At 64.6% G+C, this 56,757-nt stretch carries 50 protein-coding genes (1 of these 50 only partly in view); 11 read left to right on the top strand and 39 right to left on the bottom strand.

The window, feature by feature from the left end:
* The 4 genes from ndk to QUV25_RS12415 all read right to left on the bottom strand — a co-directional run.
* Window positions 1-175, bottom strand: partial view of a nucleoside-diphosphate kinase gene (ndk, locus tag QUV25_RS12430; protein ID WP_300864331.1) — the beginning only. The gene continues 251 nt to the left of window position 1, outside the view; the window shows 175 of its 426 coding nt (coding positions 1-175); its start codon is at window positions 173-175; its stop codon lies beyond the left edge, outside the window.
* Between the two features lie 113 nt (window positions 176-288).
* The gene (locus QUV25_RS12425) at window positions 289-1,575 is read right to left on the bottom strand and encodes a pseudouridine synthase (protein WP_300864329.1); all 1,287 of its coding nucleotides are present in this window, start codon (window positions 1,573-1,575) and stop codon (window positions 289-291) included.
* Window positions 1,541-2,278, bottom strand: coding sequence for an SMC-Scp complex subunit ScpB (gene scpB / locus QUV25_RS12420; RefSeq protein ID WP_300864328.1), 738 nt, complete (start codon window positions 2,276-2,278; stop codon window positions 1,541-1,543). Before scpB ends, QUV25_RS12425 begins: the two co-directional genes overlap by 35 nt.
* Window positions 2,279-2,483: 205 nt before the next feature.
* Window positions 2,484-3,494, bottom strand: a complete 1,011-nt coding sequence (locus QUV25_RS12415; RefSeq protein ID WP_300864327.1) for an RluA family pseudouridine synthase — start codon at window positions 3,492-3,494, stop codon at window positions 2,484-2,486.
* Between the two features lie 76 nt (window positions 3,495-3,570).
* Here QUV25_RS12415 and QUV25_RS12410 point away from each other — a divergent pair, with 76 nt between their 5' ends.
* Window positions 3,571-4,371, top strand: coding sequence for an outer membrane protein assembly factor BamD (locus tag QUV25_RS12410; RefSeq protein ID WP_300864818.1), 801 nt, complete (start codon window positions 3,571-3,573; stop codon window positions 4,369-4,371).
* Here QUV25_RS12410 and QUV25_RS12405 read toward each other — a convergent pair.
* Window positions 4,334-6,358 (bottom strand): ATP-dependent DNA helicase, encoded by a 2,025-nt coding sequence (locus QUV25_RS12405; RefSeq protein ID WP_300864326.1) that lies wholly within the window; start codon window positions 6,356-6,358, stop codon window positions 4,334-4,336. The genes QUV25_RS12410 and QUV25_RS12405 overlap by 38 nt on opposite strands.
* Before the next feature lie 108 nt (window positions 6,359-6,466).
* Here QUV25_RS12405 and QUV25_RS12400 point away from each other — a divergent pair, with 108 nt between their 5' ends.
* Window positions 6,467-7,225 carry a protein phosphatase 2C domain-containing protein gene (locus QUV25_RS12400; RefSeq protein ID WP_300864325.1) on the top strand — a complete coding sequence of 253 codons (759 nt, stop codon included), beginning with the start codon at window positions 6,467-6,469 and terminating at the stop codon, window positions 7,223-7,225.
* Window positions 7,226-7,598: 373 nt separating this feature from the next.
* Here QUV25_RS12400 and zapE read toward each other — a convergent pair whose 3' ends face one another.
* The 10 genes from zapE to QUV25_RS12350 form a co-directional block, all read right to left on the bottom strand.
* Window positions 7,599-8,696 carry a cell division protein ZapE gene (gene zapE / locus QUV25_RS12395; protein WP_300864322.1) on the bottom strand — a complete coding sequence of 366 codons (1,098 nt, stop codon included), beginning with the start codon at window positions 8,694-8,696 and terminating at the stop codon, window positions 7,599-7,601.
* A gap of 144 nt (window positions 8,697-8,840) precedes the next feature.
* The gene (lpdA, locus tag QUV25_RS12390) at window positions 8,841-10,268 is read right to left on the bottom strand and encodes a dihydrolipoyl dehydrogenase (RefSeq protein WP_300864320.1); all 1,428 of its coding nucleotides are present in this window, start codon (window positions 10,266-10,268) and stop codon (window positions 8,841-8,843) included.
* 26 nt (window positions 10,269-10,294) lie between these two features.
* Window positions 10,295-10,615, bottom strand: a complete 321-nt coding sequence (locus QUV25_RS12385; protein WP_300864318.1) for a PspC domain-containing protein — start codon at window positions 10,613-10,615, stop codon at window positions 10,295-10,297.
* A gap of 16 nt (window positions 10,616-10,631) precedes the next feature.
* Entirely contained in the window at window positions 10,632-11,891 is a 1,260-nt protein-coding gene (gene odhB / locus QUV25_RS12380) for a 2-oxoglutarate dehydrogenase complex dihydrolipoyllysine-residue succinyltransferase (RefSeq protein ID WP_300864316.1), read from the bottom strand.
* An 84-nt stretch (window positions 11,892-11,975) separates the two neighbouring features.
* Complete coding sequence (locus QUV25_RS12375; RefSeq protein WP_300864314.1) at window positions 11,976-14,861, bottom strand: 2-oxoglutarate dehydrogenase E1 component; 2,886 nt, start codon at window positions 14,859-14,861, stop codon at window positions 11,976-11,978.
* Window positions 14,862-15,153: 292 nt separating this feature from the next.
* On the bottom strand, window positions 15,154-15,414 hold the full coding sequence (locus QUV25_RS12370; RefSeq protein WP_300864312.1) for a hypothetical protein: 261 nt from the start codon (window positions 15,412-15,414) through the stop codon (window positions 15,154-15,156).
* A 16-nt stretch (window positions 15,415-15,430) separates the two neighbouring features.
* Window positions 15,431-15,805, bottom strand: a complete 375-nt coding sequence (locus QUV25_RS12365; protein WP_291009085.1) for a metalloregulator ArsR/SmtB family transcription factor — start codon at window positions 15,803-15,805, stop codon at window positions 15,431-15,433.
* 134 nt (window positions 15,806-15,939) lie between these two features.
* Complete coding sequence (locus tag QUV25_RS12360; protein ID WP_300864306.1) at window positions 15,940-17,835, bottom strand: propionate--CoA ligase; 1,896 nt, start codon at window positions 17,833-17,835, stop codon at window positions 15,940-15,942.
* Window positions 17,836-18,002: 167 nt separating this feature from the next.
* Window positions 18,003-18,608, bottom strand: a complete 606-nt coding sequence (locus QUV25_RS12355) for an isochorismatase family protein (protein WP_300864304.1) — start codon at window positions 18,606-18,608, stop codon at window positions 18,003-18,005.
* Window positions 18,609-18,708: 100 nt separating this feature from the next.
* Window positions 18,709-19,527 (bottom strand): TetR/AcrR family transcriptional regulator, encoded by an 819-nt coding sequence (locus QUV25_RS12350; protein ID WP_300864302.1) that lies wholly within the window; start codon window positions 19,525-19,527, stop codon window positions 18,709-18,711.
* 375 nt (window positions 19,528-19,902) lie between these two features.
* On the opposite strand from QUV25_RS12350, the gene QUV25_RS12345 reads away from it, so the two are divergent.
* From QUV25_RS12345 to QUV25_RS12330, 4 genes are all read left to right on the top strand, one after another.
* The gene (locus QUV25_RS12345; protein WP_300864300.1) at window positions 19,903-20,466 is read left to right on the top strand and encodes a C40 family peptidase; all 564 of its coding nucleotides are present in this window, start codon (window positions 19,903-19,905) and stop codon (window positions 20,464-20,466) included.
* 309 nt (window positions 20,467-20,775) lie between these two features.
* Window positions 20,776-22,548, top strand: a complete 1,773-nt coding sequence (locus tag QUV25_RS12340) for an adenylate/guanylate cyclase domain-containing protein (RefSeq protein WP_300864299.1) — start codon at window positions 20,776-20,778, stop codon at window positions 22,546-22,548.
* Window positions 22,549-22,642: 94 nt separating this feature from the next.
* Complete coding sequence (locus QUV25_RS12335) at window positions 22,643-23,632, top strand: phosphatase PAP2 family protein (RefSeq protein WP_300864297.1); 990 nt, start codon at window positions 22,643-22,645, stop codon at window positions 23,630-23,632.
* Window positions 23,629-25,629, top strand: coding sequence for a hypothetical protein (locus QUV25_RS12330; protein ID WP_300864295.1), 2,001 nt, complete (start codon window positions 23,629-23,631; stop codon window positions 25,627-25,629). The genes QUV25_RS12335 and QUV25_RS12330 overlap by 4 nt, the downstream gene beginning before the upstream one ends.
* Before the next feature lie 53 nt (window positions 25,630-25,682).
* Here QUV25_RS12330 and QUV25_RS12325 read toward each other — a convergent pair whose 3' ends face one another.
* The 4 genes from QUV25_RS12325 to QUV25_RS12310 form a co-directional block, all read right to left on the bottom strand.
* The gene (locus QUV25_RS12325; RefSeq protein WP_300864294.1) at window positions 25,683-26,333 is read right to left on the bottom strand and encodes a Crp/Fnr family transcriptional regulator; all 651 of its coding nucleotides are present in this window, start codon (window positions 26,331-26,333) and stop codon (window positions 25,683-25,685) included.
* 7 nt (window positions 26,334-26,340) lie between these two features.
* Window positions 26,341-27,036, bottom strand: coding sequence for a LuxR C-terminal-related transcriptional regulator (locus QUV25_RS12320; RefSeq protein ID WP_300864293.1), 696 nt, complete (start codon window positions 27,034-27,036; stop codon window positions 26,341-26,343).
* 178 nt (window positions 27,037-27,214) lie between these two features.
* Complete coding sequence (locus QUV25_RS12315; RefSeq protein WP_300864292.1) at window positions 27,215-28,921, bottom strand: thiamine pyrophosphate-binding protein; 1,707 nt, start codon at window positions 28,919-28,921, stop codon at window positions 27,215-27,217.
* Between the two features lie 22 nt (window positions 28,922-28,943).
* On the bottom strand, window positions 28,944-30,173 hold the full coding sequence (locus QUV25_RS12310) for an MFS transporter (RefSeq protein ID WP_300864291.1): 1,230 nt from the start codon (window positions 30,171-30,173) through the stop codon (window positions 28,944-28,946).
* Window positions 30,174-30,399: 226 nt separating this feature from the next.
* Here QUV25_RS12310 and QUV25_RS12305 point away from each other — a divergent pair, with 226 nt between their 5' ends.
* Window positions 30,400-30,657, top strand: coding sequence for a hypothetical protein (locus QUV25_RS12305; protein ID WP_300864289.1), 258 nt, complete (start codon window positions 30,400-30,402; stop codon window positions 30,655-30,657).
* Window positions 30,658-30,686: 29 nt separating this feature from the next.
* On the opposite strand, the gene QUV25_RS12300 is transcribed toward QUV25_RS12305, so the two are convergent.
* The 11 genes from QUV25_RS12300 to QUV25_RS12250 all read right to left on the bottom strand — a co-directional run bounded on the left by QUV25_RS12300 (window position 30,687) and on the right by QUV25_RS12250 (window position 44,576).
* Window positions 30,687-32,102 (bottom strand): coniferyl aldehyde dehydrogenase, encoded by a 1,416-nt coding sequence (locus QUV25_RS12300; protein WP_300864288.1) that lies wholly within the window; start codon window positions 32,100-32,102, stop codon window positions 30,687-30,689.
* A gap of 79 nt (window positions 32,103-32,181) precedes the next feature.
* On the bottom strand, window positions 32,182-34,668 hold the full coding sequence (locus QUV25_RS12295; RefSeq protein ID WP_300864285.1) for a DUF1631 family protein: 2,487 nt from the start codon (window positions 34,666-34,668) through the stop codon (window positions 32,182-32,184).
* A 228-nt stretch (window positions 34,669-34,896) separates the two neighbouring features.
* Window positions 34,897-37,515, bottom strand: a complete 2,619-nt coding sequence (gene clpB / locus QUV25_RS12290; RefSeq protein WP_300864283.1) for an ATP-dependent chaperone ClpB — start codon at window positions 37,513-37,515, stop codon at window positions 34,897-34,899.
* 111 nt (window positions 37,516-37,626) lie between these two features.
* Window positions 37,627-38,100, bottom strand: a complete 474-nt coding sequence (locus QUV25_RS12285) for a molybdenum cofactor biosynthesis protein MoaE (protein ID WP_300864281.1) — start codon at window positions 38,098-38,100, stop codon at window positions 37,627-37,629.
* Entirely contained in the window at window positions 38,101-38,352 is a 252-nt protein-coding gene (moaD, locus tag QUV25_RS12280) for a molybdopterin converting factor subunit 1 (RefSeq protein WP_300864280.1), read from the bottom strand.
* Window positions 38,349-39,638, bottom strand: a complete 1,290-nt coding sequence (glp, locus tag QUV25_RS12275) for a gephyrin-like molybdotransferase Glp (protein WP_300864279.1) — start codon at window positions 39,636-39,638, stop codon at window positions 38,349-38,351. Before glp ends, moaD begins: the two co-directional genes overlap by 4 nt.
* A gap of 22 nt (window positions 39,639-39,660) precedes the next feature.
* The gene (gene mobB / locus QUV25_RS12270; protein ID WP_300864277.1) at window positions 39,661-40,194 is read right to left on the bottom strand and encodes a molybdopterin-guanine dinucleotide biosynthesis protein B; all 534 of its coding nucleotides are present in this window, start codon (window positions 40,192-40,194) and stop codon (window positions 39,661-39,663) included.
* Complete coding sequence (thrC, locus tag QUV25_RS12265; protein ID WP_300864274.1) at window positions 40,191-41,633, bottom strand: threonine synthase; 1,443 nt, start codon at window positions 41,631-41,633, stop codon at window positions 40,191-40,193. Before thrC ends, mobB begins: the two co-directional genes overlap by 4 nt.
* A 13-nt stretch (window positions 41,634-41,646) precedes the next feature.
* Complete coding sequence (locus QUV25_RS12260) at window positions 41,647-41,961, bottom strand: response regulator (RefSeq protein WP_300864271.1); 315 nt, start codon at window positions 41,959-41,961, stop codon at window positions 41,647-41,649.
* 24 nt (window positions 41,962-41,985) lie between these two features.
* Window positions 41,986-43,308 (bottom strand): homoserine dehydrogenase, encoded by a 1,323-nt coding sequence (locus QUV25_RS12255; protein WP_300864269.1) that lies wholly within the window; start codon window positions 43,306-43,308, stop codon window positions 41,986-41,988.
* Window positions 43,305-44,576 (bottom strand): pyridoxal phosphate-dependent aminotransferase, encoded by a 1,272-nt coding sequence (locus QUV25_RS12250; RefSeq protein ID WP_300864267.1) that lies wholly within the window; start codon window positions 44,574-44,576, stop codon window positions 43,305-43,307. The genes QUV25_RS12255 and QUV25_RS12250 overlap by 4 nt, the downstream gene beginning before the upstream one ends.
* Before the next feature lie 152 nt (window positions 44,577-44,728).
* Between QUV25_RS12250 and QUV25_RS12245 the strand changes: the two genes are divergently transcribed.
* The 3 genes from QUV25_RS12245 (at window position 44,729) to QUV25_RS12235 (ending at window position 47,705) form a co-directional block, all read left to right on the top strand.
* Window positions 44,729-45,109: an Mth938-like domain-containing protein gene (locus QUV25_RS12245; protein ID WP_300864265.1), complete on the top strand. Its 381-nt coding sequence runs from the start codon at window positions 44,729-44,731 to the stop codon at window positions 45,107-45,109.
* Window positions 45,110-45,303: 194 nt separating this feature from the next.
* On the top strand, window positions 45,304-45,780 hold the full coding sequence (locus QUV25_RS12240) for a peroxiredoxin (protein WP_300864263.1): 477 nt from the start codon (window positions 45,304-45,306) through the stop codon (window positions 45,778-45,780).
* Between the two features lie 176 nt (window positions 45,781-45,956).
* On the top strand, window positions 45,957-47,705 hold the full coding sequence (locus tag QUV25_RS12235; RefSeq protein WP_300864261.1) for a PhoH family protein: 1,749 nt from the start codon (window positions 45,957-45,959) through the stop codon (window positions 47,703-47,705).
* Between the two features lie 264 nt (window positions 47,706-47,969).
* On the opposite strand, the gene dnaB is transcribed toward QUV25_RS12235, so the two are convergent.
* From dnaB to QUV25_RS12190, 9 genes are all read right to left on the bottom strand, one after another.
* The gene (gene dnaB, locus QUV25_RS12230; protein ID WP_300864259.1) at window positions 47,970-49,397 is read right to left on the bottom strand and encodes a replicative DNA helicase; all 1,428 of its coding nucleotides are present in this window, start codon (window positions 49,395-49,397) and stop codon (window positions 47,970-47,972) included.
* A gap of 207 nt (window positions 49,398-49,604) precedes the next feature.
* Complete coding sequence (gene rplI / locus QUV25_RS12225) at window positions 49,605-50,057, bottom strand: 50S ribosomal protein L9 (protein ID WP_300864257.1); 453 nt, start codon at window positions 50,055-50,057, stop codon at window positions 49,605-49,607.
* Between the two features lie 13 nt (window positions 50,058-50,070).
* On the bottom strand, window positions 50,071-50,352 hold the full coding sequence (gene rpsR / locus QUV25_RS12220; protein WP_291013303.1) for a 30S ribosomal protein S18: 282 nt from the start codon (window positions 50,350-50,352) through the stop codon (window positions 50,071-50,073).
* An 11-nt stretch (window positions 50,353-50,363) separates the two neighbouring features.
* On the bottom strand, window positions 50,364-50,651 hold the full coding sequence (priB, locus tag QUV25_RS12215; protein ID WP_300864256.1) for a primosomal replication protein N: 288 nt from the start codon (window positions 50,649-50,651) through the stop codon (window positions 50,364-50,366).
* Window positions 50,652-50,676: 25 nt separating this feature from the next.
* The gene (rpsF, locus tag QUV25_RS12210; RefSeq protein WP_300864255.1) at window positions 50,677-51,111 is read right to left on the bottom strand and encodes a 30S ribosomal protein S6; all 435 of its coding nucleotides are present in this window, start codon (window positions 51,109-51,111) and stop codon (window positions 50,677-50,679) included.
* 171 nt (window positions 51,112-51,282) lie between these two features.
* Window positions 51,283-53,406: a sodium:solute symporter family protein gene (locus tag QUV25_RS12205; protein ID WP_300864254.1), complete on the bottom strand. Its 2,124-nt coding sequence runs from the start codon at window positions 53,404-53,406 to the stop codon at window positions 51,283-51,285.
* Between the two features lie 3 nt (window positions 53,407-53,409).
* A complete protein-coding gene (locus tag QUV25_RS12200; RefSeq protein WP_300864253.1) occupies window positions 53,410-53,670 on the bottom strand; it encodes a DUF4212 domain-containing protein in 261 nt (86 codons plus the stop codon).
* A 3-nt stretch (window positions 53,671-53,673) separates the two neighbouring features.
* Window positions 53,674-54,255, bottom strand: coding sequence for a tetratricopeptide repeat protein (locus QUV25_RS12195; RefSeq protein ID WP_300864251.1), 582 nt, complete (start codon window positions 54,253-54,255; stop codon window positions 53,674-53,676).
* Window positions 54,246-54,542, bottom strand: a complete 297-nt coding sequence (locus QUV25_RS12190) for a hypothetical protein (protein ID WP_300864250.1) — start codon at window positions 54,540-54,542, stop codon at window positions 54,246-54,248. The genes QUV25_RS12195 and QUV25_RS12190 overlap by 10 nt, the downstream gene beginning before the upstream one ends.
* A 166-nt stretch (window positions 54,543-54,708) precedes the next feature.
* Here QUV25_RS12190 and QUV25_RS12185 point away from each other — a divergent pair, with 166 nt between their 5' ends.
* The gene (locus QUV25_RS12185) at window positions 54,709-56,556 is read left to right on the top strand and encodes a putative nucleotidyltransferase substrate binding domain-containing protein (RefSeq protein ID WP_300864248.1); all 1,848 of its coding nucleotides are present in this window, start codon (window positions 54,709-54,711) and stop codon (window positions 56,554-56,556) included.
* Window positions 56,557-56,757 lie beyond the last annotated feature (201 nt).

The raw sequence follows: 56,757 nt of genomic DNA, 5'->3' as shown, positions 1-56,757 counted from the left end.
ACGGACGCGCCTTGTGCACGGCGTAAAACGCCTCGGCTTCGCTGCGCGACAGGTGGGCCATGCGAGAGGCGACCACCTTCAGGCCGGCAGCCTCAAAGCGAGCGTAAATCTGGCCGATGACGTTCTTGGCGACGGCGTCGGGCTTGATGATGGACAGGGTGCGTTCGATGGCCATGTTTTTCCTTGAGATTTATGGGGTAACTTGTTGATTTTGCGGCTCGCCACAAAGCTTTTGATTCTACAACGCGCCACCGGTTCAAGCCGGCACAGCGGCGCCTGGGCCCGCGTTCAGCGTCCACCGGGGCGGCGCTTGCGCTTGGCCGGCCCGCCACGCTGGGCATCTTCCGCGCGCTTGCGCTGCAAGGCGTCTTGCCCGATGTAGCCAAACGAGGTTTTCAAGGGGTCGGGCTGCGATGAGGTGTCGCGCCCTTCGCCCTTGCCCACCGCCCCGCCACCCTGTGGCGCAAACATGCTGCCGCGCCGCACCGAGGGCGCTTCGCCGCGGCTGCCGGCAGGGTTGCCAAAATTGCGCCCGCCCTGCGGCCCTTTTCCTGGAGCGCCCGAGCGACGGGTTTGCGGGCGGGCTGCGCGCGCAGGCGCAGCGCTCGGCATCGGCAGTCCCGCCGCAGCGCCCAGGCGCTGGATGTCGCGCTCATCGAGCTCCACCCAGACGCCACGCTTGAGGCCGCGCGGCAGCATCACGGCGCCATAACGGATGCGGATCAGGCGGCTGACTGCGTGGCCCACCGCCTCGAACATGCGACGCACCTCGCGGTTGCGCCCTTCGCCGATGGTCACGCGGTACCAGCAGTTCGCGCCCTCGCCGCCCCCATCTTCAATGCTGGCGAACTGCGCCATGCCATCGTCGAGCTTCACACCGTCGAGCAGGCGGTGCTTTTCTTCGTTGGACAAAGCGCCCAGCACCCGCACCGCGTATTCGCGCTGCAGGCCAAAACGGGGGTGCATCAGCCGGTTTGCCAGCTCACCCGAGCTGGTCAGCAACAGCAAGCCTTCGGTGTTGATGTCCAGCCGGCCGACCGATTGCCACTTGCCTTGCTGCAGTTTGGGCAGGCGCCGGAACACCGTGGGCCGGTTCTGCGGATCATCGTGCGACACGACCTCGCCTGCGGGCTTGTGGTACGCCAGCACGCGCGGCGGCGGTGGCGTCATGCGCACGCGCACCGGCTTGCCGTTGACTTTGATCACGTCGCCAAACTGGATGCGCTGACCGATGTGGGCGGGCTCGCCGTTGACCGAAATGCGCCCTTCCAGGATCAGCTGTTCCATCTCCAGGCGCGACCCCATGCCGGCCTGCGCCAGCACCTTGTGCAGCTTGGGCGAATCGGCCTCGGGTTTGAGCACGCGCTTGGTGGGCAGTGGCAGCGGCAGTTCTTGCTCAGCGTCGTACGCGCCGCTTACCACGTCATCAAACTGCAACGCCTCGCCAGCAGGCGCGGCCCCGGCGCTCCGGGGAACTGGCACCGCCGCCGAAACAGCGGCTTCTGCGGAAGCATCGGCGGCAAGCGCCGCTTCGCCGTCCTCAGGCGGATCGGTCGGGGGTTGCTGCGGGTTCATGGCTGTCCAGAGTGGGGGCATCTTCAAGCGATGCCGGGGTGGGAGGGGCATCGGCGAGTGTGCCGGTGGAGGCATCGACCAGCTCCAGCCCGGCCGCTGGAGAATCGGCCAACATCGGCTCCTCCGCTTCTGCGTCGCTGCCTGCGGAGAGCGCTTCGAAATCGAGCCGGTCCAGCGCAGATTCCTGGACATCCGTGCCGTCCAACGGCGGGAGTTGATCCAGCGAGGACAGGCCCAGGTCATCCAGAAACTGGCGTGTGGTAGCGAACAGGGCGGGCCGACCCACGGTTTCTCGGTGGCCGATGACCTCGACCCAGCCTCGGTCTTCGAGCTGCTTGAGCAACAGCGAGTTGATCGTCACGCCACGGATGTCCTCCATGTCGCCCCGGGTGACGGGCTGCCGGTAGGCGATGATGGCCAGCGTTTCCAGCGTGGCGCGCGTGTAGCGCGGCGGCTTTTCAGGGTGCAGTCGATCCAGGTAGGGCCGCAGCTCGGGACGGCTTTGAAAACGCCAGCCACTGGACACCTGCACCAACTCCACGCCGCGCTGCGTCCATTCGAGCTGAAGGTCGGCCAGCAGCGATTTCAGCGTATCGGGTGACAGTTCGCCATCGAACAGCACCCCCAGGTCACGCAGGGATAGGGGCTGCTGAGCGCAGATCAAGGCCGTTTCAAGCACGCGGCGGGCATCCGAGGTGTTCATCGCGGGTGTCTGACATCAGCCGGCGGTTGGCCGGCGAACCGAAAGATGGCGCCTGCTCCGGTTCGATACACGGGAGCTGGCACGTTTTGACTGGCCGCCATGGGGCGTTACCGATCAGGAAATCCTCAAGGGAACATCGGGAAGGGGTTGAACTGCAACGCCAAGTCGTGACCGCAGGACCCCGATTGCGCCGCGCCTGGCAACGTCAACCCGGAATGGCTGGATTGTAATGGAGCCCGCTTTGCGACAGCGCGTCCATAAAATCCGCGGGTGGCTCACACACAAAGTCCAGCGGAGCACCGCTCACCGGGTGGTCCAGCCGCAAACGGCGCGCGTGCAAGCCCTGCCGGGTCAAGCCCCAGAGCACACGTCCGCCGTAAACGGCATCGCCCACCAGGCAGTGCCCCATCCAAGACAGGTGAACCCGGATCTGGTGGGTGCGCCCGGTGTGCAGCTTGCAGGCCAACAGGCTGGCCTGGGCTTGCGTATCCAGCAGCGTCACGGTGGTGCGGGCAGACTTCCCTCCGGTGGCCTCCGGACGCAGCACCGCCATGCGAAGGCGGTTGTGCACATCGCGCCCGATCGGCTGATCGATATCCAGCACCGAAGCCCCCTGCCAGGCGCCATGCACCAGCGCGAGGTATTCGCGCTGAACCTCACGCGCGGCAATGGCCCGCACCAGCGCGTCCATTGCCAGGCGGCTTTTGGCCACCAGCATCAACCCAGACGTGTCCTTGTCCAGCCGGTGCACGATACCGGCGCGCGGCAGCGTCGCCGCCCCCGGGTGGTGGGCCAACAGCCCATTGAGCAGGGTGCCGCTCCAGTGACCGGCGGCGGGATGTACCACCAGGCCGGCAGGTTTGTGCACCACCATCAGATGTTCGTCTTCGAACACCACGTCCAGCGCCATCGGCTGGGCCACAAACGCCTGCGCCTGAGGCGTCGGCCGCAGCTCCACGGTCAGCCGGTCGCCAGCGCTCAGGCGGCTCGCGGCCTTCCACAGCGGTGCGCCTTGCAGCATGACCGCGCCATCGGCCATGAGCTGCTGCAGATAGGAGCGTGAAAACTCCGGGATCAGGTGCGCCAGCGCCCGGTCGGCCCTCCAGCGATGCAGTTCAGCAGGCACGTCGCAGGCGCGAAGCTCGGCCGCCGCGCTGGCATCCTCACCCGCTTCTTCGCCACTCTCCTCTGCCTCGAAGGCCAACGGGTCCTTCAAGAACGGCGTGCCGTCCCTGGTCGATATAATTTCAGCTGCCAAAGCGGGGTGTTTCCGTAGCAAAGGTGGGTGCTTGATGCGTTCGAACAGATTATCGGTGGGCTACTGGGCAGGCCTGGCCGCCCTGGTGCTGGCCGGCTGCAGCACCGCACCCGTGGACAACACCGCGAACTGGAGCCCCAACAAGCTCTACAGCGAAGCCTCCGACGAGCGCGATGCAGGCAATTATGAAAGAGCCATCACGCTGTACGAAAAGCTCGAAGGCCGGGCGGCAGGTACGCCGTTGGCCCAACAGGCCCAGCTTGACAAAGCGTTTGCGCACTACAAGGCCGGTGAGCCCGTCCAGGCCCAGGCCGCGATCGACCGCTTCATGCGCCTGCATCCGGCGAGCCCGGCGCTGGACTATGCGCTTTACCTCAAGGGCCTGAGCTCCTTCAACGACAACCTGGGCCTGTTCGGGTCGCTGGCGCAGCAAGATCTCTCCGAGCGCGACCAGAAGGCAGCCAAAGAATCCTTTGAGGCATTCAAGGAACTCGTCACCCGCTTCCCGGATTCCCGCTACACGCCCGACGCTCGCGCACGCATGACATACATCGTCAACTCGCTGGCGCAGTCCGAGGTGCACGTGGCCCGCTATTACTACACTCGCGGTGCCTACGTGGCCGCCATCAACCGCGCACAAACTGCACTGACCAGCTTTGTTGATGCGCCAGCCCTGGAAGAGGCACTCTACATCCTCGTGCGCTCCTATGACGCCCTGGGCATGACCCAGCTGCGCGACGACGCACAGCGCGTCATGCAGGCCAGCTACCCGCAGAGCGAGTTCATGGCCAAGGGCTTCAAACGCGATGAGAGTCCGTGGTGGAAGCTCTGGTGAGCACCAGCTCGTCAATCGCTGCCAGCAACTGATCCTCTTCCTCCAGCCATCGCATGAGTGGCAAACTGGCCATCAGCGCGGGCCCGTAGGACCGGGTCAGCATTCGCCGATCCCCCACCACCACCATGCCGCGGTCGTTCTCAGACCGGATCAGGCGCCCCACCCCCTGACGCAAAGCCTGAATTGCGATCGGCAGGTAGTGGATCTCAAAACCGCTCTGACCCGCCATCCGCAATCGCCGGGCCAGTGCGCTGAGCAGTGGATCGTCGGGTGAAGGAAACGGCAGCTTGTCGATCACCAGCAGTTGCAGCAAGTCACCCGGCAGGTCCACACCTTCCCAAAACGAGGCTGAGCCGACCAGCACCGCGCCTGATTCCCCTGCACCGGCCTCCTTGAATCGGGCCAGCAGGGCGCGCTTCGCTGCTTCACCCTGAGCCAGCACCTGCCAGCCGCCCGATGACGCCTGCCGCTCGCGCAGGCGTGCCGCGATGCGGGACACCGCCCGCAAGCTGGTGCACAGCACCAGGGTTCGACCACCGAGACGACTGACCCAGGCGGCGACTCGATCTGCCAGGGCAACGGCATGGTCGGCATGTCCCGGCTCAGGCAGATCCGACGGCACATACAAGGCCGACTGGCGCGCATGATCGAACGGACTGGCCACCTTCAGGCTGCGCAGCCGCCGTGCATCGCTCAGCCCAAGCCGTCGGGTAAATCCACTCAGGTTGGCTTCGTGGCACAGGGTGGAGGAGGTGAACACCCAGCTGCGCCCAGGTTCCTGGTGCAACCCTGCCAGCGCCTGACGCAGCAAGCTGTCGTCCAGCGGCGCCTGCTGCAAGCGCCAGGAACCAGCCCAGCCGATCCAGCGCGCGGTGTCCGTGGGTGCATCGGTTACCAAGGGCTGCGTCAGCCCCGACCAGCGCGAGCTCAGGGTTTCGCTTCGCGCCAACAGGCGGCGCAGATCGGGCGCGGCATCCGCCGTAGACCTCAGCGCTTGCACCGACGCGCCCAGGGCCTGGCTCGTCTGGTGCACCGCAACCGCCCAGGCGCGGGCGTCCAGACCCTCGGGCACACTAGCCTGCCAGCGGCTCTGGGCCTGCCCTGGCGGGGCCAATCGCGTGATGCCGAGAGCAGCGCGCTCCAGGCCCAGCGCCACCAGCGCCCAAGGCTGCTGGCCACGCGCCCAGAGCGGTGCCTGCGCCGCGATGTCCCGTGCCAACGACAGCAGATTCCCTCGACCGACCGCCGGCGCCAGCAGGTCTCGGGCCACGCCGGACAAGGCATGGGCCTCGTCGAACACCACGACCGACGCTGCTGGCAGGTGGGGCGACAGCGCCGCTTCCATCCGATCGGCCACCAACACATGGTGGTTGATCACCACCCAGTCGGCGGCGGCAGCAGCGCGGCGCGCCCGGTTCACATGACAGTCCCCGGCGCTGGGGCAATCGGCGCCCAGGCAGTTGTCTCGGGTGGAGCTGATCCAGGGGCGCAGCGCCGAGCGTTCGTCCAGCGTGGTCAACTCGGCCAAATCGCCGCGCACCGTCTGCCGGGACCAGCGATGCACCTGCTCCAGCGCGCTCATCAGCGCCGGGTCGACTCTCAGGCCGCTCGCGCTCTGACGCGCCACGCCCAGCCGGTGCAGGCAGAGGTAACTGCCACGTCCCTTGAGCACCGCCACCTTCACCGGCAGCCCCAAGGCCTGCATCACCTGGGGAATGTCGCGCAAGGCCAGTTGCTCTTGCAAGGCCTGGGTCGCGGTCGACAGCAGCGCGCTGCGACCGCTCAGCAGCAGAGGCACCAGGTAGGCCAGCGTCTTGCCTACGCCGGTGCCCGCCTCCACCACCAGCACCGCCCCATCCTCGATGGTGTCGCCCACGGCCAGCGCCATCGCCAGCTGGCCATCGCGCTTGCGCAGCTCGCCGATCTCGGTAGTGAGCCCACCCCCAATCGAGAATGCTGAGCGAACCCGTTCACTCAGCAAGCTCAAGCGAGCCCCAGGTGTGCGAAAGTGGGCTCCCGGGCGGCAGCGGGTCGGGCATTACTGGTTACCATTGCTCGCATTGTTCACGATTGACCGACTGGCCCGATACATCCCATGTCCACAGGCTACCGCATCCAGGCTTCCACTGGCATCCACCGGGGTGACCGCGACTACCAGCAAGACCAAGTCTGCATGTTGCAGCACCCCCGCCATGTGGGCTGCCTGCTCGCGGTGGTGGCCGACGGCATGGGCGGGCGCAGCGGTGGACGCAAAGCCTCAGACCAGGTGATGCTCACCGCACGCCAGCTGTTCGAGCGTTACGATCCGGATACCGACGACGCAGCGGCGTTTCTGCGCCAGATCGTCGAAGAATCCCATCTGGTGATCAAGCTCACCGCAGTCTCTGCCGAGCAGGAGCCGCACAGCACCATCGCCGCGTTTTTGATCAACCCGGTGGGCGACAGCCACTGGGTGCATGCGGGCGATTCGCGCATCTACCACTTTCGCAACGGCCGCATGGTTTTCCGCACCATGGACCACTCGTATGTGCAGACCTTGGTCAACCAAGGCGAGATCAGCGAGGAGGAGGCGATGGACCACCCGCACTCCAACATCCTCATGGGCTGCCTGGGTACGGAAAACGAACCGCCAGTGGACATCCACGTCGTACCGCGTCTGGTACCAGGTGATGCCCTGATGTCCTGCAGCGACGGCGTCTGGCACTACTTCACCCCCGAGGAACTGGCCAGCACCATCAGCATGCTCTCTCCGCGCGAAGCCTGCGAGTTCCTGATCCAGAAGGCCCGCGCCCGCGCCAAAGGCATGGGCGACAACCTCTCGCTCACCATCGTCAAGCTGGAACCGCTGGGCTGAGGGAACTCGGCCCCCACGCTCCACCGCTTCGCGGGTCGCTGCCCCCCGAGGGGGCTGATCCGGCTTGGGGCGGCCCAGCGCCGGATCGCACGCCCCCACGCTCCACCGCTTCGCGGGTCACTGCCCCCGAGGGGGCTGATCCGGCTTGGGGCGACCCAGCGCCGGATCGCACGCCCCCACGCTCCACCGCTTCGCGCGTCGCTGCCCCCCGAGGGGGCTGATCCGGCTTAGGGCGGCCCGGCGCCGGATCGCCTGCCCCCGGCGCTCCACCGCTTCGCGCGTCGCTGCCCCCCGAGGGGGCTGATCCGGCTTAGGGCGGCCCGGCGCCGGATCGCCTGCCCCCGGCGCTCCACCGCTTCGCGCGTCGCCGGCTTCAGGTCAGCCCGGTGTCGACCGTGCGGCGCTCCAGCGCCAGAAATTCGGCAGACTGCATTTCACTCAGGCGCGAGACGGTCCGCGGGAATTCATGCGACATCGGTCCCTCGGTGTAGAGCTCCTCGGGCGGCACCGCAGCCGAAATCACCAGCTTCACCCGGCGGTCGTACAACACGTCCACCAGCCAGGTGAAACGACGCGCTTCGGATGCCTGGCGCACCGACATTTTGGGGACGTTGGCCAGCAGCACGGTGTGGAACTGGCTGGCAATCTCCAGATAGTCGTTTTGCGAGCGGGGTCCACCGCAAAGGGTGCGAAAGTCAAACCAGATCACACCGCCCGCCCGTCGCACCGCCCGAATTTGCCGCGACTCGATCCTCAGCACCGGATTTTCGTCACCAGCTTCGGCCAGCCGCACAAACGCCTGCTCCAGCGCAGCATCGGCCTCTGGCCCGAGCGGACACCGGTAGAGATCCACCACCGCCAGTGAGCGCTGGCGGTAGTCGGTACCGTCGTCGACGTTCACCACCTCCAGCCGCTGCTTGAGCAGTTCAATCGCGGGAAGGATGCGATCGCGGTGCAGGCCGTCGGGGTAAAGGCCATCGGGATGGAAGTTGGAGGTGGTGACGAACCCCACGCCGGCCTTGAAGAGCGCATCCAGCAGTCGATGCAGGATCATGGCGTCGGTCACGTCGGCCACATGGAACTCGTCAAAGCAGATCAGCTTGTAGCGTTTGGCCATGCGCAGGCCAAGCTCGTCGAGTGGGTTCTGCGTGCCCTGGAGTTCGCGCAGTTCGCGATGCACCTCGCGCATGAACTCATGGAAATGCAAGCGCGTCTTGCGCCGGATCGGAACTGCGTTGTAGAAGCAGTCCATCAGAAAGCTCTTGCCCCGCCCGACCCCGCCAAACATGTAGACGCCGCGCGGGATCTCGGGCTTGACGAACACCTTCTTCAACGCATTGGAGCGGCGCTTCTTGTAATGCGTCCAGTCGGATGCGCAGCGCTCCAGCGCATCGATCGCCCGCTGCTGCGCCGGGTCAGTGGTGTAGCCACGCTCAACCAGCGCGGCTTCGTAGGTGCTGCGAACAGACATGAATCAAGCGAATGGAAAGGACGGATCCGGAGCGCGCAGCACCATAAACAGACAACCCGCAGAACCGGCTTCGCCGGGCTGCAGGGTTGGCCCCCTCAAGGGGGTGACGCGCGCCAGCGCGGCGCGGGGGTGGTTCAAGTGCTTTCAGAAATTCAGGGTGCGCTTGTCTACCGCCAACGCAGCTTCTTTGGTCGCCTCCGACAGCGACGGGTGCGCGTGACAGATGCGGGCGATGTCCTCAGCGCTGGCCTTGAACTCCATCGCCACCACGGCCTCTGCAATCAGCTCAGATGCCATCGGGCCCACGATGTGCACGCCCAGGATCTCGTCGGTCTTGGCGTCGGCCAGAAACTTCACCATGCCGGTGGTGTCACCCAGCGCCCGCGCGCGGCCGTTGGCCAGGAAGGGGAAGGTGCCAGCCTTGTAGACGGCGCCGCGTGCCTTGAGTTGCTGCTCGGTCTCGCCAACCCAGGCGATTTCAGGGCTGGTGTAGATCACCCAGGGCACGGTGTTGAAGTTCACATGGCCGTGCTGGCCAGCAATGCGCTCGGCCACGGCCACACCCTCTTCCTCGGCCTTGTGCGCCAGCATCGGGCCGCGCACCACATCACCCACTGCCCACACACCCTTGACATGGGTGCGGCAGTGTTCGTCCACCTCGATCGCACCACGCTCGTCCAACTTCAAGCCGATCGCCTCCGCATTGAGGCCGATGGTGTTGGGCACACGTCCGATGGACACGATGAGCTTGTCGCCATCGAGCTTCTTGACCTCGCCCTTGGCGTCGGTGTAAGCCACGCTGACGCCTTTTTTGGACGCCTTGACCTCGCCCACCTTCACGCCCAGCTCGATCTTCAGCCCCTGCTTGTCGAAGGCCTTCTTGGCCTCCTTGGCGATCTGCTCGTCCACCGCCCCAAGAAACGTCGGCAGGCCTTCAAGAATGGTCACGTCAGCGCCCAGGCGACGCCAGACCGAGCCCATCTCCAGGCCGATCACGCCCGAGCCGATCAGGGTCAGCTTCTTGGGCACCGCACCCAGCCGCAGCGCGCCGTCGTTGGAGAGGATCACCTCCTCATCGAACGGCGCGCCGGGCAGCGCGCGAGCGTTGGAGCCGGTGGCAACGATGATCTGTCGTCCGACGAGCAGCTCGTCCTTCGCGCCCTTGACCTGGATCTCAAAGCCTGCCTCCACCGCCTTCACGAACGAGCCGCGGCCGTGAAAAAAGCTCACCTTGTTCTTCTTGAACAGGTAGAGGATGCCGTCATTGTTCTGTTTGACCACGGTGTCTTTGCGACCCACCATCTTGGCCACATCGATCTTGACGTCTTTGACCTGGATGCCGTGATCGGCGAAGTGGTGGTTGGCCTGCTCAAAGTGCTCGGAGGATTGCAGCAAGGCTTTGGACGGGATACAACCTACGTTGGTGCAGGTACCGCCAGGCGCCGGACCGCCGGTGGCATTTTTCCATTCGTCAATGCAGGCCACCTTGAAACCCAGCTGGGCTGCTCGAATGGCGGCGATGTAGCCACCTGGACCGCCACCGATCACGATGACATCAAAAGGTTGAGACATATTCAAATTCCAGTTGCACGCCGGGCTCAGTCAGCCGGCACAAAAATCCACAACAAAGCATAGAGGGCCACACCCAGACCACCCGCAAACGCCAGCGCCACCATCAGCAGCCGCCAGACCCAGGACTCCACGCCCGTGGCCAAAGTGAGGCCGCCACAGACGCCGGCGATCCAGCGATCGCTGCCACTGCGTCGCAGGCGGTTGATCGCCCTGGCCAGATCAGAAGGCGCGGCAGGTACCGGGTCCGGGTTGAGCAGCCTGGCCTTGGCGCGATCAAACTCCTCGACACTCAGCGTGCCGCGCTCGCGCAGTTGCTCGAGCTTGATGAGTTCGTCGGCCAGGGACATGCAGCGGTCTCGCTGATCAGATATCGAACAGCAGGCGCGAAGGATCTTCCAGTGCTTCCTTCATCGCCACCAGGCCCAGCACGGCTTCGCGGCCGTCGATGATGCGGTGGTCGTAAGACATCGCCAGGTAGTTCATCGGTCGCACGACGATCTGGCCGTTCTCCACAACGGCGCGGTCCTTGGTCGCATGAACACCCAGAATGGCCGACTGCGGCGGGTTGATGATGGGCGTGGACAGCATGGAGCCGAAGGTGCCGCCGTTGGAGATCGAGAAGGTACCGCCGGTGATGTCGTCCAGACCGATCTTCCCTTCCTTGGCTTTCTGACCAAACTCCGCGATCTTCTTCTCGATGTCGGCGAAGCTCATCTGATCAGCGTTGCGCAGGATGGGTACGACCAGACCGCGCGGCGATCCCACGGCAATGCCGATGTCGAAATAGCCGTGGTAGACGATGTCACCACCATCGACACTCGCGTTGATGACCGGAAACTTCTTGAGCGCATGCACTGCAGCCTTCACGAAGAAGCTCATGAAGCCCAGCTTGACGCCGTGCTCCTTCTCGAACTTCTCCTGGAATTTCTTGCGCATCTCCATCACCGGCGCCATGTTGACCTCGTTGAAGGTCGTCAGGATGGCGTTGGTCGCCTGCGACTGCAACAGCCGCTCGGCAACACGGGCGCGAAGGCGCGTCATGGGGACGCGCTCTTCCGGGCGGTCGCCCAGATCGGGCGCGACCACCGCGACCTGGCTCAATACCTTGGTGGGCGCACCGGTGGGGATGGCGGTAGCGGCTGCCGCGGGGGCGGGCGCGCCTGCCACCGCGGCCAGCACGTCGCCCTTGGTGACGCGACCGTCCTTGCCAGTGCCGGGGACCGAGCCCGCGGCCAGCTGGTTGTCGGCCATCAGCTTGGCAGCGGCTGGCATGGCCACACCCGCTTTGCCAGCGGCTGGCGCTGCAGCGGCAGGTGCGGCCGCAGCCACTGGGGCGGCGGCTGCCGGAGCGGCCGCAGGCGCGGCGCTGGCACCCGCTGCGGCATCGGTGTCGATGCGCGCGATGAGCTGCTCGGCGGCTACGGTGGCACCATCAGCCTGGAGGATTTCCACCAGCACGCCAGCGGACGGCGCCGGGCATTCCAGGACCACTTTGTCGGTTTCGATGTCGATCAGGATCTCGTCGACCGCGACCGCCTCCCCCACCTTCTTTTTCCACTGCAGCAAGGTGGCCTCGGCCACGGATTCAGAGAGCTGCGGAACCTTGACTTCTACGATTGCCATTTTTTATCCCGATTGTGCGATGTGCGCGGGTCTGACCGAGGGGGTGCAAGGGCTTTCACACCACGTCCGCCAGGACCCGCAGGTTTACTTGGTGAGGATGAAGCCCTTGAGCTTGCTGAAGGCAGCTTCGATCAAGGTCTTCTGCTGCTCCTGGTGCAGGTGCGCATAGCCCACGGCCGGCGACGCCGAAGCGGTACGACCGGCGTAGCCCAGACGCTGGCCGTCCAGCATGTTCTCGTGGATGTAGTGCTGCACGAAAAACCAGGCGCCCTGGTTTTGCGGCTCGTCCTGGCACCACACGATGTCGGTGGCGTTGGGGTACTTCCGGATTTCGGCGGAAAACACCTTGTGCGGGAACGGGTAGAGCTGTTCCACCCGCAGGATCACCGTGTCCTCCGTGCCCATTTCCAGGCGCTTCTTCGCCAGATCGTAGTAGACCTTGCCCGAGCAGCAGATGATGCGCTTGACCTTCTCGGCTTTCTTGACCACATCCGGGTTCTGCTCCGGGATCACGGTCTGGAAATGGCCTTTGGTGAACTCGACCAGCGGTGAGGTGGCGTCCTTGTTTCGCAGAAGTGACTTGGGCGTGAAGAGAATCAGCGGCTTGCGCAGCGGACGGATCATCTGGCGACGCAACACATGAAAGATCTGGCTGGCCGAGGTCGGCTGCACGATCTGCATGTTGGTGTCGGCGGCCAGTTGCATGAATCGCTCGATGCGGGCCGAGCTGTGCTCTGGGCCCTGCCCTTCATAGCCATGCGGCAGCATCAACGTGATGCCGTTCAAGCGGCCCCACTTCACTTCACCGCTGGCGATGAACTGGTCCACCACCACCTGCGCACCGTTGAGGAAGTCGCCGAACTGGGCTTCCCAGATCACCAGGGTGTTGGGATCGTTGCTGGCGAAACCATACTCAAAGCCCAGCACGGCCTCTTCCGAGAGAATGGAGTCGATGACGGTGAACTGGCCCTGGTCGCTGCTGATGTTTTGCAGCGGAACATAGGTCCCGCTGTCCCACTTCTCGCGGTTCTGGTCGTGGATCACCGCATGCCGGTGGGTGAACGTGCCGCGGCCGCAGTCCTCACCCGACAGCCGGATGCCATAGCCCGCGGCCACCAGGCTGGCGAATGCCATGTGCTCGCCCATGCCCCAGTCGACGTTGATTTCGCCCCGACCCATGGATGCTCGGTCGTCGTAAACCTTCTTGACCAGATTGTGTGGTGAAACATTGGCCGGGATGGTGGTCATCTTCTCGGCAATGCGCTTCCACTCTTTTTCGGGCACGCTGGTGTCAGCGTTGTCGGTCCACTTGGCCTTGAGGTGAGGCGACCAGTCCACCACGAACTTGTTGTGCGCGTTGGTGATGGTGAATTCCTTGGCATGACGCCCTTCATCCATCGCCAGGCGGTAGGCCTTGACCATCTCCTCACCCAGCGTATCGCCCAGCCCCTGGGCTGCCAGCCGATCCGCGTACAGCTTTCGCGTCCCTGGGTGCTGAGCAATCTTCTTGTACATCAGCGGCTGCGTGAGCGCTGGCGTGTCCTGCTCGTTGTGACCCAGTTTGCGGAAGCAGATGATGTCGATCACCACGTCCTTGTTGAACTCCTGGCGGTAGTCCAGGGCGAGCTGAGTGCAGAACACCACCGCCTCGGGATCGTCGCCGTTGACGTGCAGCACCGGCGCCTCGATCATCTTGACCACATCGGTGCAATACAAGGTGGAGCGGGTGTCGCGGGGGTCGCTGGTGGTGAAGCCGATCTGGTTGTTGATCACCACATGCACCGTACCGCCGGTGTAGTACCCACGGGTCTGAGACAGGGCCAGCGTCTCCATCACCACGCCCTGGCCGGCGAAAGCCGCATCACCATGCACCAGGATGGGCAGCACGCTGTCGCCATCGGTGTCCTTGCGGCGCTCCTGACGCGAGCGCACCGAGCCCTCGACCACAGGATTGACGATCTCCAAGTGGGACGGGTTGAATGCCAGCGTCAGGTGTACTGGACCGCCCGGCGTGGCGATGTCCGAGCTGAAGCCCTGGTGGTACTTGACGTCGCCCGCTGGCAGGTCTTCCACTGCGGTGTGGTCAAACTCGGCGAACAGGCCGGCCGGGGTCTTGCCCAGCGTGTTGACCAGCACGTTCAGGCGACCACGGTGCGCCATGCCGATCACCACCTCTTGCACGCCACGCGAGCCGGAGAGTTGCACCAGCTCGTGCATGCAGGCGATGAAGCTCTCGCCGCCTTCCAGCGAGAAGCGTTTCTGCCCCACGTACTTGGTGTGCAGGTAGCGCTCCAGGCCCTCGGCAGCCGTGAGCTGTTTGAGGATTTCTTTTTTCTTCTCCGCATCAAACACCGGCTTGCTGCGCTTGCTCTCCAGCTGCTCCTGCCACCAGCGCTTTTCGCGCTGGTCGGAGGCGTACATGTACTCTGGGCCCACCGTGCGGCAATAGGTCTCGCGCAGCGCATTGAGCAGGTCGCGCAGGGACATCACCTCTTTGCCGAAGAAAGTGTTGCTGGTGTTGAACACCGTCTCGTAGTCGGCATCGGTGAAGCCGTAAAAAGAAGGCTCCAACTCAGGGATGTTGTCGCGCTCGTCGCGCTTGAGGGGATCAAGGTCGGCCCAGCGCGCACCCACGTTGCGGTAGGCTGCGATCAGCTGCTGGACGGCGACGCGCTTGCGGCCCAGATCGGAATCGGCACCGGCAGCGATGACCACGCGGGTGCCGCCCTGCTTGGCACGATCGGCAAAGGCGTTGATGACAGGGAGGTGGGGTACGTCGCGAACATCGGTTCCGTCAACGGCTGGCACGTGCTGCAGCGCGTCAAAATAGGAACGCCAGGATTCGGACACGCTGCCTGGGTTGGCCAGGTAGTTTTCGTACATCTCTTCAACGTATGGCGCGTTGCCACCGTAAAGGTACGAGTTGCCCTTGTAGGCAACATAGACGTTGCCGGATGCGGAATCGCTCATGAATTCGCTGACCTCCGTTTCCCTGCAGGAAACATTAGCTGGTTAAAACAAACCTTCCGCGACACGGCTTGACCGTTTGGCGGATGCGACAGTGACTGTGGAAGGAACTGAATGCAGGGCTGATTGTGCCATCCCCTTTGCGGCAGCGGGGAAAAGCGGCGCCATGAATGCCCTGGATGGGCACAACCGACACGGGTGTGTTGCGCTCACACCAACTGACAGCGGCGTGTCAGCCCCATGTGGGGAACCAAGAAAATTGAGCGCGACGCCCAGCTGCTCACGGGGAGCCGCACTACTTGCTGGTTGGCTCTTTTTCGGCGGAAGACGGCGCGGGAGGTGGCAACTGTCCTGACGTACCGACACTCACCGAGCCGCCTCCCACACCCACCCCGATGCTGGTGCCAATGCGACCATCGCTGCCCACGCTCACCCCGACGCCGGCATTTCGGCCGATGGGTAGGGAGAAGCCGAGGTTCACGCCACCAAACGCACAACCCGACAGCACCGACACAGCAGCAACCGGCAGCAGACAACGGGCGATCATCGAAGGCATAGGTACGGGCTGGAGATCAGGACATCAGGCGCGGCGACAGGCGCTCAGATGCGGGAACCGCACTGGGCTCGTCCATTTCGATCGCAATTTGCGTGCACACGGTGCGACACAGCATCACCGCCTTTTCACTTTGCACCCGGTAAATCACCTGGGTGCCTTCCTTGCGCTTGGCCAGCACACCGGCGCGGTACAGCAGGTTGAGGTGCTGCGACAGGTTGGGCTGGGTGGTGTCGATTTCCTGCAGCAGCTGCGACACCGATTTTTCCTTGTCGCAGAGTGCGCTGAGGATGCGCAGTCGCATGGGCGTGGCCAGCACACCGAACAGCTCGGCCGCCATTTCGAAGACGCGCACCTTCTCGATGTTGGCTTCGGATCCGATCATTTGTTCCATGACTGCTCACACTTTTGTCAATATAAGCATGCATCATACGGACAAATGCCGGGCGCATCCACCAAATGGAAATATCGTCCAGACACGGCCAAGCCCGGCACCATGACGGCACCGGGGTGGTTGGGCCGAGGACGTCAGGCCAGCAAGTCTTTGATCTGCTGCAGCGCGGCCGGATCGTCCATGGTCGTCAGGTCACCGGCGTCGCGACCCTCGCACACGGCCTGTATCGCGCGGCGCAGCAGCTTGCCACTGCGCGTCTTGGGCAGTACGGTCACAAACCGCACCCGCGCTGGCCGGGCCACGGCACCCAATTGGCCATCCACCAGCTTCATCACTTCGCCCTCAAGCTTCAGGCGTGACGCATCGTCTGTCAGCAGCGAGGCGTCCTTGACCACAGCAAACGCCATCGCCACCTGGCCCTTGAGCTGATCGGCCACACCGACCACCGCCACCTCGGCGATCTTCGGGTGGCTGGAGATGCTCTCCTCGATTTCTCGCGTGCCCAGCCGGTGCCCGGCCACGTTGATCACGTCGTCGGTGCGGCCAAGGATGAAGAAATACCCGTCGTCGTCGCGAATGCCCCAGTCGAAGGTGCTGTAGACCAGTTTGCCCGGCACGCTGGACCAGTAGGTCTTGACGAAGCGCTCGTCGTCCTGCCACACGGTCTGCATGCAACCGGGTGGCAGCGGGCCTTCGATGGCGACCACACCCTTCTGGTTGCTGCCCTTGAGCTCTTCCCCAGTCTGATCGTCCAGCAGCTGCACGTTGTAGCCATACACCGCCTTGCCGGGTGAGCCGAACTTACTCGGTGCGGACTCGACGCCGTTGCACAGCGAGAGGATCGGCCAGCCGGTCTCGGTCTGCCAGTAGTTGTCGATGATGGGCTTGCCCAGCTCCGCGGAAATCCACTGGGCGGTGGGCTCGTCCAGCGGCTCGCCGGCCAGAAACAGTGCCTTGAGGCTGGACAGGTCGTATTTCTTGATGAACGAGGGGTCGTATTTCTTGAGCACCCGCACCGCGGTGGGCGCGCTGAACATCACCGAGACCTTGTATTTCTCGACCAGGTGCCACCAGATGCCAGCATCGGGGCGGATGGGCAAGCCCTCGTACATGATGGTCGCCATGCCGGCGATGAGCGGGCCGTAGATGATGTAGCTGTGGCCCACCACCCAGCCGATATCGCTGGTGGAGAAATAGGTTTCACCCGGCTCTCCCATGTAGATGTGCTTCATGCTCGCGGCCAGCGCCACGGCGTAGCCACCGGTGTCGCGCTGCACGCCCTTGGGCTTGCCGGTGGTGCCGCTGGTGTAGAGCGTGTAGCTGGGGTGGGTGGCGTCTACCCACTCGCAAGGCACCTCCGTGTCCATCACCTGCTTTCGCTCGGCGGCGTAGTCCACATCGCGCCCGGCCACACTGGCAAAGGGTGCCAGGCCGCGATCCACCATGACCACTTTGGCTGGTTTGTGCGTGGACAGGCGAATCGCTTCATCCAGCAACGGCTTGTATTCCACTACCTTGCCGCTGCGCGAACCCGCATCGGCACTGACGATGGCGACGGGCGAAGCGTCCTCAATGCGACTGGCCAGGGAATGGCTGGCGAAGCCGCCGAACACCACCGAGTGGATGGCCCCGATGCGAGCGCAGGCCAGCATGGCGAAGGCGGCCTCGGCAATCATGGGCATGTAAATCAGCACCCGATCACCCTTTTTCACCCCTTGAGCCAGCAGGATGGCCGCCATGCGCTGCACCTCGGCGTGCAGCTCGCGGAAACTGTAGACCCGCTCGGTGTCGGTTTCGGTGGAGACAAAGATCAGCGCGTTCTGGTCCGGGCGGTCCTTGAGGTGGCGATCCACCGCGTTGTGGCACAGGTTGGTCAGCCCGCCTTCGAACCAGCGCGCGAACGGCGGGTTGTCGTAGTTGCACACCCGTTGAAACGGCTGTTTCCACTCAATACGCTGGGCCTCTTCTGCCCAGAACGCGTCTCGATCATCGATCGAGCGGCGGTAAAAATCGGCATAAGACTGGGTCATGAGGGTCTCCTGGATGGTGCATCGGGGCGCCGGTTGCCCTGTTCCACCCAGGGTCTGGCTGCTTCAAACTGAATTCATAATTATGAGAAGCAGGCTTGCGACAGGCTGACGCGGCATCCTTCTCTGGGCCGCGCGCAGACCGGTGGCGCTTCAAGGCGCCAACAGTTTTATTTGATCAAGGCCTGAACCGGCCGGAACACCGGGTGGTCGGCGCTGCGCAACCACTCGAAGACCACCATTTCCGTGGTGACCAGCTCAACGCCGGCGCCAGCCAACCGATCGAAGGCAGCGTCACGGTTGCGCTCGGTGCGCGAAGCGCAAGCATCCGTCACCACCCAAACGTCCCACTCCTGCTCGACCAGCTCCAGCGCCGTCTGCAGCAGGCAGACGTGGGCCTCGCAGCCACCGATGACGACGGTGCCGCGCTCCGGCGCAGCGGCCGTGGCTGGCTTTTGGAGGTGCTTGGGCAAGCTGCGGGCGTTGCCGCCCGCAGCGCGAACCGGTGGGCGCAGGCAGTCGAGCAACCCGTCTGCCACGGCGCTGAAGTGCATCTTGGGCAACGTTTTGCGACACAAGGCGCGCAGTTCGGCTGCGTTGGCACCCAATTTTTCAGGATTTTGCTCGGTGCCCCAAACAGGCACTTGAAGCAACTGAGCAGTCTGAGCGAGGCGCAAGGCGTTGGCCAGTGCCAGCGGGCCCTGGCACAAGGCTGGCATGAGACGCGCCTGGTAGTCCACCAGCACCAGTTGAGAATCGGTTACGTCAAGCAGCATGCGTCAATCCTTGGAGAGTCGGAGGGAGGGGCTGACAGCGGGTCAGCATCAGCCCGGCGCCAGCGCGTTCCTGCCATTGTCGTCGCTGACCGATCACGGATCACTCGCCAAACAGGTCTGCTTGATCAATCGGCCCCGCCAGGGTGCCATCGCCGGCCTGGGGGGACTGGGTCGGCCGCAGGCTCACCGCCAGCCACCGCTCCAGCGTGCTGCGCCACTGGGCCTCCAGTCCGCCGGGCTCGCTGTGGCCACTGGCTGTGGCCAGAGTCAGCAGACCCAGGCCGCAAGCCACCAGCTCGCGGTGCAGCAGGTAGGCCTCTGTTTCATCCAGCCCGCTGGCCAACAAGGAATCTCGGCAGGGCTGTAGCACCGCTTCCAGGTCGCCCAGCATGGCCGCTGGACCACCCAATGGGCTTTGAGTTGCAAGCGCACCAGCCGCCACAACCGAGGATGGGCGCAGCAGCAGCAACTGGAACCCGCCCGGGTCTTGCGCCAGGCGCCGCCACCAGGCCAGCGACTGGGCGATATATAGCTGCTGCGGCAAACCCACCGCCACCGCCTGCCTTCCCACCGGTCCGGGTCGCGTCCCGCGCGAAGGCCGGGACGGTCTCACACCCTGCACAGCGTCTGCCAGCCGGTCCAGCACCCGGCGCTGCAAGGCCAGCAGGATGCCTTCCTTGCCGTCGAAATAGGCGTAAAGCGCGCCCGCGGTGTAGCCCGCGCGCCGGGCCATCACTCGCATGTTGAAACCGTCCAGCCCCTGCGCGTCGATCAAGGCCTGGGCCGTGTCGAGCAGTTGCTCACGGCGAGCGCTGTTGGCACGGGCCTGTCGGTCCTGGCGCTCCTGGACGCGCTCCCGCGCCTCGGCCAGGTCTTGCGGACTGGGCACGGGCATCAACTCGTCGAACTTCACTTTCATGAGAAAACTTATATATATCAATTCGTTAAAGAACTATCTTCAAGTATTTTTTGTCATCTTAATGAACAATGTTCACTTTATTCATTATTGATCAACTAACCAAATCGCTATTGATCATTTGAGCAAAAGTCATCGTGTTGATCGAAGCCCCACCCTATCAACGTCTGGCAGATGTCTGAACGCCGATAAATGACGACCCAGCGTCACTGCGACCCGCGGCAGCGGGGCTCGGCCAAGCGCAGTGTCTTCAGGGCACACACCCCCAACCAGCGATCTGTCAATCAAACCGAAGCGAGGAATTGCAAGCGAAATCAAGCATTTCCGCCAATTTCCTCACTTGACTTCTGCATCCTTTGCATCTATCGTCGCGCCACCATGAAACGCTGGTTGTTGCCTCTTGTGTTCAGCCTGTCGGCGTCGGCGTTTGCTGGCCCCGGCCAGCCTGCCTACGACAGCATGGACGCTTTGCTGGTCGACAAGGGATTGGTACAGCGCCTGGGCGATCAGCTTCAACGCGCTGGTGACGCGGTCGGTGATACCGCTTCGCAACTTGTGATGAATGCCATGGGTTTCCTCGGCGTGCCCTACAAGTACGGCGGCAACAGCGCCGAAACCGGTTTTGACTGCAGCGGCTTTGTGCGCGCAGTGTTTGAACAGTCACTGGGCAAGGTGCTTCCCCGACGGGCCGAAGAACAGGCCGCGGCCACCGATCCCATCGAGCGCAACGACCTCAAGCCGGGCGACTTGGTGTTCTTCAACACGATGCGCCGCGCCTTCAGCCATGTCGGCATCTACGTGGGTGACGGCAAGTTCATCCACTCGCCGCGCTCCGGGTCTACCGTACGTGTCGAAGACATGCGCAAGGCCTACTGGGAAACCCGCTTCAACGGCGCACGCCGCGTGCAGGCCGTGGCCGAGGCCACCCCTCTGGCGCGCTGAGCGTCCCCAGCCCTTTCGGGCAACCTCGTCGGCGCCTGCTCAGGCCTTGCCGCCGCTACCGCCACGCGCTCATCACCTCACAGCCCGCTGGCACATGGCCTCCGCGGCAGCACGCCAGGCGCAGCTCGGATGCCGCGGTCTGGCCCTCAATCTGATCGCCAGCACGACGCTACAGCGGCCGCTGTCCAACACGCATTCGGGCAAAACATCCCCCATCTGTGCGAAACTGTTTGAAACACACCCCCCGGACGAGGTATGACGTCGAGCGGCCCACCCCCCAACATGAAATCTCCCGCAGGGGGACACCAAGTGCATTCCGCACTTGGCCTCCCTTTGGAGGCCTACAAGGTGGTGCTCGTGGTGGATCTGGTGGAGTCGGTGCGCTTGATGGCGGGGCATGAAGAAGCGGTGGTCCAGCACTGGCGCGCCTTCATGGACCATGCGAGCCGCGAGGTCCTGCCCCGGCACCATGGCCGCCTCGTGAAAAGCCTGGGTGACGGGCTGCTGGCCGAGTTCGACGAGCCGGTGGACGCGGTGCGAACTGCTCTCGCCCTCAATCAGTTTTTCCCCCGCATCAACCGACCCCTGCCCGCCGACCAGCAGCTGCACCTGCGCGCCGGCATCAACGCCAGCCACCTTTACGTAGGCGAACACGATGTGTACGGCCACGGTGTCAACCTGGCAGCGCGCGTCGCTGGCCTGGGCGAAGCCGGCGACATCATCGTCACCGCGCCGGTGCGCGACGCCATCGTCGACGGGGTTGACGGCGAAGTGGAAGACATGGGCGAGAGCTACCTCAAGCACTGGCCCGAACCGGTGCGCACCTGGCGCGTGAATCCGGTGCGCGCGGATCAGCCCAGCTGGCGGCCCGAGAGGCGCGAAGCACCGGCCAGCGATTTCCGGCCTTCCATTGCCGTCATTCCGTTTGACGCCCGCACACCCGCGCCCGAGCATTTCGTGATCGGTGAGCTGATCGCCGACGGCGTCATTGCCCAGCTCGCCCGCAGCCAGGACATCCGCGTCATCGCACGCCTGTCCACCACCGCGTTTCGCGGCCGCCAGGCCACACCTGGCGAAATCGACGCCCGGCTCGACGCCACCTTTGTCCTCAGCGGTGGCTACGCGGTGCTGGGCGACAAGGTGCTCATCACCGCCGAGCTGGCCGATACCCGCCGCGGTGAGGTGGTGTGGGCCGACCGCCTCAGCGGCGACACGCTGGACCTGATGCAGCTGCACAGCGAGCTCATCCATCAACTCAGCACCGCCTGCACCCATGCCCTGCTCAATGCCGAGGTGCAGCGCAGCCTGGTGCTGCCCCTTCCCCAGCTCGACAGCAATGCCCTCATGCTCGGCGGGATCACGCTCATGCACCGCTCCACGCCGCGCGACCTGCAGCGCAGCCAGCAGCTGCTCGAAGCCGTGGCCGAACGCCACAAGCGCGTGGCCGCACCCTGGGCCTGGCTGGCCAAGTGGCACATCATGCAGGTGGTGCAAGGCCTTTCTCCCGACCCAGCCAACGATTTTCGAAGGGCGATCAGCATCGCCGACCGGGCGCTCGATCTCGAGCCCAACAGCACGTTAGCCATGTCCATCAAGGGCCACGCGCTTTGCCATTTGGGCACCGATGTCGACGCCTCCCACCGGCTGCTGCTCGAGGCGACGCAGAGCAACCCCAACGACCCGATGGCATGGCTGTACAACAGCGTGTGGTCGACCATGTGGGGTGATCCTGAGGACTCCATGAAACAGGCAGAGCAAGCGCTGCACCTGTCGCCCTTGGATCCCCAGAAGTACTATTTTGAAATGATGTTGGCCAACAGCTGCCTTGCGATGGGGCGTTTGGAAGAGAGCATCAAGCTCTGCCAGTCCTCCCTCCAGAAGAATCGGTATCACGTCCCCACCATACGGGCGCTGGTCATAGCGCAGTACGAGCAAGGTCTTGTGGCAGAAGCCAGAGAATCGTTTGCGGTGCTGCTCAAGCTTCAACCGGACCTAAGCCTGCAGAAATATCTTGCTGCGGGCAGGAACAGTCCTTTGAGACAGCGTGGCGCCAAGGCACTGGAAATGCTTGGCCTGCATTGATGACGCGATCCATTTCAATCAGCAAGGAGACGACATGAGCGGAGGTGCGAGCGGAGGTGCGAGTGGAGGTGCGAGCGGAGGTGCTGCGTATGGTGTGGCTTGGTCCGCTGATGCCCTCACCATCAGCCGAGCAGCCATCGTTGGCCCCTTCTCCGGCGCCGCCCTGCACGTACCCGAGCCCGCCTTCAACGACCCGGACAACCTCGCTCGCTGGGCCGACGGGCCCCGGGTCACCGCCTGTTTCACTGAGCTGGTCGAAGGCCTGGTGTTTGATGCCAACAACAGCGCCAAACGCGCCACACTGGGTTACGCCAACCTGCAAGCGCGGGCCATCCAGCGCAAGACACTACTGACCCTGCGCGCACCCAGCCGGGCCCAGCTCAAGCAGCAACTGACCCTGGTGGCGGCCTACGCCGACCTGCGGCCCGACCGCGCGGCCGAGATCGTGGCGCAGATTGGTTTTCCGCTGCCCTTCTGGTCGTCACTCATCGGCCTGCACGAGCATCGCCACAAAAAGACCTTGCAGCTGCTGGACCTCGCGTTTGGCCTGGCGGTGCACGTGGAAATGCGGTTCAAGCACATGTTTGCGGTGATCCGGCCTGACGAGCTCTCGCCGCAAATCCAGGCCATGATTCCAACGCCGGGCCACGGCAGCTGGCCCAGCGGCCACGCAACAGAAGCTTTCATCACCGCGACCGTGCTGCAAGCCCTGCTGGACGATGCCTCCCCGCGCGGGCAGAAAAACGGCCAGGCCTGCCACGAGCAGCTGCAACGGCTGGCCGCGCGCATCGCGACCAACCGCGTGGTGGCCGGCGTGCACTATCCGGTGGACAGCGCGGTCGGCCGCGTTCTGGGCACTGCTCTCGGCGAGTTCCTGGTGGCCCGCGCTACCGGTGGCAAAACCCACGAGCGCGGCTTCGATGCGCGGGACTACGTGGAACCCAACGGCAGTGCACTCGACTTCTCCCTGCATCAGTCGCTGGACCACGGCCACGGTTATTCGCGGGCCGGACGCGCCACGCCCGTGGCCCGTTCGCCGCTGATGGACTGGCTTTGGAAGGAAGCGGTCAAGGAGTGGCGATGAGCGGCCAGCGGTTGCGTTGGCAGCCGCTTCCCAAGGGCGCTTTCACCGGCACGCCTTGGAGCCGGCCTGGCGCCATCGACGGACAAGACCCTTACCTGGCCTGGGCCGAGGCCGATGACTTTGCTGGTTATGCCCGGCGCCACGGTGGGCACGAGCCGCTGAAATGGCTGCCCATCGTGATCGAGCTGGCGCCCGGCGTCGATGTGGCCGCGCTGGTGGCCGCCTCCAGCACCCGCTGGCTGCAGATTCCGCGGGTGTATCTGGACTTGCGCCGTACCCTGCCCGGCCTGCGCTATTGCAGTGCTCGCGTGCGGCCTCAGTTTTTTGAACGGCTCCGTCGCCGCCCGGATTTCCAGGCACTGATCCAGCGCCTGGAGCTGGGCTTGCCTGTTGGGCAACACACGCACCCACTGCAAGACCCCTGCGAACACCATCACCTCAACGCCTCCCGGGCGGCGGCGCCGCGCCGTCTGCGCGGCCCGGTGCTGGGCTTGATCGACGGCGGTCTGGCGCTGGCCAATGCCGCGTTTCTGGATGCCCGCGGCCGCACGCGCGTGAAGCATTTCTGGCGCCAGGACAGCTGCTACGGCGGCCCCTGGCCAGGGCAGAACCACCATGGGGATGGCCATGTGCCGCTGGACCCGGCGCGAGCCGGCCCCACCCCACCCGAAATGGGCTACGGCCACACGCTTGATGCCGCCACCATCAACGCGGCCATGGCCCGCTACACCCCCCCCGGTGGCGCGCTGGACGAAGACGCGCTGTACCGCCACTTCCAGCTATGGGATCTGGCGCGGCCAGTGAACCACGGCACCCATGTGATGAGCCTGGCGGCCGGCTCGGCCACGCCGCACCTGCCGCACAAGGACGCGGCCAGCCGATGCGACCTGATCGCGGTGCAGCTGGACTGGTCCAACATCCTGGACACTTCAGGCGGTGCGATGAACGTGAGCGTGCTCGACGCGCTGATGTTCATCCTGGTGCGCTGTGCGCCCAGCGCCGAGCTGGTGGTCAACATCAGCTGGGGCACGCTGGCCGGACCTCACGACGGCAGCTCCATCCTGGAAGCGGCGATGGACCAGGCCATTGAGCTGCTGGGTGGCAAGCTGCAGATCACCGTGCCCGCGGGCAACGCCTACCAGAGCCGCACCCACGCCAACGCCGAGCTCAAGCCCGGCGCGTGCGAAACCCTGCACTGGCGCGTACAGCCCGACGACCGCACGCAGAGCTTCCTGGAAATCTGGCTGCCCGAGAGCGCCGACGCGGTGGCCATCGAAGTGACGCCACCGGGCGCCAGCGAGCCATTGCCTCCACTGAAATTAGGGCAGGCTGGCTTGTGGACAGGCAAACCGGAGGGCAGCCGAGACGCACACCCGATCTGCGGCCTCATCGTGCCGCATCGCTCGGCCCTCGGTGCCCACGGCACCTGCGCCCTGCTCGCGCTCGCGCCCACCTTTGCCTGGGACGCCCACACGGCCACCGCCCCCTTTGGCGACTGGCAGGTGCGCGTCATCAACCAGGGCCAACACACCTGGCCATTCGACGCCTACATCGAGCGCGACGACGTGGCCCTGGGCCAGCACACCGGCGCGCGCCAGTCTTACTTTGAAGATGCACGCTACGACACCAGCGGCAACCTGAACAGCTTCGTCGACGACCCGGCCAACCCGACCCCGATCCGCCGCAGCGGCACCTTCAACAGCCTCTCGACCGGGCAGCGCACCATCAGCGTGGGCGGCACGCGGCGGGTGTTTGACCCGGGCCTGGGCGCCCTGAGCCGTTTCGCGCGCTACTCGCCCCAAAGGCCCGACCCCGACGCGGGCCGGCCGCAGCGACCCGGCGTGAAAAAGGTGCCGGACACGCTGCAACCCAGCGACGACAATGCCGCCCTCTGGGGTGTTCTGGGCACGGGCAGTCTGAGTGGCAGCACGGCGCGGCTGGCGGGGACCAGCTCATCCGCGCCCCAAGAGGCCCGCCGCCGGATCAACCGCGCCTGAGTCGACCCAGCGCAGCGACAAGGTATGGGACTCAGAGGCGCTTTGCCGCCGGCTTACCAGCGCGCCGGCAAAGTCTTGAGCAGCCAGATCCAGCGCTCACGCACCTCAACGTAGCCGCCGGTTTCCAGATCACGCATCAGGCGGCTGACCATTTCGCGCGAGCAAGCCAGGTGTTGCGCCATGGCCTGGTGGGTGATGCGCTCGCGCAGCACGCGCTCGCCGTGGGCGTCGGCCTCACAGGCCATCTGGTTGAGCAGGCGCACCAGGCGGCCGTACACATCGATCAGGGCCACGCTGCGCGCGCTCTCGGTGGCGAGGCGGGCGCGGCGAATGAGTCGGCCCATGAGCTCCAGCGCGAATTCGGGCTGGGCCGCGATGTAGGCGAGCAGGATGTCGCGCGTGACCACCGCACACAGGCTGGTTTCCAGCGCCTCCACGTTGGCAGAGCGAGGCCCGCCGTCGAGCGACATTTCGCCCACGTACTCCAATGGGCCGTAGACGCCGAGGGTGAGTTCCTTTCCGCTGTTGTCCCCCAGAAAAGCCCGTAGCCGGCCCTGGAGCACGATGTACAGCGTGTCGCCCAGTTCGCCTTCCTGAATCAGCAGTGCGCCGCGCCGATAGCGCCGTTGCACCCCCATCTCGGCCAAGGCCTCGATGTGATGGTGCGGATTGTCTGGGTCGGGGGGGGCAATGGCGCGGGGCATTCAGCGATCAAGGGTGAGCAAACTCCGAGGCATTGTGAGGCATCGGCGTGATGATGCGCAAGGCAGGCACCACGGGCGGCAGGCTGTTGACGCGCTGGATCAGGCGGCGGATGCTGGCGCAGCCGGTTTTTTCGCGCAGCGACTTGACCTGGCTGCGCACGGTGGACTGGGCCACGCCGTTTTCCTTGGCGATGTCGGCCACCTCCAGTCCACGGCACAGGCTGATCATCACGCCCTCCTCACTTGGGCTCAGATGTTGAGCGCGGGCGTACATGCGGACGGCCAAGTTGTCGCAAGCGTTCTGGCGCGAGAGCAGCACGAGCACCGAGGGCGAGTCGGTCTCCAGCGGGTGACTGAGCGGGATGAAAGCCACTGGCAGCTCGCGCTGGTCGACTTTGAGAAACACCAGCTTGCGCTGACCGCGGCAAGCATGCTCCACCCCGGTCTGGATCTGCTCGCTGAGCTCGGTATTGCGGCCAGTCAGCGTGTTGCTGACCGACGCGATCAGGTGGCCGGTGAGCAGCTCGTGTCGTGCCAGGTGGTTGGTCTGCAGGATCTGGCTGTGCGCGTTGATGACGAGGATGCCGTAGTCGATCTCGTCGAGCACCCGCAGCATTTGCCCAAAGCCCAGGCCGGGGCTGTCGTGTCGAACGTGTGCAGCGCCTGCGCTGGTGCCCCATCCGGATTCATTGACTTGCCACATGATTCAGCCCTCCATCGGTGTTTCAGTGGTTCCAATGTAGGACTCCTGCGACGCCGCGAGAGGTATCACGGTGCCACGCTGCGTGTGACATAGTTCCGAACTTTTCGGCACCCAACCGACACTTCGACCCGGTTTTCCGGGCTTTTTTGTGCTTGGGCGGCCCGGGCAAACCAAGCGGTCAGCGACCAGTCTTGATCGCCTGTTCGCGGATGGCACTGAGCGTGCCGCGGGTGGTGATGACCTCGGTGTCGAGCAGCAACTCGATCACCGTACCGCCCTCGGCGGCCAACGCCCTCTGGAGCGCGGGCTCGAACCCTTCGGTGGTCAACACCTGTTCGGCGGCGTAGCCATAGGCCCGCGCAAGGGCGCACAAATCGGGGTTGGTCAGGGACGAGCCGCTGACGTGAGCCGGGTACTCGCGCTCCTGGTGCATGCGGATGGTGCCGAAACTGGCGTTGTTGACCAGCAGGATGATGCTGCGCGCCCCATGCATCACGGCGGTGGCCAGTTCCTGCCCGTTCATGAGGAAGTCGCCATCTCCAGCGATGGTGAACACGGTACGCCCAGTGAGAATGGACGCCGCTATGCCAGCCGGTACGCCGTAACCCATGGCACCGTTGGTGGGCGCGAGCTGGGTTTTGTGCCCTTTCACCAGGCCGTGGTAGCAGTAGAAGCGGTGCAGCCAGCTTGCGAAATTGCCGGCGCCGTTGGTGAGCACTGCATCGGCTGGCAGATGCGATTGCAGCGAATGGATGATGGCCGGCATGTCGATGGGGCCGGGCAATCGAATGCCGCCGTTGCGCACATCGACATTGACTTCGTAATCGGCATGGCAGGCTGCGGTCCAGTCGACCCAGGGCAACTGAGGCGGTGCACTCAGGACCTCCAGGCAACGTGCCGCCGCGTTCATGGTGGCGCAGATGGCCAGCGTGGGCTGGTAGACGCGGCCCAGTTCCTCGGCACTGGCGTGGATATGCACCAGTTTCTGCTTCGGCAGCGGCGCTTCGATCAGCGTGTAGCCGCCGGTGGTGGATTCGCCCAGGCGCGGGCCGATGGCGATCAGCAGATCGCTCTCCCGCACACGCCGGGCCAGCGCCGGGTTGATGCCCAGACCGACGTCGCCAGCGTAGAGCGGGTGGTGGTTATCGAACGTATCCTGGAAGCGGAAGGTGTTGGCCACCGGCAGCTGCCAGTTCTCAGCGAAGCGCTGCAGCGCCGCAGCGGCCTGCGACGTCCAGCCGCCACCGCCGGCCAGCACCAAGGGGCGCTCGGCCGCGAGCAGCAGCTCACGCAGCTGGCGCAGCGAGCCCGGGTCGGCCCAGCTCTGCACCGGCTCCAGGCGTGGCAAAGGTTCGGCATCCACCGTCTCGGTCAGCATGTCCTCGGGCAGCACTAGCACCACGGGCCCTGGCCGACCGTTCATGGCGGTGGCAAAGGCGCGCGCCACGTACTCGGGAATGCGCCGCGCGTCGTCGATGCGCTCCACCCGCTTGGCCATGCCCTTGGTACTGGGGCCGAAGAAAACCGCGTAATCCACTTCCTGGAAGGCCTCGCGGTCGCGCGCATCGCTGGCCACGTCACCCACGAACAGCACCATGGGGGTGGAATCCTGGAACGCCGTGTGCACGCCGATGGACGCGTTGGTGGCGCCCGGCCCCCGCGTCACGAAACACACGCCGGGACGGCCGGTGAGCTTGCCCTGTGCCTCGGCCATGAAGGCGGCTCCCCCCTCCTGGCGGTTGGTGATGAAGCGGATGCGATCGGCGTGGGCGTGAAAACCGTCCAGCACCGCGAGGTAGCTTTCGCCCGGCACGCCAAAGGCGTGGGTCACACCCTGGGCAATGAGGCATTCGACCAGGAGGTGGCCAGCGAGTCGCGAAGTCATGGGCAATGGAAGGTAGACAAGGTCAGGCCGCGCGGCGACCCACGCCGAGGGCAGCAAACACGGCGAGGAACAGAACGAGTGCGGCACCGACCAGCGTGGCGCTGTACCAGCCACGGTCCATGAGTTGGCCGAACACCACCGGCGACAGGGCGAAGCCCACGTCCAGTCCGGAGTACACCGTGCCATAGACACGGCCGGTCGCACCTTTGGGCGTGGCCTTCTTGATCATCATGTCGCGGCTCGGGCCGCCCACGCCGACGGCAAACCCGGTGGCGGCCAGCGCTACCATGGTGCCCACATTCCCCAGCCAGCCGGTGGCGCAGACCAACAGCAGCAGCGCGCCGGCCGACATGGCGTAGGCCACCACCCGCTCGCTGGACAAGCGGTGTTGCTGACCATAGGCCGCCACAAACCCACCCACCAGCATGCCCACCGCGCCGCTGAGCATGTAGGCGCTGACGGTGAGCGTAGCGGCTTCCATGCTCACGCCATGAAGGCTTTGCAGGATAGACGGGGCAAAGCTCTGCACCACCGCCAGGGTCATGGTGGACAGCAGGAAAAATGCAAAACACCACCAGACCACCGGCAGCTTGAGGTAAGCGAGCTCGGCCCCTCTGGGTGCATTCTGTTCGCGCACCACCACCTCCGTGCGCAGATGGTCACGCTGCCAGAACAGCACGCTCAGCACGACCGCATACAGAGCGGCCGCTGCGAAGTACGCGGTGCGCCAGTCGGCCAGCGCGGTGATTCCAACAAGAAACACCGGCGCCAGCGCCCATCCCAGGTTGCCGGTGAGCCCATGGGCGCTGAAGGCGTGACCCAGGCGCGGCGCAGATACCCGCTGATTGAGGATGGTGAAGTCCGCCGGGTGAAACGGTGCATTGCCCAGCCCGGCCAGACACGCCACCAGCACCAGACCGCTGTAACCGGTGGCCTGAGAGGCCGACAGCGCGGCCAGCAAAAAGCAGAAGATGGCAGCGAACAGCACCGGGCGGGCACCCAGGCGGTCGACCACGAAGCCCGCCAGTGCCTGCCCCACGCCCGAAATCACGAAAAAGATGCTGACCAACAAACCGACATCGGAATAGCTCAGACCGAAGTCGCGGATGAACACCGGGAACAGGGGTGCCAGCAGCAGATGAGAAAAATGGGATGTGCCGTGCGCCAGGCCGACCAGCCCGATCACGGTCGCGTCGCGTTTCAACGGGACCGGTGGCGCGGCGGCGGGAACGTCGAGGGCGGCGGTGGTCATGAGGCAGCTATGGTACGCCGCCGCTTGCTGCCTTGCTGGCGAACGCGCGACAGTGCACAGAACTGGACCTCCGCATTGGGCCATGCACCGCCCTGGTGAGGGATGCACCCCTCGGACGGAACCTGCGCACTGTCAATGGCGTGTCACACACCGGAACTACGCTGGTACGCATCTTGCAGATGCACTTCAAACGCCACTCGCATGGCGTCATCCAGGGGAAGCCAACATGAACACGCATCGACGATTCCGCAAAACCGACAAGGCCTGGGACATGCTCGTCCAGCCGGCGCGCTTCGGGCGCTGCGCCTACAGCTTGCTGCTGCTGGCCAATGGCCGGCGCAGCGAGGAAGAACTGTCCGTACTGCTGGGCACCGATGTATCGGACCTTGCTCGCCACCTGCAGGCCGACGGCTATCTGCAGCCAGTCGACTCCACCCTCTCGGAAGAAGCTGAGACCGATTTCGATCAGCCCACACTCAACTGAGCGCGTGGCAACGCTCCCGCACGGGCCGCTCAGAGCCAGCGCTTGAGCAAACCCATCACGCGGTCGAACTTCGTACCGTAGGGCGGGTAGAACAGGTCGCCCATCGCGAAGCGTGACTGCACCAGCACCGGCTTTTGCTGCGTGAAGCGCAGGAAACCTGCTTCGCCGTGATAAGCACCCCAGCCGCTTTCACCCACGCCACCAAACGGCAGGTTCTCATGGGCGATGTGCATCAGCGTGTCGTTCACTGTCACGCCGCCGCTCACGGTGCGGCTGAGCAGGCGGTCGCAGGCCAGGTGGTCGGTGCCGAACCAGTACAGGGCCAGAGGGCGAGGCCGCTCGTTGATGTAGCGCACCGCGTCGTCCATGCCGTCGTAGGCCAGCACCGGCAGCACGGGACCGAAGATCTCTTCGGCCATCAAGCGCGAATCGGCGGGTGCGTCAAACACCAGGGTGGGCGCCATCTGGCGCTTAACAGGCTGGCCACCCTGCCCCAGCGCCACCACGCGAGCACCTTGCGATGCCACATCGGTCACCAGTGATTGCAAACGAGCCAGATGGCGCTCGGTGAGGATGGCGGTGTAGTCCGGGTTGCCAGCGATGCTGGGAAACAGGCGCTGCACGGCGGCGGTGAACGCCTGCTCGAACGCCGCCTCCATGCCGCGTGGCAGCAGCACGTAGTCGGGCGCGATGCAGGTCTGGCCGGCATTGAGCAGCTTGCCGTGCGCGATCTTGAGCGCCGCGTCGGCCATGTCGACCGAGCGATCGATCACACAAGGCGATTTGCCGCCCAGCTCCAGCGTGGTGGGTGTGAGGTTGGCCGCGGCCGCGGCAGCGACCTTGCGGCCCACTGCGGTGGAGCCGGTGAACAGCAGGTGGTCAAACGGCAGACTGGCAAACTCGTGCGCCACATCAGCCCCGCCTTGCACCACGCACAACTCGTCGGCCGCATAGGCCTCGTGCAGCAGCTTGGCAAGCAAGGCCGAACTGTGCGGCGTGAGCTCGCTGGGTTTGATCATCACCCGATTCCCGGCCGCCAGTGCGGTAGCAGCCGGGCCCAGCGTGAGTTGCAGCGGGTAGTTCCAGGGTCCGATCACGCCCACCACGCCCAGCGGCTGGCGCTGGATATAGGCGCTGGCCGGCTTAAGGTAGAGCGGTGTCTTCACGCGCTGCGGTTTGGTCCAGGCGGTCAGGTGCTTTTCGAGGTCGCCCAGCAAGGCACGCAGGACCAGAAAGTCGGCGACCTCGGTGAGCTGTGGCGAGCGCACGCCGAAGTCGGCCTGAACGGCATCGGCCAGAGCCGCGCCGTGGGTGTTGATGAGGTCACGCATGCGTTTGAGGCGGTCGCGCCGGACCACCAGCGACACATCAATCTGGGCTCGACTGGCCTGGTATTGGGCGTCGAACAGCGCGCGCATGGGAATGTCGGGTGGAGCTTGGGTCATGGGGCCATGATAGTCAGCGAGGCCATTGAACAATAGACGCACCACCCCAGCGCCCAGGCAAGGACGCGCCCGAAGCCCCTCAGCCCAGCGCGTCCGACTCGGTGTCAGCCCAGGCGGGTTCCTGGGTGGTCAAAGCGGGTTGCAGCACCGCTTTCAGCGCGTCATCCACCACCACGTGGGACTCCACCGGCCGAAGCCAGCGCTGCCGGATGAGCCGTTCGCAGCTGCGCCGGGTCATGGTGTGCGACCGGCCACCCGTGCTGGTGAACAGGAAAAGCGCACCTCGGGCGCTGGCCCAGACCAGCTCGGCCCGAAGCCACTCCCCTTGAGAGAACAGATCGACCCGGGTTCCCTTGCGCAACCGCCCCAGCACCAGCTCGGCGTCCTGGCGCTGCACAACGGGCGACTGCGCGTCGCTCAGTGGTGCCTTCTCTGGTGGATCGGCGGCGACTTCGGGTTCCAGCATGTCAGGTTCGAGCGAGAAATCTGACTCGTGCGAAGTCGGCCGCGTGTCTTCGAAACCCGCGTTGGCCCACTCCTGGGCCGCCATCCACGGCTGGGCTGTCACAAAGGGCCGCTGCACCGCGGTCACCACCCGTTTGACCGGCTCCAGCTTCTCGCCCATGTCCAGAGGCGTGAAATCCGACTGCCGCGCATCATGGCGTGCGCGAGCCCGGCGCAGTTTCAGCAGGGGACTGTGCAGGCGCATCAAGGCATCAAAAAAAGCCTGGGACTCTTGCTGGGGCTTGCCCAGCATCGCCAGGCCCTCCTGCAGAGCCTTCACCAGGCCCGGGATGCGTTCAAACACCTCCTTGGGCTGGCGCAGCGTTTCTTCTCGTACGCTCCAAAGGAGCGTCCCCACGACCGTGCGCCAGGCTTGCGTCTGCGCTTCTGCACCAGCGCCTTGCAGCTGGGAAGACGCGATCACCAGAGACCAGGTTTCGTACAGGAAATTGAGCACCAGCTCGGGGGCGTTGAAGACATCCGGACGCAGGCTGATTTCCCAGGCAATCTGGTCGGCCAGCTCCTGCCGGGTCTCAGCAAGGCGAAGCGCGCCGAGCTTTTCGTCACGAGCCGCCTGTTCGGCCTGGTCCGCCGCCGCCCAGCCGCTCTTCAGCCCTTGCAGGGCCAAAGAAAACGGCTGCGGGTCGTCTGAGCGCCCCGCATTGAGCCGGTTGAAAGCTTCGCGCACCGGGCCCATGAAGGCTTGAAATTCCGCAGCAAATTCGTCGTTGAAGCGGAAACTGCGCTGTGCGACCTCCTCCACCAGGCGGCGGGCGGGGTGGTCGGCCTCGGCGAAATACCGCGGCTCTGTCAGCGCCAGGCACAGCAAGGCCGGCTCCAGCGCCACCACCGCTTCGCGCACGGGCGACAGCAACAGCGGATCACGCGCCACCTGGTTGACGAGCTTGCGCACAAGATCCAGCCCAATCGCCTGAGAGGCTCGCTGTGCGCGTTGCTTCAGCTCCAGCAGGACACGGGTGCGCTCATGGGCCAGACCAAAGCGACCCCAGTCATCCGCATTCAATGCGGAGTTCACCGATACGGGCAGGCTCGGCCGCTCCACCACCGGCAGTCCGCGCAGCGCTTGCAAGGATTGCGCGAGCGCCGCAGAGTCAGGCAACGGCAGCGCGGCCTGCGCATCAACGGCGGCGTGCTCGCGTTGAAGCTCGTCGTAATAGGCGCTATCAAGTGGCTGGTCGAAGACCGGTTCGCGGCGACCCAGGAAAGCCTGGAAAACGCCGCTCTCCACTTCGGAACGGGATCTCGCCAGCGATGGCATCGCAGGCAATGCCACACGAGCGTCTTCCCACGAGGCCCCCCTGCCGATGCCCTGTTCAGCGAGCAGGTCGGGCACGCTGGTCGCGGACGCGGATGCGGCCACAGCCCGCGAGGCCTCGGGGTCTTCGACCAACCGGATGCGGTAGCTGGCCTCCTGCACATTGGCCTGCTGCAACATCAGTGCCAGCTGCTCGTAGAGCTGACCAAGCTCTCGACCCAGCACGTGGGCGATGTGCTGCATCCACAACGAACGCACGTCGCCGTCTGGTTCCACTTCGGCCATCAGATCGCGCAGCTCGCGTGCAAACACGGAGGGCCGCAAGGGGTTTTTCTCCACCGCCACCGTATCCAGGCCGATGAGCGAACTCATGCGCGCATCCAGGATCGGCAAGGCGTGCTCGACCAGCGGCAGAAGGTTTTGCAGCAGTCTCACCGACTCCAGCGATTCATTGACCGCAGCGTCGTCCACCAGCTGCAGCATCGAAGAGTCCGACAGTTCGGCCAAGCCCGACATGCCTGGCTCGCTGGATCGGTTGTCGAATCCCTCGCTCAGCCGACGCGGGTAGGTCTGGATGAGCACCACGCGGTTTTGCGCCAGGCTGATGGTCGCACGCGCAAACAGCTGACGCTGCCGGTTGTGCAGACTCGCGCCTTCGGCCGCCTGAAGCGAACTGAGCATGGCATCGATGCAGCGGCGGGTCAGCTCGGGCACGCGCCGTTCCGCCTCCTGGAAGCAATGGCTCAGCAAATCTGCGTGGTGGTGATTCGAAGTAGCTGGACCCATGGGTCTCGGGGTGATTGGGGTGGCGAGATCGACCGTGAGCTTAGCGTCTCCGAGTTCCGAGACGCCACGGACCCTGCAAATTGCAGACACCTACTCCCAAACCCGTCGCAGCATGTTGTCCAATTCACACACTTGTGTTGGGGCAGGCTGGTGCGCACGCACGCCAGCCCGCCTCATCTGCTCGCACCTTGCCCGACGCCCCTCGCCGCGGGGCAGCCGCTGGCCAGGTCAGTCGGCCAGCACCGCCTCGCCAAACGTGAAAACGCCTGGGTAGCGCACCGGGTCAACGTCCACTGGAATCACCGACTTCGGCGCATAGCGACCTTCGAGCAGCAGCCTGGACAGCGGGTTCTCGATGCGCTGCTGGATGGCGCGCTTGAGCGGTCGCGCACCAAACACCGGGTCAAAGCCCACCTTGGCCAGTTCGGCCAGCGCCGCGGGCGACACCTCCAGCCGCAAGTCCATCTTGTGCAGGCGGGCCTGCAGCGCCTTGAGCTGGATGCCGGCGATGGCCTCGATATGCGCCGCGTCGAGGGCATGGAATACCACCGTCTCGTCGATGCGATTCAAGAACTCCGGCCGGAAATGCTCCTTGAGCTCGCCCCACACCGCATCCTTCACCTCTTCGTAGGGCTGACCGACCATCGCCTGGATCAGGTGGGAGCCGATGTTGCTCGTCATGACGATCACCGTGTTTTTGAAATCCACGGTGCGGCCCTGGCCATCGGTCAGGCGGCCATCATCCAGCACCTGCAAGAGCACGTTGAACACGTCCGGGTGCGCCTTCTCGACCTCATCGAGCAGCAGCACACTGTAGGGCTTGCGACGCACCGCCTCGGTGAGATAGCCGCCCTCTTCGTAACCCACATAGCCGGGAGGGGCACCGATCAGGCGGGCCACCGAGTGCTTCTCCATGAACTCGCTCATGTCGATGCGCACCAGGTGTTCTTCGGTGTCAAACAGGAAGCCCGCCAGCGCCTTGCACAGCTCGGTCTTTCCCACGCCGGTGGGGCCGAGGAACAGGAAGGAGCCAGTGGGCCGGTTCGGGTCAGACAGGCCCGAGCGCGAGCGACGGATCGCGTTGGCCACAGCGCCGATCGCCTCGTCCTGGCCGACCACGCGCTGGTGCAGCTTGTCTTCCATCACAAGCAGCTTGTCGCGCTCACCCTGCATCAGTTTGGCCACAGGAATGCCGGTGGCACGCGCCACCACCTCGGCGATCTCTTCGGCACCCACCTGGGTGCGCAGCAACTGGTGGCGACCCTTGCCGTCCTTATCAGCCGCTTTGCCAGACTCGACCTCCTGGGCGTCCTTCAGACGTTTCTCCAGCTCGGGCAGCTTGCCGTATTGCAGCTCGGCCACCTTGTTGAAGTCGCCCTTGTCGGTGTAGGACTTGATCTGTGAGCGGATGCGGTCCATCTCTTCCATCACGTCCTTGGAACCCAGCGCCTGCGCCTTCTCGGCCTTCCAGATTTCGTCCAGATCGGAGATTTCCTTCTCCACGCGGCCGATCTCTTCTTCAATCAGCGCAAACCGCTTTTGCGACGACTCGTCCTTCTCGCGGCGCACCGCCTCGCGCTCGATCTGCAGCTGGATCAGCCGGCGGTCGAGCTTGTCCATCACCTCGGGCTTGGAGTCGAGCTCGATCTTGATCTTGGACGCCGCCTCGTCGATCAGGTCGATCGCCTTGTCGGGCAGGAAACGGTCTGTGATGTAGCGGTGGCTGAGCTCGGCGGCGGCCACGATGGCCGGGTCGGTGATCTGCACGCCATGGTGCACCTCGTACTTTTCCTGCAGGCCGCGCAGGATGGCAATGGTCGCCTCCACGCTCGGCTCGCCCACCAGGATTTTCTGGAAGCGGCGCTCCAGCGCCGCATCTTTTTCAATGTACTTACGGTACTCGTCCAATGTGGTGGCACCCACGCAATGCAATTCGCCGCGCGCCAGCGCGGGCTTGAGCATGTTGCCGGCGTCCATCGCACCTTCGGCCTTGCCCGCGCCCACCATGGTGTGCAGCTCGTCAATGAAGACGATGGTCTGGCCTTCATCCTTGGCCAGCTCGTTGAGCACCGATTTCAGGCGCTCCTCGAACTCGCCGCGGAACTTGGCGCCGGCCAGCAGCGCGGCCATGTCCAGGCTGAGCACGCGCTTGCCTTTGAGCGAATCGGGCACCTCGCCGGCGACGATTCGCTGCGCCAGTCCTTCCACAATGGCAGTCTTGCCCACCCCGGGCTCGCCGATGAGCACCGGGTTGTTCTTGGTGCGGCGCTGCAGCACCTGGATGGCACGGCGGATTTCATCGTCGCGGCCGATCACCGGGTCGAGCTTGCCGGCGCGGGCGCGCTCGGTGAGGTCCATGGTGTATTTCTTGAGCGCTTCGCGCTGACCTTCGGCTTCCGGGCTGTCCACCTTCTGGCCGCCGCGCACCGCGTCGATGGCCGCCTCCAGCCCCTTGCGCGTGAGCCCGCTTTCGTTTGCCATCCGGCCCAGATCGCCTTTGGCATCGGCCAGCGCGAGCAGGAACAGCTCGCTGGCCAGGAACTGGTCGCCACGCTTGATGGCTTCCTTTTCGGTCGCCTGCAACAGCTTGGCCAATTCGGGACCAACGGTGACCTGATCATGCCCTTGCACGCTGGGCAGCTTCTTCACCGCCGCTTCGGCAGCCTTGGTCAGGCCTGGTACGTTGACACTGGCACGCTGCAGCAGCGATTGCGGACCATCAGCCTGGCGCAGCATGGCGGCCAGCAGGTGGGCTGGTTCGATGTAAGCGTTGTCGTTGCCCAAGGCCAGCGTCTGGGCGTCGCTCAGGGCTTCCTGGAACTTGGTGGTGAGTTTGTCGAGTCGCATGAAAGGGTCACTCCGCAAGGGGTTGAATTACCAGTCATGTGGCGCTGCAGCGCAGGATTTCAAGGCGGTCCAGATGTCAGACCGCCCTCTGCTTGACACAGATCAAGCCGCTCAGGCGTTGCTGGCGGCGATGCCCCAGCGGGCCAGCGCTGCGTCGTCGCTCACGCGGGCGTCAACCCAGCGAGCACCGTCAGGCGTCTGCTCCTTCTTCCAGAACGGCGCCTGGGTCTTGAGGTAGTCCATCAGGAATTCACAGGCCTGGAAGCTCTGGCCGCGATGGGCCGAGCTGACGGCCACGAGCACGATCTGGTCCAGCGGCATCAAGAGGCCCACCCGATGGACCACCCGAGCGCCGAGGATGTCAAAGCGCTGGTGGGCCTCGTCGATCATGCGCTCGATGGCCTTTTCCGTCATGTCAGGGTAGTGCTCCAGCTCCATGGTGCTGACTTTTTGCCCTTCATTGCGGTCGCGAACGGTGCCGATGAAGCTGCAGACAGCGCCCACATGCGGGTTGGTTTCGCGCAGGCGCGCCACCTCGGTGCTGAGATCAAAGTCCTCGGTCTGGATGCTGACCCGCGCTTGCATTCAGCCCCCCGTCACTGGCGGAAAAAAGCCGACTTCGGCGCCGTCGCTGAGCGCGGCCGTCTCGTCGCTCATGGTCTGGTTCAGCGCCAGACGCACCGGTTTGCCGCGCGCCAGCGCCTCGGCATGGGCGCCGCCGCGGGCGATGAGTTCATCGCGCAAGGCGACGAGCGTCGTGGCGCTGGTCTCCAGCGATTCGCTGCCGGTGCCGATGGCCTCGCGGATGGAGGCGAAATAACGCAGATGGACTTTCATGCGAGCAGGTCAGCAAAAGATATGTAAGACACCAGGTCACCCTGGGCGATGGTGCTGCCAGCCGGGTTGTCCACCAGGCCGTCGCCCCAGACAGCGGACGTCAGCACACCCGAGCTCTGGTTGGGAAACAGGTCCAGCCCGCCTGCTGCGTTGCGGCGCACGCGCAGGAACTCCCGGCGCCGGTCGGCGCGCGGCAGGTCGAAGTGCGCGGGCAGCTTGACTGGCCGACGCTCTGGAACGCCAGCGCCCTGCAAGGCCAGCAGAAAAGGCCGCACCAGCAGCAGGAACGTGACAAAGCTGGACACCGGGTTGCCCGGCAAGCCCATGAAATGGCAGGCAATGTCGGCATCGGCGCCAGCCCCCGCGTCGCGCCGGACCGTACCGTAGGCGAAAGGTTTGCCGGGTTTCATGGCGATCTGCCACAGGTCCAGCGTGCCCAGCTGCTGCACCGACGGCTTGATGTGATCCTCCTCCCCCACCGAGACGCCACCGCTGGTGAGGATGAGGTCGTGATGGTCGGCCGCGGTCTTGAGCGCGGCCAGGGTCAGGTCTCTCCGGTCGGGCACGATCCCCAGATCGCTCACCTCGCACCCCAGGCGCTGCAGCAGCGTACGCAGGAAAAAACGGTTGGAGTTGTAGATGGCGCCCGGCTTCATGTCGGCCGGCGTCACATCGCCCGGCATGACCAATTCGTCGCCGGTAGAGAACAAGGCCACGCGCGGCCGCCGCACCACCGGCAACCTGGCCAGGCCCAGACTGGCAGCCAGTCCCAGAGAGGCCGGCGAGAGACGCTGGCCACGCGGCAACACCACCGCGCCGCGCGTCACGTCTTCACCCCCCCGACGCACCCACTGGCCGGGTGCCGGCACAGCATCGATATGCACCGCATGCAGATCGCCGCCGACCTCGCGCGTGTCTTCCTGCATCACCACCGCGTCCGCTCCCTCGGGCATGGGCGCGCCGGTGAAGATGCGGGCACAGGTGCCGGCACGCAATGGCTCGGCCGCATGGCCCGCCGCGATGCGCTGCGACACAGGCAGAACCACGCCCGCCTCGCTCACATCGGCCCGGCGCACCGCATACCCGTCCATCGACGAGTTGTCCTGTGGCGGCACCTGCAGCTCGGACACCAGATCGGTCGCCAACACACGGCCGTCGGCCTCGAAGGTCGCTGCGGTTTCCGTGTCAGAAAGTGGTGCGGCCTGGGCCAGCAGGCGCACCAGCGCGTCGTCAAGCGCCATCAGTGGCGCGCGAGCGGGTGGAGACGGTGGGTGGGCGGCGGTCATGGTAGGGCAAGTCGAAACGGGTTCAGGTGTAGGCCTCGGGGTCGTACTCGAACCGGTGTCCATTGTCGACCAGCCACTGGGCAATGTCATCGACCCGATTCAAATCCAGCACCGGGCGCAGGGTGGGTTCGGGCAACTGCTCGGGGCTGTCGGTGGCGATGGCCACCACGAAGGCGTCATCCGGGTAACGTGCCGGTTTGCCGCTGGCCACACGCCACACCTCCAGTTTCTGCAGGTTGCTCTGCTTGAAACCCTCCACCAGCACCCAGTCGACGCCGTCGTACAGCGAGGCGATGGCCTGGTGCACCGTGACCGCGCCGGGCACTTCGAACTCGCGCATCAGCACCAGCCGTTGGCTGGACACCGCCACCACCTCCAGCGCTCCCGCCTGCCGATGTCGCCACGTATCTTTGCCCGGCTGGTCGATGTCGAGCGCGTGGTGCGCGTGCTTGACCACCGACACCCGCAGGCCACGCAGACGCAGCGCAGGGATGAGCTGTTCCACCAGCGTGGTCTTGCCGGAGCCGGAGTATCCGGCGAAGCCCACCGCCTTCATGGCTCCGCGCAATGCTGGGTGATGTACGCCTGCACCGCAGCCGTGTCCGCCGGCATGACCTTGACCCGCTTGGGCAGGTTTTCAATGCCATCGAACTGGGGCGGGCGATCCGGCTGGCGGCCCAGCGCCTCGACGATGGTCTCGGCGAACTTGATCGGCAGAGCGGTCTCCAGCACGATCATCGGCACGCCGGGCTGAAGGTGCTCACGCGCCACCTTCACACCATCGGCGGTGTGGGTGTCGATCACCATCTGGAAACGCGCAAACGTGTCGCGAATCGTTTCCAAGCGGTTGAGGTGGGTGCTGCGCCCGCTCACGAAACCGTAGCGGGTGGCGGCCTGTTCGAACACAGGGTCGTCACCGAGCTCGAACCGGCCTTCGCGCCCCAGCTGTTGGCCAAACAAGGCCTTGACCCGGGCACCGTCTCGGTCCAGCAGGTCGAACACGAAACGCTCGAAGTTGCTGGCCTTGGAGATGTCCATGGAGGGGCTGGAGGTCTCGTGGGTGTCGGCGCTGGCGCGAACGCGGTACGTGCCGGTGCGAAAAAACTCGTCGAGCACATCGTTTTCGTTGGTCGCGACCACCAGCTGGGCAATGGGCAAGCCCATCATGCGGGACACGTGGCCCGCGCAGACGTTGCCGAAATTGCCGCTGGGCACGGTGAAGCTGACCCGCTGGTCGTCAGTCGAAGTGGCCTGGAAATAGCCGGCGAAGTAATAGACAACCTGAGCCAGCAGCCGCGCCCAGTTGATCGAGTTCACCGTGCCGATCTTGTGAAGGCGCTTGAAATCAATGTCGTTGCTGACGTTCTTGACGATGTCCTGGCAGTCGTCGAACACACCTTCGATGGCGATGTTGTGGATGTTCTCGTCGAGCAGGCTGAACATCTGCGCCTGCTGAAATTTGCTCATGCGCCCGTGTGGGCTGAGCATGAAGACGCGCACGCCGCGCTTGCCTCGCATGGCGTATTCGGCCGCACTGCCGGTGTCACCTGAGGTAGCACCCAGGATGTTGAGCTGCTCGCCGCGGCGCGCCAATTCGTATTCGAACAGGTTGCCCAGCAGCTGCATGGCCATGTCCTTGAAGGCCAGCGTGGGCCCGTTGGACAAGGCTTCAAGCCAGAAACCTTCTTCAAGCATTTTCAGAGGCACGATCTGCGGCGTGCCGTACACCGCTTCGGTGTAGGTCTTGTCGCACAAGGCCTTGAGGTCAGCGGCGGGGATGTCGTCGATGTAGAGCGACAGCACTTCAAACGCCAAGGCTGCGTAACCGCCTGGCGCGCCACCGTTGAACACCGAGCGCCAGCGCGACAACGTGGCTGCATCGACCTGGGGATAGTGCTCCGGCAGGTACAGGCCACCGTCGGGCGCCAGGCCCTCGAGCAGGATTTCGCAGAAGTGGCGGCGCTCAGGGTGGCCGCGGGTGCTGAGGTATTTCACGAAAGGGTCCAGGTCAGAAACTCACGCCGTACACACGGATATCGATCAGGAAACGCGAGGCCAGCAGTCCGACGAATCCGCCGATCAGGATCAGCCAGTGCAGCTCGCGCTGCGCCCGGTTGTCGGTGCGGTCCAGCAACACAAAATACAGCCATGAGGCAAGAAAGCTCGCAGCGCCATTGAGCAGCACGTCCCACCAGGGGAGAAAGGCCCGCAAGGCCAGGCCGACCAGGGCCGCGAACCAGAACGCGAGGTGCCAGCGCGGCATGTCCACGTGCGCCATCTTGAGCAAGGCCGCCAATGTGAGGGCCGCGATCAGCGTGGGCATGAGGCCTGCCAGCCAGGGGGTGCGTCAGCTCAGCTCCTCCTTGCGGATGCGCACGATGGGCGCGAGCACCGTCGGCAGGGCTTGCATCTGCCCCAATACCGCGTCCATGTCACCCTCACGGGTGTCGTGGGTGAGGATGATGAGGTCGGTGGAGGTGGCGCCTTCGCCTCCCACCTGATCCGCTTCGCGCTGCAGCACGGCGTCGATGCTGATACCGGCCTGCGCAAGCAGGCCCGTCACCTTGGCGAGTACACCGGCCTGGTCGGCCACGCGCAGGCGCAAGTAATAGCTGGTAACCACCTGGCTCATCGGCAATACCGGCAGGTCACTCATGGCGTCAGGCTGGAAGGCCAGGTGCGGCACGCGGTTTTGTGGATCGGCGGTGTGCAGACGGGTGATGTCGACCAGGTCGGCGATCACCGCGCTGGCAGTCGGCTCGCTGCCAGCACCCTTGCCGTAGTAAAGCGTGGAGCCCACGGCATCGCCCTGCACCAGCACGGCGTTCATCGCACCCTCCACGTTGGCGATCAGCCGCTTGGTCGGCACCAGGCTGGGGTGCACCCGCAGTTCCACACCCTGGGGAGTGCGTTTGGTGATGCCCAGCAGCTTGATGCGGTAGCCCAGTTGCTCAGCGTAGCGGATGTCGGTGCCCGACAGCTGGGTGATGCCCTCGACGTAGGCCTTGTCGAACTGCACCGGGATGCCGAAGGCGATGGCGCTCATCAGGGTGGCCTTGTGTGCGGCGTCCATGCCGCCGATGTCAAAGGTCGGATCGGCCTCGGCGTAGCCGAGGCGCTGTGCGTCCTTGAGCACCACGTCAAAGTCCAGGCCTTTGTCGCGCATTTCGGAGAGGATGAAGTTGGTCGTACCGTTGATGATGCCGGCCACCCACTGGATGCGGTTGGCGGTCAGGCCTTCGCGCAGCGCCTTGATGATCGGAATGCCGCCGGCCACCGCAGCTTCAAACGCCACCATCACGCCCTTGGCATGCGCAGCCGCGAAAATCTCGGTGCCGTGCACCGCCAGCAAGGCCTTGTTGGCGGTGACCACGTGCTTGCCCGCGGCGATCGCCTCCAACACCAGCGCTTTGGCGATGCCGTAGCCACCGATGAGCTCGATCACGATGTCGATATCGGGGTTGGCGATGACTGCACGTGCGTCATCCACGACCTTCACGTCGGGACCAACAATGCCCCGTGCGCGCGCCACATCGAGATCCGCCACCATCGTGATAACGATGCCACGGCCAGCGCGGCGCTGGATTTCCTCCTGGTTGCGTTGCAGCACGTTGAAGGTGCCGCTGCCCACGGTGCCTATGCCCAGCAGGCCTACTTGGATCGGTTTCATGTCGTCGGAGTCAGAGAGGGTCGGGAATGGGATTCAGGGACCACGCTGGCGTGGCGCTTGCGCCAGCCTTCGAGGAATTTGGCGACACGGCCAATGGCCTCGCGGAGGTCGTCTTCGTGCGGCAGGAACACGATGCGGAAATGCTGGTTGTCGGGGTAATTGAAGCCAGAGCCCTGCACCAGCATCACGCGCGTTTCCTGCAGCAGTTCCAGGAACAGCTGCTGGTCGTCCTGGACCGGGTACATCACCGGGTCGAGCTTGGGAAACATGTACAGCGCCGCGCTTGGCTTGGTGCAGCTGACGCCGGGGATGGCGGTGATCAGCTCGTAGGCCAGGTCGCGCTGACGGCGCAACCGTCCGCCTTCACACACCAGGTCGTTGATGCTCTGGTAACCGCCCAGCGCGGTCTGGATCGCCCACTGGCCAGGCACGTTGGCGCAAAGCCTCATGTTCGAAAGCATGTTCAGGCCTTCGATGTAGTCCTTGGCGGGCTTTCTGTCGCCCGAGACCACCATCCAGCCGGCGCGGTAACCGCACGAGCGGTAGCTTTTGGACAGCGAGTTAAATGTGAGCGTGAGCACATCCTCGCTCAGACTGGCCAACGCCGTGTGCTTGACGCCGTCGTACAGCACCTTGTCGTACACCTCGTCGGCAAAGATGACCAGGCCGTGTTCGCGCGCGATCTCGACAATGTCTTTCAGCAGCGCATCGGAATACAGCGCACCTGTCGGGTTGTTGGGGTTGATCACCACGATGCCCTTGGTGGCCGGGGTGATCTTGGCCCGGATGTCTGCGAGGTTGGGCATCCAGCCGCTGGCCTCGTCGCACATGTAGTGCACGGGCGTGCCGCCAGAAAGGCTCACGGCGGCGGTCCACAGGGGGTAGTCGGGGGAGGGCAGCAACAGCTCGTCGCCATCGTCCAGCAAGGCGTTGGTCGCCATCACAATCAATTCACTGGCGCCGTTTCCCAGATAGATGTCGTCGAGCGTGACGCCGGCGATGTTTTGCTTCTGGGTCTCGTGCATCACCGCCTTGCGCGCCGCGAAGATGCCCTTGCTGTCCGAGTAGCCAGCCGAGTTCGGCAAGTTGCGGATCATGTCTTGCTGGATTTCCTCGGGCGCGTCGAAGCCAAACACCGCCAGGTTGCCGATGTTGAGCTTGATGATCTTGTGCCCTTCTTCTTCCATCTGCCGAGCGGCGTCCATGATGGGACCGCGAATGTCGTAGCAGACGTTGGCAAGCTTGGCGGATTTCTGGATGGTCTTCAAAGTCCCTCCCGGGGCATCAGGGGTCTTGCAGTCGGTACCGTTGCATCAACTCGCCGCAGGATAATATTTGCCTGCGGAAAGCCCGCAATTTGACCACAGTTCACCTCTGCACCCACCGGCTGCCACACTTCGCACCGACCACCTCTGACACCATGAAACTGCACGCCGACAAGCCCGAGGTTCAGTCCATCACCGCCTATGGCACGGGCTGGGTAGCGGTGGACGGCGTGCGTCACAGCGCCAGCCTGGTGCTCAGCGCCTCAGGGGCCCTGGAGCCCTGGGCCTGTGAGCGATTCGACGCACTGACACCGGCGCACTTCGAGCACCTGCTCACCCTGGGGGCCGATGCGCCTGAGCTGGTGGTGTTTGGAAGTGGCGAGCGGCTGCGTTTCGTTCGGCCGGCTTTGCTCCAGAGTCTGATCGCTCGGCACATCGGCGTGGAGACGATGGACACCGCAGCGGCTTGCCGCACTTACAACATCCTGGCAGCAGAGGGCCGCCGCGTGGTCGCTGCCCTGCTGATCGAGCCCTAGATGGGCCGCCGGTGGCCGTGCCATCCGTGCGCACGTGCCAGGCTCCCCCGAGCGTCCTTGGACTGAAGTGCCTTTCAAGGTAAAATAGGAGATTGCTCGCCGAGTCACCATCCCATGCCCAGGCGGGGATCCAGCAGTGGCTCACAAGGCGGGCCAACGAGTCACCATTCACTTAAGTCAGGGGTCCCCACAGCATGGCAGTCGTTGTCAACAAACCAATTCCCGAATTTGAATCCATGGCCACCGGTGGACTCAAGGTGAGCAACCAGACCCACCTGGGCCAGACGGTGGTACTGTATTTTTACCCAAAGGACAACACGCCCGGCTGCACCACGGAAGCGATGCAGTTCCGCGACAAGTACAAGGACTTCGTCAAGGCCGGAGCCGAAGTCTTCGGCGTATCGCGCGACAACATGACATCGCACGACAGCTTCAAGGCCAAGCTGGAGTTGCCTTTCGAGCTGGTCGCTGACACCGAAGAAAAGATGTGCCACATGTTCGGCGTGGTCAAGAACAAGATCATGTACGGCAAGAAGGTCAAGGGCATTGAGCGAAGCACCTTCCTGATCGGTCCCGATGGCGTGCTCAAGCAGGAGTGGCGTGGCCTCAAGGTGCCAGGACACGTGGAGGACGTGCTCAAGGCCGTCAAGGCACTCAAGAAGGCTGCCTGAGAAACCGGGGTTAAGGACCGGTCGGGACCGTCACCGGCCTCGTGCATAATGAATTCATGTCTCGGGAAGCCACACAGCCCAGTGCCTCTGCCCTGCTCCCAACAGCCTTATCCAGCCGTCCGGTCTTCCTGACGGCTTTTTCTTTTTCAGCCGTGCGCTGAACCTGGTCCGCCTCCATGCCACTGCCTCCCGCCCCTGCGAAACGCGCCGCCTTGTTGTCCGCCGAGGCCTACCGCCTAAAGGCTGCTGAAGATAGTTTTGATCTGCTCCCCGAGCCAGCGCTTGCGTTGTCCGGCGAGCCGTCCATCAGCCAAGCGACTCCTGCCGAGGTCGCCCCTTCTAAGCCGTCTACCGCCCGCTCGGGCTCTCGTGGCCGAGCCGCTGCGCGGGAGCCGGTACCGGCGACGCAGCGCCCAGCGCCAGCCGCCGAAGCCCTGCCCGCGTTCAGTGCTCCGGCCGCAAGTCCGGCACGCCCAAGCGCGCCCGCGCCGACCGACCGCCGCCGCTCATCGCGCGCGCGCTCGGCAACCAACGGACCGGCGCGCCTGTTCGTACTCGACACCAACGTCTTGCTGCACGATCCAGTCAGCCTGTTCCGTTTTGAAGAACACGACATCTTCCTGCCGATGATCGTGCTCGAAGAGCTCGATGGCCACAAGAAAGGGATGACCGAGGTCGCTCGCAACGGTCGCCAGACCAGTCGAACGCTGGACGCACTGGTGGCGCAGCAAGGGGCGGATCTGGCCAAGGGCCTGCGCCTCTCGGGTACTGGCAATGTGTCGGCGCGCGGGCTGCTGTTCTTCCAGACCGAGCCGCTGGACGCCACCCTGCCCAGCAGCCTGCCGCAAGGCAAGGCAGACAACCAGATTCTGGGTGTTGTCCAGGCACTTCGCGACAAGTACCCGCAGCGCGAGGTGATCCTGGTCTCCAAGGACATCAACATGCGGGTGAAGGCCCGCGCGCTGGGCCTGGCCGCCGAGGACTACCAGAACGACAAGACGCTGGACGACGGTGAACTGCTCTACGCTGGCGCCCTGGCCCTGCCGCAAGATTTCTGGACCCGCCAGAGCAAGACCATCGAAAGCTGGCAAAGCGGCAGCCAAACTTTCTACCGCGTCAGCGGGCCGTCGGTGGGCCAGTTTTACATCAACCAGTTCGTGTATTTCGAGGCACCGGGAGAACCCTCGCTCTACGCGCGCGTGGTTGAGATCCGTGACAAGACTGCGGTGCTCAAGACCCTGAAAGACTACACGCACCTGAAAAATGCCGTGTGGGGCGTGACCAGCCGCAACCGAGAGCAAAACTTTGCGCTCAACCTGCTGATGGACCCCGAGGTCGACTTCGTGACGTTGGCCGGCACGGCCGGCACCGGCAAGACGCTGATGGCATTGGCCAGTGGACTCACGCAAGTGCTCGACGACCGACGCTATACCGAAATCATCATGACCCGCGCCACGGTGAGTGTGGGCGAGGACATCGGCTTCCTGCCCGGCACCGAAGAAGAAAAAATGGGACCCTGGATGGGCGCGCTGGACGACAACCTCGAATTCCTCGCCAAGGGCGATGGCGGAAACGCCGGTGAATGGGGCCGGGCCGCCACCAACGAACTGATCCGCAGCCGCATCAAGGTCAAGAGCATGAACTTCATGCGCGGACGGACCTTCATGAACAAGTACGTGATCATCGATGAGGCACAGAACCTCACGCCCAAGCAGATGAAAACGCTGATCACCCGCGCTGGCCCGGGCACCAAGATCATCTGCATGGGCAACCTGGCACAGATCGACACACCCTACCTGACCGAAGGTTCGTCGGGCCTCACCTACGCGGTCGATCGCTTCAAAGGTTGGCCGCACGGCGGCCACATCACGCTGGCGCGCGGTGAGCGTTCGCGCCTGGCTGACTTTGCCAGCGAGGTGCTGTAGCGCGGACCTCTGGCATGGAGGCGGTGCTGGACATTTGGCGCCACACCAGCGAAGTGGCAAGTTCACACGTACTTCCCCACGGCTTCCAGGACCTGATCGGTGCCCAATCATCGGGCGAGGCGCCGTGCTGGTTTCTGGCTCCCCCGCTCTGACGTCACCTAACGGGTGTAGCCCAGTTGCATGGATGCCCCCGTGTTGAGTGAGCTTGCGCGCTCCCGGCGCCTTCCTACCAGGACTTGAAGAAAACCGACAGCGGCTAGCCGCTCAGAAATCGCCGCCGCCTGCCAGACTCTCGAAGCGCGTGAGCATGTTCAGGAAGGCCAGTTTCACCGTGCCTGTGGGGCCATTTCGCTGCTTGCCGATGATGATCTCGGCGACGCCGGGCTCTTTGCACGCGTCTTTGGTGTAGTACTCGTCGCGGTAAATGAACATGATGATGTCCGCGTCCTGCTCGATGGCGCCGGACTCGCGCAGGTCGCTCATCATCGGTCGCTTGTCGGTGCGGGTCTCGACGCTGCGGTTGAGCTGGGAAAGTGCAATGACCGGGCACTGCAACTCCTTGGCCAGCATCTTCAGACCGCGCGAAATTTCACCCAGCTCGGAGGCGCGGTTGTCGCCGTCGGAGCCGCTGCCGCTCATGAGCTGGAGATAGTCCACCACGATCAGGCCCAGCTTGCCGCACTGGCGCGATAGGCGACGCGCGTTGGCGCGCAACACACTGGTGGTCAGGCCCGGCGTCTCGTCGATGTGCAGCGACACGTTGCGCAGCTTCTCGATTGCCTCGGTCAGTCGCGGCCACTCGTCGTCGGTGAGTTTGCCGTTGCGCAAATGGGTCTGGTTGATGCGACCGATGGAGCCGACGATACGCACCGCCAGCTGGGAGGCGCCCATCTCCATGGAAAAGACCGCCACCGGCAGACCTTCATTGAGCGCGACGTGTTCGGCGATGTTGATTGCAAACGCCGTTTTGCCCATGGAAGGACGCGCGGCCAGCACCACCAGATCGCCGGCCTGCAGGCCAGAGGTCATGCGGTCCAGGTCGACAAAACCGGTCGGCACACCGGTGATGTCGTTCGGGTTGTTGGCCATTTCCTCCACCCGGTCCAGCAGCTCGACTACCAGGGTGTCCATGCCCTGGAAGCCCTCCTTCATGCGCGAGCCCTCTTCCCCGATATTGAAGATTTTTTGCTCGGCCTCGTCCAGGATCTTGTCGACCGGTCTTCCCTGGGTGTTGAAGGCAGCGGTGGCGATCTCGTCGCTGGCAGCGACCAGTTTTCGCAGGATGGCGCGCTCTCGCACGATCTCGGCGTAGCGCCGGATGTTGGCAGCGCTTGGCACGTATTGCGCCAGGGAGTTCAGGTAGGCCAGGCCGCCGGCGTCGTCTGCCTTGCCCAGGTTTTGCAGGTGCTCGTAGACCGTGACCACATCGGCCGGCTTGCTGCCATTGACCAGGGTCGCGATCGCTGAATACACCAGCCGGTGTTCGTAACGGTAGAAATCGGAATCGGTGACCAGATCGGCCACCCGGTCCCAGGCACCGTTGTCGAGCAACAAGCCACCCAGGACGCTGGATTCGGCTTCGATCGAGTGCGGAGGTACCCGCAACTGGGCCAGTTGGGGATCAGCGGACAGGCCAAGGTCCTCAAGACCGGCGTCGAAGGAAGAGAAGGGACTGGAAAAAACGGCAGGCATGTCGGGACGCAGAGGGCAATGGGACATGGTACGCCGGGGCGCAGTCCAAGTCACGGGACAAGTCTGTGGAAAAGTGGTGCATGGCCGGTGAACAGTCGAGTGGCGGGCATGGGCCACCCGGGTTCATCTCACCATGAAAAAAGCCGCCCACCCATCGGGCGGCGGCTTCAGGGTCGGGCGCTGGGCGCCCCTCCACAACTCCGGAGATCAGGCGGTTTCGCCGAGCACCGACACCGGCACTTCCACCGTCACGTCGGTGTGCAGGTGCACGCTGACCGAATAGTCACCCACGTTCTTCAGCAGACCGTTGGGCATGCGCACCTGGGCCTTGGAGACGGTGAAGCCTTGCTTGTTCAGCGCTTCGGACACGTCGTGGTTGGTCACAGAGCCGAACAGGCGACCGTCAACGCCGGCTTTCTGGGTCAGCTTGACGGTTGCGGCAGCGAGCTTTTCGCCCAGTGCCTGGGCTTCTGCCAGCTTGGCTGCTGCCACTTTCTCGAGTTCCGCACGACGGCCTTCGAATTCGGCGATGGCCGTCTGGGTGGCGCGGCGGGCGCGGCCTTGCGGGATCAGGAAATTGCGGGCGTAGCCGTCTTTGACCTTGACCACATCGCCAAGGGCGCCGAGGTTCACTACTTTGTCGAGCAGGATGATTTGCATGTCAGGCTCTCTTTCAGACGCGGTGCTGGTCGCTGTAGGGCAGCATGGCCAGAAAGCGCGAGCGCTTGATGGCGGTGTTGACCTGGCGCTGGTAAAAGGCACGGGTGCCAGTCAGGCGGGCGGGAATGATCTTGCCGTTCTCGGCGATGAAATCGCGAAGGACGTCAACGTCCTTGTAGTCGACCTCTTCGACGTTGGCCACGGTGAAGCGGCAGTAGCGCTTGCGCTTGAACAGCAGCGATTGCGTGTTGCGCTTGGGGCGCTTGTCTTTGTTGAAACGTTTGGGTGCAGCCATGATGGGCCTTCCTATGTCTTGCTGAAATCTTGAATATGGAACAACAGGCCTTTGCCGTTGCGTGCGTTGGTCATGAAACCTGAGAACTGGTAGGAAGCATCGAGGCCCGAACGGGCCAGGGATTCTGCCTGGCTGCCGAAGACCACGGCCCTCAGCTGCAACTTCACCTCTCTCGGAGTGTCCATTTCGACCACCTGAGACTCGTGCTCCAGCACGATGTTCAGGGCGGGGATGCCTGCCGGGGTGTAGCGCAGAGTCTGAACCTGCACCACCGAGGCTGACAATTCGAAACGGTTCACTGGCTCACGAGATCACGCAGCGCGATCAGGCAGCCGTGCGCTCCTGCGAGTTGCTGCGGTCACCACGGTCGCCGCGCTCACCGCGGTCTCCACGATCACCCCGGTCGCTGGGCTGCTGAAGCTTGCGGGCTTCTTCGCGCTCGACCGACTTCATCATGCTCGAAGGACCGGTCTCGGCTTTCTTGCGCAGCACGGTCAAGTGACGCAGCACGGCGTCGTTGAACTTGAAGGCGTGCTCGAGTTCGGCCATCACCGCCTGGTCGGCTTCGATGTTGACGCACAGGTAGTGGGCCTTGGACAGCTTGTTGATCTGGTAGGCCAGCTGGCGGCGGCCCCAGTCTTCCACGCGGTGGATCTTGCCGTTGCCGGCGGTGATCATGCCCTTGTAGCGCTCCAGCATGGCTGGCACCTGCTCGCTTTGATCCGGATGGATCAGCAAGACAATTTCGTAATGACGCATAAACTCTCCTTGTGGATGACCCCGCGCCATCGACTCATTCGAGTGCCGGCATGGGATTCGGGTGAAAGCCGCCCTCAGCGTCGGTCGGGGTGCGGCAAGGCGAAGCCAATGATTCTAGCAAATCCCGGCCGTGCCCGCCAGATCTGCCTGGGCCCCCCCGGCGGAAGCGTTCTAGGGCCGAGGCGAATCGTCGGGCAGCCTCGGGTAACGCACGTACTCCACCATCGCCTGCACCTCCCTGCTGGGCGCCGGCATCACGAGGCTGAGCGCGATGATGACGGCAAAGCCCACCGGTACGCCGAACAAACCCGCCGAAATCGGCTGAATGCCCCACCAGAGCTCCACCGGGGAGGTCACGCCAAAGACCTGGCGCAGCCAGGTCTGGGTGGTGGCCATGTAGTACAGCGTCACGCCCAGCCCCGCCAGCATGCCCATGGACGCGGCGAACCCGTTGGTGCGTTTCCAGAAGATGCCCAGAACCAGCGCCGGGAAAAACGAAGCGGCGGCGAAAGAAAAAGCCGCCGAAACCAAAAACAGAATGTCCGCCGGCCTCTGAGCGGCCACATAGGCCGCAGCCAGCGCCACCATCAGCAGCAACACCTTGGAGATGGTCACCCGGCGCGCAGTGGACGCGTTGGGATCGAACATCTTGTAGTACATATCGTGCGACAAGGCATTGGCGATGGTGAGCAGCAGGCCATCTGCGGTGGACAGCGCCGCGGCCAGACCTCCGGCCGCCACCAGACCGGCGATCACATAAGGCAAGCCGCCGATCTCGGCCGTGGCCAGCACGATGATGTCGCCGTCGATGCTCATTTCATTGAGCTGCAGCAGGCCGTCGCGGTTGATGTCGGTCAGCGACAGCAGAGAGGGATCCACCTTGTTCCAGGCGCTGACCCAGGCGGGCAGCTGATCAAACGGCGTGCCCACAAGCACATGAAACACCTCGAACTTCACCAGCACCGCCAGCGCTGGCGCGGTGAAGTAGAGCAGGAAGATGAACAGCAGCGACCAGGTGACCGATTCCCGCGCCTGCTTCACGCTGGGTACGGTGTAGTAGCGCATGAGGATGTGCGGCAGCGCCGCGGTGCCAATCATCAGACAGAACACCAGCGCGAGGAAGTTGCGCCTCGACTCCTCAAAGACCTTGCGCTCGGCGGCATCCCCCTCAGGATTACCTGCAAACTGCGCCGCATGGGGTGGCATGCCGTTGAGGGGTCTGGACTTGGTATCGGCCTCGGCTTTGGCCGCGGTCCAGCTGGCGCGCGCCGCCGCCGCATCGCGTGGCAGGGCAGATACGGCCTTCTCTGCCGCCGAGATGTCGCGCGACGGCGCCTGGGCTTGCCGAAGCCGCGCCAGTCGCTCCTCGGCTGCGGCCTTGTCGGCGGCCAGCGCAAGCGCCGGGTTCTGCAGCTTGGCAGCCAGCTCCTGCGAACGCTCGCGGTAGAGCGCGCGTACCTCGAGCTCTTTGGGGTCGTGCGTGAGCAGGTTTTCCTTCGCCGTGACCTTCTCCAGCTGAAAACCATAGATGGCCTGAGGCACCGGGACCCCTGTCTGCTTGACCGACAGCCAGACCACCGGCAACAGGTAAGCCAGGATGAGCACGATGTACTGGGTCACCTGCGTCCAGGTCACTGCCCGCATCCCACCCAGAAATGAACACACCAGGATGCCCCCCAGTCCCAGGAACACCCCCAACTCAAACGCCACCCCGATCAAGCGCGAGGTAATCAGACCGACGCCGTAAATCTGCGCCACCAGGTAGGTGAACGAACACAGGATGGCAGCCAGCACGCCGATCAGGCGCGGCAGATGACCGCCATAGCGTTCGCCCAGGAAATCCGGAATGGTGAACTGGCCAAACTTGCGCAGGTAGGGCGCTAGCAGCAGCGCCACCAGGCAGTAGCCGCCGGTCCAGCCCATGATGAAGGCCAGACCGTTGTAGCCGGTGAGGTAGAGCGTACCGGCCATACCGATGAAAGAGGCTGCCGACATCCAGTCGGCTCCCGTGGCCATCCCGTTGTAGATTGCCGGCACGCGCCGCCCCGCCACGTAGTACTCGGTCGCGTCGGTGGTGCGGCACATGACGCCGATGCCTGCGTACAGGCCGATCGTGGACAGCAAAAAAATGAAACCGATCCACTCCCGCGACAGGCCCAACTGCTCAAGACCCGCAAGCAGCACCACAAACACCACAAAGCCCAGCGTGTACCAGCGGTAGACCTTGTTGAGCTGGCGTTTGAAGGCGCGGTTGTACGCCGCGTTCTCGCTGGAGGGCCCCGGGGTCGCCGCCATGCCTCAGGGCTCCTCTTCCTGCACCCCGTGGCGCCGGTCGAGCCGATCGATGTACCAGGCGTAAAAACCGATCACCAGCAGGTAAACCAGCAGCGTGCCCTGAGCGCCCATCCAGAAACTGAACGGCCAACCAAAAAAACTGAAGCTCAGCTCACGCGCAAAATAGCTCACGCCGAACGTCACCAGAAACCAGATCAACAGCAGCAGCGCTGTGATCCGCAAGTTGGCATGCCAGTGGCGGCGGCGAGCGTCGTTATCTGCCATGGCTCAGGTACCCGCAGCGAGCAGGCCGGTTTCGCGTTCGAGCTGGTCCGCCACCTTTGGCTCGAAGCCACGCAGATGCGTCAGAACGCGCTGCGCCTCAGCGGTCCGACCTCGCTCCAGATGCACGCGCGCCAGCTGGTACCAGGCGTGTGGGCTCAGAGGCTGCAACTCTGTGCCTCGCTGCAGCGCGCTCACCGCCTCGTCCCATTGAGCGAGGCGTATGTGGCACAAGCCCAGACCGTACCAGGCGCGGTCCATCGCCGGGTCGAGTTCAGTGGCGCGGGCCAGAGATCGGGTGGCCTCATCCAGCCGCCCAAGCGACTCCTGCAGAAAGCCCAGGTTGAACCAAGCCGTGGCCTGCTGCGGCACCAGCTGCACCAGCCGAGCAAGATCGGCGAGTGCTGCCTCGGGCTGGCCCTGCTCCACCAGCAGGTGGGCCCGGGTGGCGAGCGCATGGGTGTTGGCGGCATCGGCCGTCAACAGCTGGTGAGTCCAGTGGAGCGCTCGGGCACGCGCTCCCATCGCCAGCAGACAACGCAGACCCAGGCTCGCAGCGCAGCGACGGATCGCGTGATTCAAAGGCAAGTGGCGACCCCGATGGCCCGGCAATGCGAGACTTTCCAGGCGGTGACCGCCAGCCAGGCAAAGCCAAGCAACAGAAACGCCACCAGCGGCAGGTGACGATCCAGCACAAAGCCGGGCGTGAGCCGGCGCGCCAGCCACACCGCAGGCCGCGCCGCCGCGTCAAGCAACTGGTAGGCCAGGTTGTGCTCACGCCGAGAACCGACGAGCAAACCCAGCACGGTTCGTCCCAGCAAGGCCAGGGCAGCCATTTCAAGCACCGCCTTGAGCGCAAGGATGAAGGTCAGCATGTCAGTTTCGAGTCAAGTTCGACGATTGTGAATCGCCAACTTACCCCCCTCTTACACAGGGCCTGTGCGAAGTGCTGACTCAGGTCAAACCCTGCATGGCGTTTACCCGCAGTGAGCGCGCATGCGGGTGTAGCATTTGTCGATCGATCGCCAACGCACAGACACCATGCCCGACCATGCCCCCACACTGACCAACGCCATCCGTACCCATCGCATCTGGGGCCAATTGAGCGCGCCTGCGCGCCAGCGGCTGGCCGAGTCGCTCAGCTTGCGGTCGGTCGCGGCGGGCGAGCCCCTGGAGATCGGCGACGAACACGCAGCGGCCGTGCACTGGCTGGTCTCGGGAACGCTGGCGCTGCAAGATGAGCAAGGTCAGCCTGTCGTGACCCTGCAAGCGGGTGACTTCATGGGCACAGCCGGCCAACCGGCGGTGGCATCGGCGCGGGCGCAAACCGACTGCCAGGTCGCCGGTATCGACGCTGCGCTGGTCGAGGCGCTGCGCGAAGACTCAGCAGCCGTGGCCTTCCTGCTGCCCTCCCCATCAGCGGCTGTACTGGTCAAGCCGCGCGACCGCCACAGCGCCGAGCCAGCGCTCAACCTCATGACCGCTCCGGTGCGCTCGTTGGTCAAGCGCTCGCCGATCACGCTGCCGCCGCACACCCCCATCAGCGAGGCAGCCCGCGTCATGAGCGAGCAGCGGGTGTCTTCGGTGCTGATCGTCGAGCAGGAGCACCTGTTTGGTCTGGTGACCGACCGCGATCTGCGAAACCGCGTTCTGGCGGTGGGCCTGGACCCGAGCCGTCCGGTGGCTGATATCACCACCCTCGCGCCATTGACCATCGACGTGCAGAACCCCGCATTCGACGCCTTGCTTCTGATGGCCCGCCACAACATCCACCATGTGCCCGTGCTCGATGGCCAGCGCATCGTCGGCATGATCACCGCCACCGACGTCACCGAACAGCACAGCACCTCGGCGGTCTACCTCGCCGGTGAGGTCTACAAGCAGACCACCGTCGAGGGCCTGCAGGCGGCCAGCACCCGCATCAAGCGACTGCAACAAAGCCTGGCCAACGCACAGGCCTCGGCCTACAGCAGCGGCCACATCATCACCGCCATCACCGACGCGCTCACCAGCCGCCTGCTGCAGCTCGCCGAAAGCCAGCTCGGCCCGGCGCCGATCGACTATGTGTGGGTGGCCGCTGGCTCACAGGCGCGCAACGAGCAGACGGCCAAGTCCGATCAGGACAACTGCATGGTGCTGGACGACAGCTACGACGAAGCGTTGCACGGAGCCTACTTCAAGGCGCTGGCCCAGTTCGTCTGCGATGGCCTGGATGCTTGCGGCTACATCTACTGCCCAGGCGAGATGATGGCGATGACCGACACCTGGCGCCAGCCCAGACGCCGCTGGGCCGAATACTTTGCGCGCTGGACCAGCGCACCCGATCCGAAGTCGCTCATGCTCACCTGCGTGTTCTTTGACCTGCGCGCGGTGCACGGCAACGGCGCCCTGCTCGACGACCTGCGACGCGACGTGCTCCAGCGCACCAAGGGCAACTCGATCTTTCTCGCCTACATGGTTGGCAACGCCCTGCAGCACCAGCCCCCGCTGGGCATGTTCAAGGGCATCTCGGCCATCCGCAGCGGCGAGCACAAGGGTACGGTCGATCTGAAGCACACGGGTGTGGTGCCCATCGTGGACATGGCGCGGGTCCATGCGCTGGCGGGTGGCCATGAAGCGGTGAACACCCACGACCGCCTGGTGAGCGCCGCCGCGGGCGGCTCGATCAGCGAACAAAGCGCGCGCGACCTGCGCGAGGCGCTGGAATTCCTGGCCTTCACCCGCATTCAGCACCAGGCCCGCCAGATCAGCGCTGGCCAGGCGCCCGACAACTTCCTCCCGCTGGACGATATCTCCAACTTCGAACGCACCCAGCTCAAGGACGCGTTCACCGTGGTGCAGTCGCTGCAGAACGTACTCGGGAACCGCTACCAGGCCGGAAGGTTTTGACTCCTCCCGCGCCGGCCCGATGCTCGGGCCGTCACCCCCCAGGGGGCGATTCGAGTGGTCCGGCGAAGCCGGTTCCACCGCATCCTGGGTGGAATACATTGCGCACCGTACATAGGGTGGAGTGAGGGGAAGTCAAACCCAGGGCACCGCGGAACCGGCTTTGCCGGGCCGCCAGTGCCGCCCCCTTGAGGGGGTCGCGCG

Origin of the sequence: Hydrogenophaga sp., from assembly GCF_030373245.1 — a bacterium.
Taxonomy (GTDB): domain Bacteria; phylum Pseudomonadota; class Gammaproteobacteria; order Burkholderiales; family Burkholderiaceae_C; genus Hydrogenophaga.
This window is presented reverse-complemented; position numbering and strand designations above follow the sequence as displayed.

What these genes read in the sequence shown, in the direction of transcription:
- QUV25_RS12255 (WP_300864269.1), bottom strand. Translation starts at nt 43,308, where the DNA reads ATGAAACCGATCCAAGTAGGCCTGCTGGGCATAGGCACCGTGGGCAGC.
- rpsF (WP_300864255.1), bottom strand. Translation starts at nt 51,111, where the DNA reads ATGCGTCATTACGAAATTGTCTTGCTGATCCATCCGGATCAAAGCGAG.
- QUV25_RS12200 (WP_300864253.1), bottom strand. Translation starts at nt 53,670, where the DNA reads ATGGCAGATAACGACGCTCGCCGCCGCCACTGGCATGCCAACTTGCGG.
- lpdA (WP_300864320.1), bottom strand. Translation starts at nt 10,268, where the DNA reads ATGTCTCAACCTTTTGATGTCATCGTGATCGGTGGCGGTCCAGGTGGC.
- QUV25_RS12425 (WP_300864329.1), bottom strand. Translation starts at nt 1,575, where the DNA reads ATGAACCCGCAGCAACCCCCGACCGATCCGCCTGAGGACGGCGAAGCG.
- moaD (WP_300864280.1), bottom strand. Translation starts at nt 38,352, where the DNA reads ATGAAAGTCCATCTGCGTTATTTCGCCTCCATCCGCGAGGCCATCGGC.
- QUV25_RS12205 (WP_300864254.1), bottom strand. Translation starts at nt 53,406, where the DNA reads ATGGCGGCGACCCCGGGGCCCTCCAGCGAGAACGCGGCGTACAACCGC.
- glp (WP_300864279.1), bottom strand. Translation starts at nt 39,638, where the DNA reads ATGACCGCCGCCCACCCACCGTCTCCACCCGCTCGCGCGCCACTGATG.
- mobB (WP_300864277.1), bottom strand. Translation starts at nt 40,194, where the DNA reads ATGAAGGCGGTGGGCTTCGCCGGATACTCCGGCTCCGGCAAGACCACG.
- QUV25_RS12245 (WP_300864265.1), top strand. Translation starts at nt 44,729, where the DNA reads ATGAAACTGCACGCCGACAAGCCCGAGGTTCAGTCCATCACCGCCTAT.
- QUV25_RS12370 (WP_300864312.1), bottom strand. Translation starts at nt 15,414, where the DNA reads ATGCCTTCGATGATCGCCCGTTGTCTGCTGCCGGTTGCTGCTGTGTCG.
- QUV25_RS12260 (WP_300864271.1), bottom strand. Translation starts at nt 41,961, where the DNA reads ATGCCCACGCTGATCGCGGCCCTCACATTGGCGGCCTTGCTCAAGATG.
- odhB (WP_300864316.1), bottom strand. Translation starts at nt 11,891, where the DNA reads ATGGCAATCGTAGAAGTCAAGGTTCCGCAGCTCTCTGAATCCGTGGCC.
- clpB (WP_300864283.1), bottom strand. Translation starts at nt 37,515, where the DNA reads ATGCGACTCGACAAACTCACCACCAAGTTCCAGGAAGCCCTGAGCGAC.
- QUV25_RS12320 (WP_300864293.1), bottom strand. Translation starts at nt 27,036, where the DNA reads ATGTGGCAAGTCAATGAATCCGGATGGGGCACCAGCGCAGGCGCTGCA.
- scpB (WP_300864328.1), bottom strand. Translation starts at nt 2,278, where the DNA reads ATGAACACCTCGGATGCCCGCCGCGTGCTTGAAACGGCCTTGATCTGC.
- QUV25_RS12295 (WP_300864285.1), bottom strand. Translation starts at nt 34,668, where the DNA reads ATGGGTCCAGCTACTTCGAATCACCACCACGCAGATTTGCTGAGCCAT.
- QUV25_RS12325 (WP_300864294.1), bottom strand. Translation starts at nt 26,333, where the DNA reads ATGCCCCGCGCCATTGCCCCCCCCGACCCAGACAATCCGCACCATCAC.
- QUV25_RS12310 (WP_300864291.1), bottom strand. Translation starts at nt 30,173, where the DNA reads ATGACCACCGCCGCCCTCGACGTTCCCGCCGCCGCGCCACCGGTCCCG.
- rpsR (WP_291013303.1), bottom strand. Translation starts at nt 50,352, where the DNA reads ATGGCTGCACCCAAACGTTTCAACAAAGACAAGCGCCCCAAGCGCAAC.
- QUV25_RS12355 (WP_300864304.1), bottom strand. Translation starts at nt 18,608, where the DNA reads ATGCTGCTTGACGTAACCGATTCTCAACTGGTGCTGGTGGACTACCAG.
- QUV25_RS12240 (WP_300864263.1), top strand. Translation starts at nt 45,304, where the DNA reads ATGGCAGTCGTTGTCAACAAACCAATTCCCGAATTTGAATCCATGGCC.
- QUV25_RS12315 (WP_300864292.1), bottom strand. Translation starts at nt 28,921, where the DNA reads ATGACTTCGCGACTCGCTGGCCACCTCCTGGTCGAATGCCTCATTGCC.
- zapE (WP_300864322.1), bottom strand. Translation starts at nt 8,696, where the DNA reads ATGTCTGTTCGCAGCACCTACGAAGCCGCGCTGGTTGAGCGTGGCTAC.
- QUV25_RS12400 (WP_300864325.1), top strand. Translation starts at nt 6,467, where the DNA reads ATGTCCACAGGCTACCGCATCCAGGCTTCCACTGGCATCCACCGGGGT.
- QUV25_RS12350 (WP_300864302.1), bottom strand. Translation starts at nt 19,527, where the DNA reads ATGAAAGTGAAGTTCGACGAGTTGATGCCCGTGCCCAGTCCGCAAGAC.
- QUV25_RS12365 (WP_291009085.1), bottom strand. Translation starts at nt 15,805, where the DNA reads ATGGAACAAATGATCGGATCCGAAGCCAACATCGAGAAGGTGCGCGTC.
- QUV25_RS12285 (WP_300864281.1), bottom strand. Translation starts at nt 38,100, where the DNA reads ATGCAAGCGCGGGTCAGCATCCAGACCGAGGACTTTGATCTCAGCACC.
- QUV25_RS12185 (WP_300864248.1), top strand. Translation starts at nt 54,709, where the DNA reads ATGCCCGACCATGCCCCCACACTGACCAACGCCATCCGTACCCATCGC.
- QUV25_RS12410 (WP_300864818.1), top strand. Translation starts at nt 3,571, where the DNA reads ATGCGTTCGAACAGATTATCGGTGGGCTACTGGGCAGGCCTGGCCGCC.
- QUV25_RS12330 (WP_300864295.1), top strand. Translation starts at nt 23,629, where the DNA reads ATGAGCGGCCAGCGGTTGCGTTGGCAGCCGCTTCCCAAGGGCGCTTTC.
- QUV25_RS12305 (WP_300864289.1), top strand. Translation starts at nt 30,400, where the DNA reads ATGAACACGCATCGACGATTCCGCAAAACCGACAAGGCCTGGGACATG.
- QUV25_RS12300 (WP_300864288.1), bottom strand. Translation starts at nt 32,102, where the DNA reads ATGACCCAAGCTCCACCCGACATTCCCATGCGCGCGCTGTTCGACGCC.
- QUV25_RS12190 (WP_300864250.1), bottom strand. Translation starts at nt 54,542, where the DNA reads ATGCTGACCTTCATCCTTGCGCTCAAGGCGGTGCTTGAAATGGCTGCC.
- rplI (WP_300864257.1), bottom strand. Translation starts at nt 50,057, where the DNA reads ATGCAAATCATCCTGCTCGACAAAGTAGTGAACCTCGGCGCCCTTGGC.
- dnaB (WP_300864259.1), bottom strand. Translation starts at nt 49,397, where the DNA reads ATGCCTGCCGTTTTTTCCAGTCCCTTCTCTTCCTTCGACGCCGGTCTT.
- QUV25_RS12385 (WP_300864318.1), bottom strand. Translation starts at nt 10,615, where the DNA reads ATGTCCCTGGCCGACGAACTCATCAAGCTCGAGCAACTGCGCGAGCGC.
- QUV25_RS12375 (WP_300864314.1), bottom strand. Translation starts at nt 14,861, where the DNA reads ATGAGCGATTCCGCATCCGGCAACGTCTATGTTGCCTACAAGGGCAAC.
- QUV25_RS12345 (WP_300864300.1), top strand. Translation starts at nt 19,903, where the DNA reads ATGAAACGCTGGTTGTTGCCTCTTGTGTTCAGCCTGTCGGCGTCGGCG.
- QUV25_RS12235 (WP_300864261.1), top strand. Translation starts at nt 45,957, where the DNA reads ATGCCACTGCCTCCCGCCCCTGCGAAACGCGCCGCCTTGTTGTCCGCC.
- QUV25_RS12360 (WP_300864306.1), bottom strand. Translation starts at nt 17,835, where the DNA reads ATGACCCAGTCTTATGCCGATTTTTACCGCCGCTCGATCGATGATCGA.